The sequence below is a fragment of the Pantoea sp. CFSAN033090 genome, assembly GCF_001264395.1.
Taxonomy (GTDB): domain Bacteria; phylum Pseudomonadota; class Gammaproteobacteria; order Enterobacterales; family Enterobacteriaceae; genus Pantoea; species Pantoea agglomerans.
In genome coordinates this window covers 1-49,421 of sequence record NZ_LGYX01000032.1, presented here as the reverse complement: position 1 = coordinate 49,421, position 49,421 = coordinate 1, and the positions used below count along the sequence as shown (strand labels likewise).

The following is a 49,421-nucleotide window of genomic DNA, read 5'->3' as shown; positions in this document are numbered from 1 at the left end:
CAGAAGTTTTTCTCCGGCGGCGCAGTCTCCTGTGCCTCTCAACCCGCTTCCCGTTGCCGGTGTTCCGTGTCGATGGAGGCGCATTATAGGGATCCCGTTTCAGAGCACAACCCTTTTTTTGGATCTTTTATCTGAACGGTTATAAATGATCCAGATTGATGAGATCGCCAGCGATCCAGGCCAGAATTGGCTTGTCAGCTGCCTGAAATCGCATCAGGCTGCATTGAAAACAGAACAAAGGAGAACATGATGGCTTCCGCCCTACGTCCATATAAAGACCTTTTCCCGCAAACTGGCCAGCGCGTTATGGTCGATCCAAGCAGTGTTGTGGTCGGTGATGTCATAATGGGGGACGACGTGAGCATCTGGCCGCTGGTTGCGATCAGGGGTGATGTGAATCAGGTCCGCATTGGTGCCCGTACTAATGTACAGGACGGCAGCGTTCTGCACGTTACGCATAAATCAGCGTCTAACCCGCAAGGCTTCCCTCTTATTATTGGCGAGGATGTCACGGTCGGGCATAAAGCGATGTTGCACGGCTGTACCATTGGCGATCGCGTGCTGGTCGGAATGGGATCGATTCTGCTTGATGGCGTAATAGTAGAAGAAGAGGTGATGATTGGTGCCGGAAGTCTGGTGCCGCCAGGTAAAAGACTGGAGAGCGGCTATCTCTATCTGGGTAGTCCGGTCAGGCAGATCAGGCCGCTGAATGACAATGAGAAGGAAGGTTTACGCTATTCCGCTAATAATTATGTCGCCTGGAAAGATGATTACCTGGCGGGAGATAACCAGATCCAGCCCTGAGCATCAATATTATCCTGACGGATAGCCGCTTCAGCCTCATCTTCCAGATCCCAGCGATGGTGCTGAAACAGCGCCATCGCCTCCCCTTCACCAAAACGTGAAGCCAGCGACTTCCCGCTGATTGCACAGGTCAGCCGCATGCCGTTGACCAGCACCGGGAAACAGACCGCGTTCAGTTCAGCATTATAGGTTTCATCATCAGGAAACTGTATCGCCTGATTCATGGCTGCATGGACTGTTTAAGCTGAGTAATCACCGGCGCGATTTCCGGCATCACACCGTGCCACAGATAGAAGGCATGAGCAGCCTGCCCCACCAGCATGCCCAAACCATCTGCCAGATGAGCCGTGCCCTGCGCCTGACACCAGCGCAGGAAAGGCGTCAGCCCGCTTTGATAAAACATGTCATAACAGCGCACATCAGCATGAATGACTGCTGCAGGTAAAGGAGGGGTTTCGCCATTCACACCGCTTGAGGTCGCATTAATGATCAGATCAAAGTGCTGATCTGCCAGCTGTTCAAAACCACATGCGCGGATAGTGCCGCTCGCTGCAAACAGGCCAGCCAGCTCTTCCGCCCGCGCGGCGGTACGGTTAACAACAGTGAGTGTCACGCCTGCTGAGAGAAGCGGCAGAATGACCCCACGTGCAGCACCGCCCGCCCCCACCAGCAAAACCTTGTCACCAGCGTTGATCATCTTCAGCCGTTCAAGATCGCTTAACAGCCCGATACCATCCGTGTTGTCACCCAGAATCTGCCCATCGCTGAGTTTTTTCACCGTGTTTACCGCGCCGGACAGGGCTGCACGTTCGCTGAGCTGATCGGCAAATTCCCATGCCTGCTGTTTAAAAGGTAACGTCACGTTGGCACCACGACCTCCCTGTTCGAAAAAGGCAGAGAGCGCCTGAGGAAAACCATCAATCGGGGCACAAATCCGACCATAGCGATGTTCAACGCCCGTCTGTTCAGCAAAAGCCTGATGGATCAGCGGAGATTTACTGTGGTTGATCGGATTACCGAAAACGGCGAATTGATCCATGAATTAGCCCTGACGTATAAGTTCGCCGCTGATGACATCGCGGATTTCAGAGGGATTGAGCCGCCCACCTGTTTTTCCCGACAGAACCGGGAACTGCTCACCAAACTGCTGCTTCACTTCTTCAGCCGTTCGGCAGGGAGGCAGGCCTGACAGATTTGCACTGGTTGAGACCAGCGGTTTACCAAATGCGCGGCAAAGGGCCTGCACATCAGGATGGTCACTGACGCGAATGGCCAGTGAATCAAACTGTCCGGTAAGCCAGCGAGGCGTTTGTGGCGGAACGGGTACGACAAAGGTCACCGGGCCGGGCCAGCATGCAAACATCCGCTCACGCTGGATCACAGACAGTTCCCGAGCGGAGATGTAAGGTTCCAGCTGGGTGTAATCAGCCGCAATCAGGATAAGCCCCTTTTCTACCGGACGCTGTTTCAGCGCCAGTAAAGCCATGACGGCAGATTCACTGTCAGGGTCACAGCCCAGACCAAATACGGCTTCAGTAGGATAGGCGATGACCGCCTGTCGATTCAGCTGCTCTAGGCAGGTTTCAAGTGAATCGGCGAGGTGTTGATTTTCCATGGTCTATGAATTCTCTTCAGCAATGGCTTTGCCACAACTTTTACTGGCGCAAAAGCGTTTGATCCCTTGGGCCGTCTTTTTTTCAACTAATAGCGGATACTGGCAATAAGGACAGATTCCGGCAACGGGTGTCAGATTCACAACAAACTGGCAGGCTGGATAGCGATCGCAGGAGTGAAACGTTTTGCCGTAACGGGAGCGCCGCTGAACTAACCGGCCTTCATGGCACTGTGGACAGGCCAGCGAGGTTTCATCCGGTTTGTCGATGGTTTCGGTGTATCCGCATTCCGGATAGAGGCTACAGCCAATGAACATGCCAAATCGCCCCTGCCGCAACACTTTATCCGCACCGCATTCGGGACAGGCGTGGCCTTCCAGCACTTTGACCACATGACCATCGGCCTGACCCTTTAAGGGTCGAATGTAGTCGCATGCCGGGTAGTTCGCGCAGCCCAGAAAAGGACCGTGTTTACCGGAGCGGATAACCAGTTCTGCCCCGCAAGCGGGGCAGGGATCCTGTTTACGCACGGTGAAGAGTGCAGCTTTACTCATAGCGATCAATGCATGAAAGGAAATTTAATGCAGCATACCTTCATTGGCGTCGAATAGCAGTTCTTCCATCTGCTGATAGGCATTTTCACATCCGGGAATGTTGAACAACACCATCAGTACCACCCATTTGAGATCCTCCAGGTCAAACTCAGAGGTATCCAGCGCCATAATGCGTTCGATGACCATTTCACGCGTTTCCAGGTTCAGCACCTGAATCTGCTCCAGGAACAGCAGGAAACCACGGCTGTCAGCATCTAAACGTTTGCTCTCTTCATCGGTATAAATACGCATGGAGAGCGGATCATTTGTCAGTAAAATTGGCGCAACCAGTCCTTCCTGATAGTCAGCCAATCTTTCTAACCAGTTCAGCGCACTGTAAATATCTTCACGATGGAACCCGGCATCCGTCAGGTCGTCTGTCAATCTGTCCTGATCAACACCCATTTCTGCTTCGTTGTGGATATATGTCTCAAACAAATACATCAGTACGTCGAACATGGCATGCCCTCCTCAATCGGACATAGCCGCCGGGTACAGCTGCGATCCATCCTGCTAACTCCAGTTCCAGCAACTGAGCTGAGATAACTGGCACAGATTGGCCGGCACGTTCAGCGACAACGTCAACAGGTGTAACATCATCACCTACGTTAGCCAACACATCAGCAAATGGCAATGGAGCATCGTCACTCACCTCAGAATAAATTTCACCGGCCGGTGTCATCGGCAGCCAGTTAAGTGCACTTGCCAGATCTTCCACGATGTTATGGGGATGGGCCACCAGCAGCGCCCCCTGCTGAATCAGCCAGTTTACGCCTTCGCTTAACGGGTTACCGAGCGCGCCAGGTAAGGCATAGACATTACGATTTTGCTCCAGCCCATACCGCGCCGTTACCAGGGAACCACTCTTCAGCGAGGCTTCTACCACCAGCACCCCATGGCTCAGGCCGCTGATAATACGATTACGGCGCGGAAAATTAAGCGGATGCGGCAGGGTCGTCAGCGGAAACTCAGAAACCACCGCTCCACCCTGTTCAACGATCTCTGCGGCAAGATGGGCATGATTGCTGGGATAGAGCCGCTGCAAACCACTACCTAACACGGCCACCGTTTTACCGCCTACGTTGAGTGCTGCCTGATGCGCAACACCATCAATACCCCTTGCCAGTCCGCTGGTAATGGTCAGACCGCTGAGGCTTAAGTGCTGGGTAAACCAGTCGCACCAGTAGCGGCCATAGTGTGAACAGTTTCGGCTGCCCACCACCGCTAACTGTGGTGTGCTGATAAGCGCAGGATCGCCATCAATATAGAGCAGCGGCGGAAAGCGGTTGGTTTCTTTAAGACGGGCAGGATAGGCCGCGTCCAGAGCAGTTACCAGATGATGAGCCGGACTCTGAGCCAGCCAGGAATAGACTTCTGTGAGATTATTTTCATTAAAATCATCATATTGCTGGCACTGGCTCTCATCTAAGCCAAGCCGGATAAGCTGCTCCCTGTCTGCCTGTCCGGCACCTATTTGCTGCGCCACATCAACCCAGCGTTTTCCTGTCATTCCAGTGACGGCGGCCAGCCGTACAGACTGCGCTATTTTGTCCATCTTCAGCTCCCTGATCGCCCTTGCTTCCTGCCGCAGAATGCTGTCAATCAGGCCTCGAAAAGTCTACAATATAAGGTAGTAATCTTTTCTTAACCGAATACAGATCTGGATATTTATGTCAGTTTTGCAGGTATTACATTTCCCTGACGAGCGTCTTCGCAAAGTTGCTGCGCCCGTTAAAGAAGTTAACGCAGACATTCAGCGTATCGTTGATGATATGTTCGAGACGATGTATGCCGAAGAAGGTATCGGTCTTGCGGCTACGCAGGTCGATATTCATCAGCGCATTATCGTGATTGACGTCTCTGAAAGTCGTGAAGAGCGTTTAGTGCTGATTAACCCTGAGCTGCTGGAAAAAAGTGGTGAAACCGGCATTGAAGAGGGTTGCCTCTCTATTCCGGAACAGCGCGCATTTGTTCCGCGTGCCGAGCGGGTAAAGGTCCGTGCACTGGATCGCGAGGGTAAAAGTTTCGAACTGGAAGCCAGCGAGTTACTGGCCATCTGTATCCAGCATGAGATCGATCATCTGGAAGGCAAACTGTTTATCGATTATCTGTCGCCTTTAAAGCGGCAACGGATCAAAAATAAATTAGAGAAACTGGCGCGTCAGAACGCGCAGGCTTCCTGAGATCTTAATAAGGGATAAACGTGTCTGCCCCGCTAAAAATCATCTTTGCTGGCACACCTGACTTTGCAGCGCGTCATCTTGACGCGCTGCTTGCTTCTGAACATCAGGTTATCGCCGTATTCACCCAACCCGACCGTCCTGCTGGTCGCGGTAACAAATTAACGCCAGGCCCGGTCAAAACGCTGGCGATGGCACATGACATTCCGGTTTATCAGCCTAAGTCACTGCGACCTGAAGAAAATCAGCAACTGGTTGCTGACCTCAAGGCCGATGTGATGGTGGTTGTAGCCTACGGATTAATTCTGCCCAAGGCCGTGCTTGATATGCCACGTCTGGGATGCATCAATGTCCATGGCTCACTGCTGCCACGCTGGCGCGGAGCTGCGCCTATTCAACGTGCGCTCTGGGCTGGCGACAGCGAAACCGGCGTGACCATCATGCAGATGGACGTGGGACTGGATACCGGCGATATGCTGCATAAGCTGGCCTGTCCGATTACTGCCCAGGATACCAGTGCCACGCTGTATGACAAGCTGGCACAGCTTGGCCCACAGGGGCTGCTGGATACGCTGACATTACTGACCACTCAGCAGGCTTCACCTGAAAAACAGGATGAAACGCTGGCCAACTATGCTGAGAAACTCAGTAAAGAGGAGGCACGTCTTGACTGGACACTCTCTGCAGAACAGCTTGAGCGTTGTATTCGCGCTTTTAACCCGTGGCCGATGAGCTTTTTCACCATTGAAGATCAGCCGGTTAAAGTCTGGCAGGCAAGCGTTCTGCCCCACTGCGATCGTGCGCCTGGTGAAATTATCCATGCTGACAAGCATGGCATCCAGGTGGCAACGGCTCAGGGCGTACTGAACCTGCTCCAGTTGCAGCCCGCCGGTAAAAAACCGATGTCGGCTCAGGATCTTCTCAACTCGCGCCGGGAATGGTTTGAACCTGGAACCCTTCTGGACTGACTCTCAGGCCCGGTCCCTCACCGGGCCTTTTGTTTGATGACAAAACCCTATGACTAAATCTATCAACCTGCGTAGCCTCTCAGCTCAACTTATTGAGCGTGTGGTCGACAAGGGCGAATCCCTGAATACGGCACTGCCAGCCGCCCAGAAAAAGCTCTCTGACAAAGATAGCGCATTAGTGCAGGAGATCTGTTTTGGCGTATTGCGCACATTACCGCAGCTGGAAGCGCTGATTGGCAAACTGATGGAGCGTCCACTTACCGGCAAACAGCGGGTTCTGCACTATCTGATCATGGTCGGGCTTTATCAGCTGGAGTATACCCGTGTGCCTGCCCATGCCGCACTGGCAGAAACCGTCGCGGGCGCCGAAGTACTGAAGCGCACCAGTATGAAAGGCTTATTAAATGGCGTATTACGCCAGTTTCAGCGTCAGCGGGAAGAGCTGCTCGCCACTGTTCAGGATGGCCCGCAACGCTATCTGCATCCCGGATGGCTTCTAAAGCGTTTACAGCATGCCTGGCCGGAACAATGGCAACAGATTGTCGAAGCAAATAATCTGCGTCCGCCGATGTGGCTGCGGGTTAATCGCCAGCACCACGATCGTGACACGTGGCTGGCTATGCTGGCCGAAAGCGGCAGGAATGCTCAGCCTGATGTCGATGTGCCGGATGCGCTGCGGCTTGACGCCCCTGCCCCGGTCAGCCAGCTACCAGGCTTTGATCAGGGTTGGGTTACCGTGCAGGATTTATCTGCTCAGCGCTGTGCCTTGCTGCTTGAGCCCCAAAACGGCGAACAGATTCTGGATTTATGCGCTGCGCCCGGCGGTAAAACGACCCATATCCTTGAAATCGCGCCTCAGGCCGAAGTTATGGCCGTCGACGTGGATGCGCAGCGTCTTAAACGCGTAAATGAGAATCTGCAACGACTGGGTATGAAAGCAGACGTGAAACAGGGTGATGGACGAACGCCGCAACAGTGGTGCGGCGTTCGTCAGTTTGACCGTATTCTGCTGGATGCGCCCTGCTCTGCTACCGGTGTGATCCGACGCCATCCTGATATTAAGTGGCTGCGTCGCGATCGGGATATCGCCGAGCTGGCAAAGCTTCAGGGTGAAATTCTTGATGCTATCTGGCCGCACCTGAAACCTGGCGGTACACTGATTTATGCCACCTGCTCCATCCTGCCTGAAGAGAATCATCAGCAGATAGATGCTTTCCTGCAGCGCCAGCATGATGCGCAGGCAGAGCCCCTCAGAGATGCGCCCGCGAACGGCTTACAGGTATTCCCGGAAGCCGAGGGCGGAGATGGTTTCTTCTACGCTAAGCTGATAAAAAAATCGGGTACAAACTGAAATGAGTATTGATAAGCGATGAAAATAATCATTCTGGGCGCAGGACAGGTTGGCGGAACCCTGGCAGAAAATCTGGTGGGTGAAAACAACGATATCACGGTGGTTGATACCGACTCTTCACGCCTGCGTCACCTGCAGGATAAGTTCGATCTTCGCGTCGTGCAGGGTCATGGTTCTCATCCACGCATTTTACGTGAGGCGGGTGCAGAAGATGCCGACATGCTGGTTGCCGTAACCAACTCCGATGAAACCAACATGATTGCCTGTCAGATTGCTTATTCGCTTTTCAATACGCCGAATCGCATCGCCCGTATTCGCGCAGCCGACTATCTGCGTGATGCGGACAAGTTATTTATTCCTGAAGCGGTGCCTATCGATCACCTGATCTCGCCTGAACAGCTGGTGATCGACAATATCTATCGTTTAATCCAGTATCCTGGCGCATTGCAGGTCGTTAACTTTGCTGAAGGCAAAGTCAGCCTCGCCGTGGTGAAAGCTTATTATGGCGGGCCACTGGTGGGAAATCCGCTATCGATCATGCGTGAGCATATGCCACACATTGATACCCGCGTAGCCGCTATATTTCGTCAGGATCGCCCCATTCGCCCGCAGGGTTCAACCATCGTAGAAGCGGGTGATGAAGTCTTTTTCATTGCAGCCAGTCAGAACATTCGTGCGGTAATGAGTGAAATGCAGCGGCTGGAGAAACCTTATAAACGGATTATGCTGGTAGGTGGCGGTAATATCGGTTTCGGCCTGGCACAAAAACTTGAGAAAAATTACAGCGTGAAGCTGATTGAACGTAACCCCCAGCGCGCAGCAGAACTGGCAGAGCATCTTCACGACACAGTCGTCTTTTATGGCGATGCGTCAGATCAGGAACTTCTCGCTGAAGAACATGTTGATCAGGTTGATCTCTTTATCGCCGTCACCAACGATGATGAAGCCAATATTATGTCAGCCATGCTGGCAAAAAAGATGGGGGCGAAGAAGGTTATGGTGCTGATTCAGCGCCGCGCCTACGTCGATCTGGTACAAGGCAGCGTTATCGATATCGCTATTTCACCTCAGCAGGCCACGATTTCTGCCCTGCTTGGTCATGTGCGCAAAGCGGATATCGTGGGCGTTTCATCGCTACGACGCGGTATTGCAGAAGCGATCGAAGCGATAGCCCACGGAGACGAATCAACTTCACGCGTGGTCGGCCGCTCCATTGATGATATCAAACTACCGCCAGGCACCATTATTGGCGCAGTGGTTCGTGGAGACGATGTGATGATTGCCAATGATAACCTGCGAATTGAACAAGGTGATCATGTCATCATGTTCCTGACCGACAAGAAGTTTGTATCAGATGTGGAACGTCTCTTCCAGCCGAGTCCATTTTTCCTGTAAATGCCGCGTTTACAGGCGAACAGAGCACAGGGAATGCAAAACTGCCGCTTAATTCGCTGTGTTGATGGCAAAACCAGTAGGGTTTGTTAGACTTTATGGCATTGGCTTGGGCAAGGAGATAAGTATGAGTTTAATCAAAGAGTTTCGCGATTTCGCAATGCGCGGCAATGTGATGGATTTAGCCGTTGGTGTCATCATCGGTGCTGCATTCGGTAAAATTGTTTCATCGTTAGTCGCCAACATCATTATGCCGCCTTTAGGCTTACTGATTGGTGGTGTCGATTTTAAATCATTCGCCTGGGTACTTAAGCCTGCAGTTGGTGATGCTCCAGCCGTTGTAATGCAGTACGGTATCTTCCTTCAGACCATCTTCGATTTTGTCATCATCGCTTTCGCAATCTTTATGGCGATCAAGTTAATGAATCGTCTGTACAAGAAAAAGGAAGTAGAGAAGTCAGTGGCTAAACCGTCAAACGAAGAAGTTCTGCTGACTGAAATCCGCGATCTGCTGAAACAGCAGAATACCCGGGTCTAGTTAATAAGCCGCCGCACAGGCGGTTTTTTTAACCGTAAAAGCAGAAGGGCAGTGATAAGACGCTTTCTTATCACTGCCCTCCCATCCAGTCCCCTTGCCATGTTTCTCTTTCCGCTTAAAACTACCTTTACCCTTTTGCTTCTGCTCGATGCGTTGCCGAAATAGCGGGTCATGTAACAGAGCCTGAATCGCGTTATCGCGGATTTGCCCTTTGGTGTGCTGATATTTACTCATGACGCCTCCTGTTGAGATGGTCTGATACTCTATTCCTTTGCAGCAAAATAACAATATGCTTATTTGCTCGAAGCCTCTCCCCGCTCCAGCGCCTCAAGAATTGAGCACGAAATGCTACTGTGACTGTCACCACAACAGGCATCGGAAAGGTGTCGCAGAGAACGCTGCATCGTTTCTAATTCTGCGATCATCTGAGCAACTTCGCTCAGCCGTTTTTCAACGATCGCTTTTGATTCCTGACAGGTGTGGTGCGCAGGATCAACCCGGATCGAAAGTAGCTCTCTGATCGCTTCCAGACTGAAACCCAGTTTACGACCATAACGAATAAATTTCAGACGCTGAAGATCGCCCTCGCTGTAAAGGCGAAAACCACCTTCCGTCCGACCATCATGATCCATCATCTGCTGCTTTTCATAAAAACGGATAGTGTCTGGCGTCACCTCCGCAAGCTTAGCTAACTGACCGATGCGAAACATTTACTCCTCCTCGCGGAAACGATGCTGAATAGCAGTGGAATAACTGCCATGGAGAAAATCGGTACTGATACCCGCCTGGCGTAATCTTAGCTCCAGCACCTGAAGCCGATGGCAATGATCCTGATAATTTTGATCCGCAGGATCGAGGTTGCGAATAAGATCGTTAACTTCCATGGCTTCACGTCTGAGCTCAAGCTCCGGCGGCAGAAAGCCCGAATTTTTCAGTAAACGGTAGCCCGCTCTTAACTCAGGCGGAACATGACTGTCATCATCCAGCTGCAGCGGCTTACCAGAGCCGGGAAGATTACTCAGCTCGCCTTTTTCCAGCGCCGCTTTAATGTGCTGTTCAGCAAGTTCATCAACCAGCCACATAGTTGGCTCCTTTGAACATGAAAAGAGTAAGTTCTAAGGTAGTAAATTTCAGGCAATAAAAAACCCGCCGAAGCGGGTTTTTTACGTTGCTACAGATTACTCTGCGGCTGCTTCTGCTTGAGCTTCTGGACGATCAACCAGCTCGATGTAAGCCATCGGAGCGTTGTCACCAGCACGGAAGCCACACTTCAGAATACGAGTGTAACCACCGGCACGGCTCGCGAAACGCGGGCCCAGCTCATTAAACAGTTTTGCCACGATCTCGTTATCACGAGTACGGGCGAATGCCAGACGACGATTAGCTACGCTGTCGGTCTTGGCAAGAGTAATCAGCGGCTCAACTACGCGACGCAGTTCTTTGGCTTTCGGCAGAGTCGTTTTGATGATCTCATGACGAACCAGAGAACCGGCCATGTTGCGGAACATAGCCTGACGATGGCTGCTGTTGCGGTTCAGTTGACGACCACTCTTACGATGGCGCATGACCTTATCCTTCTCAGTGAAACCTTAACCTGTGATCTGATTATTCATCAGCAATGCTTGCTGGCGGCCAGTTCTCGAGGCGCATGCCCAGAGAAAGACCACGCGAAGCCAGCACATCTTTAATCTCGGTAAGAGATTTTTTACCAAGGTTAGGCGTTTTAAGCAGCTCAACCTCGGTACGCTGTACCAGATCACCGATGTAGTGGATAGCTTCTGCCTTAAGGCAGTTAGCAGAGCGGACAGTCAATTCCAGATCGTCAACAGGGCGCAGCAGGATCGGATCGAATTCTGGTTTCTCTTCTTTAACTTCCGGCTGACGTACATCACGTAAGTCAACGAAAGCTTCAAGTTGTTCTGCCAGAATGGTTGCCGCACGACGAATCGCCTCTTCAGGATCGATTGTGCCGTTGGTTTCCATTTCGATGACCAGCTTGTCCAGGTCGGTGCGCTGCTCTACACGCGCTGCTTCAACATTGTAGGCGATACGGTCTACAGGGCTGTAGCAAGCGTCAACTAACAGGCGGCCGATTGGGCGCTCATCTTCTTCCGAATGAATTCGGGCAGAAGCCGGCACATAGCCACGACCACGCTGAACTTTGATACGCATGCTGATAGCAGCGTTCTCATCGGTCAGATGGCAAATGACATGCTGAGGCTTGACGATTTCGACATCACCATCATGGGTAATGTCGGCTGCAGTCACAGGGCCAATGCCAGATTTATTCAAGGTCAGAATAACTTCATCTTTCCCCTGAACTCTTACCGCCAGCCCTTTCAGGTTGAGCAGGATTTCCAGGATATCTTCCTGTACTCCCTCTTTGGTGCTGTACTCATGAAGTACACCATCAATTTCAACCTCGGTCACCGCGCAACCCGGCATGGATGAAAGCAGAATACGGCGCAGTGCGTTACCAAGAGTATGGCCAAAGCCACGCTCTAAAGGCTCAAGGGTCACCTTGGCGTGCGTCGAACTCACTTGCTCGATATCTACCAGGCGCGGTTTTAGAAACTCTGTCACAGAACCCTGCATTGTGTCCTCTCTTTGGTACTAAGCCTTACTTGGAGTAAAGCTCGACGATCAGGTGTTCGTTAATGTCCGCAGACAGATCAGTACGTTCAGGAATACGCTTGAACACACCTTCCATCTTAGTCGCATCAACTTCCAGCCAGGTTGGCTTTTCACGCTGCTCAGCCAGCTCCAGAGCGGCCTTCACGCGAGATTGCTTTTTGGCTTTCTCACGGATGCTAACGACATCATTCGGAGATACCTGATAAGAAGCGATGTTAACAACGCGGCCATTTACCAGAACAGACTTATGGCTAACCAGCTGACGTGCTTCTGCACGAGTGGCACCAAAGCCCATACGATAAACTACGTTGTCCAGACGACCTTCCAGCAGAGCCAACAGGTTTTCACCGGTGTTGCCTTTCAGACGAGCTGCTTCTTTATAATAGTTACGGAACTGACGCTCCAGCACGCCGTAGATACGACGAACTTTTTGCTTTTCACGTAACTGACCGCCGTAATCAGACAGACGCGGTTTACGCGCACCATGCTGACCAGGGGCTTGTTCAATCTTACACTTGGAATCAATCGCGCGAACGCCAGACTTAAGGAATAAGTCAGTGCCCTCACGACGGCTCAGCTTGAGCTTAGGACCCAAATATCTTGCCATTTTCTTTCTCCAACTATCCTAAAAAAACGGGCGTTATACGCGACGTTTTTTCGGCGGACGACAACCGTTATGAGGGATCGGAGTCACATCAGTAATATTAGTGATGCGGAAACCAGCGGCGTTCAAAGCACGAATCGTAGATTCGCGACCTGGACCCGGACCCTTTACCATAACTTCCAGGTTCTTAATTCCGTAATCTTTTACCGCTTCTGCACAGCGCTCTGCAGCGACCTGAGCAGCAAACGGAGTGGATTTACGTGAACCGCGGAAACCGGAACCACCGGCGGTTGCCCAACCCAGTGCGTTACCCTGACGATCAGTAATGGTAACGATGGTGTTGTTAAAAGAAGCATGGACATGAGCCACGCCATCTGAGACTTGTTTTCTTACACGCTTACGTGCACGAACTGGTGCCTTTGCCATTATTTACTCACCCCGATTATTTCTTGATCGGTTTACGCGGACCCTTACGGGTACGTGCGTTGGTCTTAGTACGCTGACCGCGAACCGGAAGACCACGACGATGGCGCAAACCACGGTAGCAACCAAGGTCCATAAGACGCTTGATGCTCAGGGTGATTTCACGGCGCAGATCACCTTCTACAACGAATTTCGCAACTGCATCACGCAGCTGATCAATTTGTTCTTCAGACAGCTCACTGATCTTAACATTTTCAGCAATACCCGTTGAAGCGCAGATGGCTTTAGAACGAGTTTTACCGATACCGAAGATCGAAGTTAATGCGATAACGGTATGTTTTTGATCAGGAATGTTAATGCCTGCTATACGGGCCACTATGCACTCCTATAATTAAACAAGCACGTCCCATGCTGAAAAGCCCGTTTTCAGGATACTCAAATGGAAACGCACTGACATACAAAAGATTGGCTGGCTAATCTAGCCAGCTCAACCCGACTTTGCAAGAAAAATATGTGACAAAATCAGCCTTGGCGCTGTTTATGCTTTGGCTCGGCGCTGCAGATCACACGGACGACACCGTCGCGACGAATGATTTTGCAGTTACGACATAATCTCTTGACGGAAGCACGAACTTTCATTTTTACTCTCCGTAACTTCTCAACCAACTGAATTAACGGCCGTAGCCTTTCAGGTTAGCTTTCTTCAGTGCCGACTCGTACTGACTTGACATCATCAGAGTTTGCACTTGAGCCATAAAGTCCATGATGACGACAACTACGATAAGCAGTGAAGTACCGCCAAAGTAGAAGGGAACCTTCATCGCATCACGCATGAACTCCGGGATAAGGCAGATAAACGTAATGTAGAGAGCGCCGATTAAGGTCAATCGCGTCATTACTTTATCAATATACTTCGCCGTTTGCTCTCCCGGACGAATTCCCGGTACGAATGCACCAGACTTCTTCAGGTTATCTGCTGTTTCACGTGGGTTGAAAACCAACGCCGTATAGAAGAAACAGAAGAAGATGATTGCAGTCGCATAGAGTAGCACATAAAGCGGCTGTCCTGGCTGCAAATACAGCGAAATTGTTGTCAGCCAGTTCCAACCGGTACCGCCCCCAAACCACGATGCAATCGTTGCCGGGAACAGAATAATGCTGGAAGCAAAAATGGCTGGAATGACGCCTGCCATGTTCACTTTCAACGGTAAATGTGTGCTCTGTGCAGCGTAAACGCGACGACCCTGCTGACGTTTTGCGTAGTTCACCACAATGCGGCGTTGACCACGTTCAACAAAGATAACAAAGAAGGTCACTGCGAATACGAGTACTGCAACCAACAGCAACAGAAGGAAGTGCAGGTCGCCTTGCCGCGCTTGCTCGATGGTATGGCCAATGGCCGGCGGGAGACCCGCAACGATACCTGCGAAGATAATGATCGAAATACCGTTACCGATACCACGTTCAGTAATCTGTTCGCCCAGCCACATCAGGAACATCGTTCCTGAGACCAGACTCACAACAGCGGTAAAGTAGAAAGCAAAGCCTGGATTCATTACCAGGCCTTGCATCCCTGGCATATTCGGCAGACCGGTAGCAATACCGATCGACTGAAATATGGCCAATACCAACGTACCGTATCGGGTGTACTGGCTAATCTTACGACGGCCAGCCTCCCCTTCTTTCTTAATTTCCGCTAACGCTGGATGAACCACCGTTAATAACTGGATGATAATCGATGCCGAAATATACGGCATGATGCCCAGTGCGAAAATAGAAGCACGGCTCAGAGCACCACCAGAGAACATGTTAAACATTTCAATGATGGTGCCACGCTGTTGCTCAAGCAGTTTGGCAAGTACAGTGGCATCAATACCAGGGATTGGAATAAAAGAGCCAATACGGAAGACAATGAGTGCGCCGATTACAAACAGCAGTCTGCGTTTCAGCTCACCAAAGCCACCCTTGGCACTTTGAAAATCTAATCCCGGTTGTTTAGCCATCTGCTACTTATTCCTCGATTTTACCGCCAGCAGCTTCGATTGCAGCACGTGCACCTTTGGTGACACGCAGACCGCGAACCGTTACCGGTGTAGAAACTTCACCAGACAGAATTACTTTAACGAATTCAATCTGAACACCGACAATGTTGGCTGCTTTCAGCGCGTTCAGGTCGACGATACCGCCTTCAACTTTCGCCAGATCAGACAGACGAATCTCTGTGGTGATCATTGCTTTGCGAGAGGTGAAACCGAACTTCGGCAGACGACGGTACAGAGGCATCTGACCACCTTCGAAACCGCGACGTACGCCACCGCCAGAACGTGAGTTCTGACCTTTGTGACCACGACCACCGGTTTTTCCGAGGCCAGAACCGATACCACGACCCAGACGCTTGGTAGCGTGCTTAGACCCTTCGGCCGGAGACAGAGTATTTAAACGCATCTCTTACTCCTCCACTTTAACCATATAGGAAACCGCGTTAACCATACCGCGTACTGCAGGCGTGTCTTCACGCTCAACGGTGTGGCCAATACGACGCAGACCCAGGCCAACCAGAGTGGCTTTATGCTTAGGCAAGCGGCCGATTGAACTACGGGTTTGAGTGATTTTAATAGTCTTAGCCATCGTGATTACCCCAGAATTTCTTCAACGGATTTACCACGCTTAGCAGCGACCATTTCCGGAGATTTCATATTGCCCAGGCCGTCGATAGTTGCACGAACCACGTTAATCGGGTTAGTAGAACCATAGGCTTTTGCCAGTACGTTATGAACTCCAGCGACTTCCAGAACGGCGCGCATTGCACCACCGGCAATAATACCGGTACCTTCTGAAGCCGGCTGCATGAACACGCGGGAACCCGTGTGTGCACCTTTAACTGGGTGCTGCAGGGTGCCGTTGGTCAGCGCGACGTTAACCATGTTGCGACGGGCTTTCTCCATCGCTTTCTGGATCGCTGCTGGAACTTCACGCGCTTTACCGTAACCAAAACCTACGCGACCATTACCATCGCCTACCACAGTCAGTGCTGTGAAGGAGAAGATACGACCACCTTTAACAGTTTTAGAAACACGGTTTACCGCGATCAGTTTTTCCTGCAGTTCGCCAGCTTGTTTCTCGATGTGTGCCATCTTAGACCTCTACCTTAGAACTGAAGGCCAGCTTCACGGGCAGCATCTGCCAGTGCCTGGACGCGACCATGATATTGGAAACCGGAACGGTCGAAAGAAACACCAGTGATGCCTTTTTCGATTGCGCGTTCTGCGATAGCTTTACCTACTGCAGCTGCGGCTTCTTTATTACCGGTATACTTCAGTTGTTCAGTGATAGCTTTTTCTACAGTAGAAGCAGCGACCAGAACTTCGGAACCGTTCGGGGCGATTACCTGTGCGTAAATATGACGCGGGGTACGATGTACCACCAGGCGAGTAGCACCCAGCTCTTTGAGCTTGCGACGTGCACGGGTCGCACGACGGATACGAGCAGATTTCTTATCCATAGTGTTACCTTACTTCTTCTTAGCCTCTTTGGTACGCACGACTTCGTCGGCGTAACGGACACCCTTGCCTTTATAAGGCTCAGGACGACGGTAGGCGCGCAAGTCCGCTGCAACCTGACCAATCAGCTGTTTATCAGCGCCTTTCAGCACGATCTCAGTCTGAGTTGGACATTCTGCAGTGATACCCGCGGGCAGCTGGTGATCGACTGGATGAGAAAAGCCCAGAGACAGGTTAACCACGTCGCCTTTAACGGCTGCACGATAACCTACACCAACCAGCTGCAGCTTCTTAGTGAAGCCTTCGGTAACACCGATTACCATTGCGTTCAGCAGCGCGCGAGAAGTACCCGCCTGCGCCCAGCCGTCAACGAAACCTTCGCGCGGAGCGAAAGTCAGAGCGTTGTCAGCATGCTTAACTTCAACAGCATCATTGATAGTACGAGTCAGCTCGCCGTTTTTACCTTTAATCGAAATTACCTGACCGTTGAGTTTTACCTCTACGCCGGCAGGAACAACGACAGGTGCTTTAGCAACACGAGACATATGTATCCTCCGATTACGCTACGTAGCAGATAATTTCGCCACCAAGACCTGCCTGGCGCGCTGCACGATCAGTCATGACACCTTTAGATGTAGAAACTACAGCGATGCCCATACCAGCCATTACCTTTGGCAGCTCATCTTTTTTCTTATAGATGCGCAGACCAGGACGGCTTACTCGCTGAATGCTTTCTACAACAGCTTTACCCTGGAAATACTTGAGAGTAAGTTCCAGTTCCAGCTTGATGTCGCCTTCGATTTTGAAATCTTCAATATATCCTTCTTCCTTCAGAACGTTGGCAATTGCCAATTTCAGCTTGGAGGAAGGCATGGTGACCGCAACTTTGTTTGCGGCCTGACCGTTACGGATACGGGTCAGCATATCCGCGATCGGATCTTGCATGCTCATCTGTGTTACTCCCGTGATTCAATTGGTGACAATTACCAGCTAGCCTTTTTCAGGCCCGGGATTTCACCGCGCATGGCGGCTTCGCGGACCTTGATACGGCTCAACCCAAACTTCCGCAGGAAACCGTGCGGACGACCTGTTTGACGGCAGCGGTTACGCTGACGCGAAGGGCTGGAATCACGCGGCAGACTCTGCAGCTTCAGAACAGCATCCCAACGATCTTCGTCGGAAGCGTTCACATCAGAGATGATCGCTTTCAGTTCAGCGCGTTTAGCGAAGAATTTGTCTGCTAATTTTGCACGCTTAACTTCGCGTGCTTTCATAGATTGCTTAGCCATTAAGTAACCCTACCTTACTTACGGAACGGGAAGTCAAAGGCAGCCAGCAGAGCACGGCCTTCATCATCAGATTTCGCAGTAGTGGTAATGGTGATATCCAAACCACGAACGCGATCGACTTTGTCGTAGTCGATTTCTGGGAAGATGATCTGCTCACGTACACCCATGCTGTAGTTGCCACGACCATCGAATGACTTAGCGGACAAGCCACGGAAGTCACGGATACGTGGAACAGCAATGGTGACCAGACGCTCAAAGAACTCCCACATGCGCTCGCCACGCAGAGTTACTTTACAGCCGATCGGATAGCCCTGACGGATTTTGAAGCCTGCAACTGATTTGCGTGCTTTGGTGACCAGCGGTTTTTGACCGGAGATTGCTGCCAGGTCAGCTGCTGCGTTATCCAGCAGTTTCTTGTCAGCGATCGCTTCACCAACACCCATGTTCAGGGTGATCTTCTCGACCCGAGGGACTTGCATGACAGAATTGTAGCCAAACTCTGTCATGAGTTTCTGGACTACTTCGTCTTTGTAGTAATCATGCAGTTTCGCCATCGTACTACTCCAAATTACTTGATAGTTTCGCTGTTAGACTTGAAGAAACGGACTTTTTTGCCGTCTTCGAATCTAAAGCCTACACGGTCAGCCTTACCAGTTGCCGCGTTGAACAGTGCAACGTTAGAAACCTGAATAGCAGCTTCTTTTTCAACGATGCCACCTGGTTGGTTCAGAGCCGGAACCGGCTTCTGATGTTTCTTCACCAGGTTGATACCTTCAACGATGACCTTACCAGAAGACAGGACATTCTTAACTTTACCGCGCTTACCTTTATCTTTACCGGTTAACACGATAACTTCGTCGTTACGACGGATTTTAGCTGCCATTGTTCGCTCCTTAGAGTACTTCTGGTGCCAGAGAGATAATTTTCATGAACTTTTCAGTACGAAGTTCACGAGTTACCGGCCCAAAAATACGCGTACCGATAGGCTGCTCACTGTTATTGTTCAGAATAACGCATGCATTACCATCGAAGCGAATGACAGAACCGTCCGGGCGACGAACACCCTTCCTGGTGCGCACCACTACCGCCTTCAGGACATCACCTTTTTTGACTTTACCACGCGGAATTGCTTCCTTGATGGTAACTTTGATGATGTCACCGACGCCTGCGTAGCGACGGTGCGAGCCACCCAGAACCTTGATACACATTACGCGACGTGCACCGGAGTTGTCGGCGACGTTCAGCATAGTCTGTTCTTGGATCATTTTAGTGCTCCGCTAATGTCAACTACTACTTCGGGACCTAAACCTCAGGTCGTTAGAAAGCCCCATAATTGAGGGCGCGGCATTGTAACACCGGTTCTCACAGATGGGTAGAAAAAATAAACGGCTCTCAATCGAGCCGCTGATTTCCCCTGATGACAGGGAGGGCGTATTCTAGGGAATAGTGCGAACAGTAGCAAATGTAATCTGCCTTATTTTTCGTCGCCTCCCAAATAAAGTGCCCTTCTGACTCAACCAGCCAGTTTCCTGGCCAGTTGGTTATGCTGACGCAACACGGCTGGCAGTTCAATTCCGGCCACTTGTCCGTCCCGTATCCGGACTTTTCCGTTAATGATGCTATAGGCAACCTGTCCCGGATTACAGAACACCAGGGCGGCGACAGGATCGTGCCCTGCCCCGGCAAGTCCAATTCGATTCAGGTCAAAAATGGCCAGATCGGCCATCATGCCCGGCGCAATGGTGCCCACATCATCGCGGTTTAGCACCTTTGCTCCACCCAGCGTCGCCAGTTCCAGTGCCTGACGTGCCGTCATCGCATTCGGGCCGAAGCCAACGCGTTGCAGCAGCATCGCCTGACGAACCTCGGCCATCATGTCTGAGCTGTCATTGGAGGCTGAGCCATCCACACCCATACCCACGTGTACGCCGGCATCACACATATGGCGTATCGGCGCAATACCGGAACCGAGACGCATGTTCGAGCAGGGACAATGCGCGACGCCGGTACCGGTACGTGCAAAGAGTTCTATGCCATGCTGATCCAGTTTGACGCAGTGTGCATGCCAGACATCCGGTCCTACCCAGCCGAGGTCTTCAACATACTGTGCTGGCGTCATATTGAATTTTTCACGGCTATAACGGATATCGCTGTCGTTCTCCGCCAGATGGGTATGCATAGAGACATTGAAGCTGCGTGCCATCGCTGCGGATTGCTTCATCAGCTCACGGCTGACTGAAAACGGCGAACATGGCGCAACCACGATGCGTAACATCGAACCGTGGCTGTCATCATGGTAGCGCTCAATCACACGCTGCGTATCTTTAAGAATGGCGGCTTCATCCTCTACCAGTGCATCGGGTGGTAAGCCACCCAGGGACTTACCGACGCTCATGCTGCCCCGGCTCGCATGGAAACGCATGCCCATTAAGGCTGCAGCCTCAATACTGTCGTCAAGCTTACAGCCATTCGGGTAGACGTAGAGATGGTCACTGGTGGTGGTGCAGCCGGAGAGCATTAACTCGGCCATGGAGATCTGTGTTGAGATATGAATCATCTCAGGCGTCAGATTCTGCCACAGTGGATAGAGGTGGGTCAGCCAGTTAAAGAGCTCGCCGTTTTGCACTGCAGGAATAGCGCGGGTCAGGCTCTGATACATGTGGTGATGCGTATTGATCAGGCCAGGGATGACAATGTGTCCTCGCAGATCGATGATCTCATCCGCGCTATCAGGTAACGAGCGTGCTTCCCCGACTGCAACGATCTTATTTCCTTTTATCAGAATAGAGGCGTTACCTATTTCCCGACGGTCAGCATCCATGCAGACCACACATTCAGCATTCTTCAGTAACAGAGTTCGTTCCATGCTATTGCCTGTGGGTAGTGGTTGTGTGTTACCCGATAATAGCGGCAAGCTTTTGGCAGAGCTAATCGCAGGTAACGCAGCTAACAGTGGCAATTTTAACAGTGACCGGCGTAAGCGGTCATGACTCTCCATTTTCACGGCACATTTCCTTGTACAGTTATGATAACCCCGGCGTTTATAGCCTGGCGTTTTCAGGCCACCTCGCCTGAAGAGAGGCAGCTTAATCCCTGCAAATCCCTGAATTTGTGAGCACCATCAAATCCGTATTGCCACGGGCACAAATGGATCAAGCCCGAATCGCAGGCAAAAAAAAACCCCCTGCCGAAGCAGAGGGTTTCCTCAGAAAAAACGATTCTTATTACAGAACAGCTTTCTCGATTACGCGAACCAGGGTCCAGGATTTAGTCTTGGACAGTGGACGGCATTCGCGGATTTCTACCACGTCACCAATTCCACATTCATTGTTCTCGTCATGGATGTGCAGCTTGGTCGTACGTTTAATGAATTTGCCGTAGATCGGGTGTTTCACGAAACGTTCGATAGCAACAACTGCAGATTTCTGCATTTTGTCACTTACTACACGACCCTGCAGAGTACGGATTTTATCGGTCATTACGAACCCGCCTTCTCAGTCAGTAAAGTCTTAACGCGTGCAACATCACGGCGAACCTGTTTCAGCAGATGAGTCTGCTGCAGTTGGCCAGATGCTGCCTGCATGCGCAGGTTAAATTGCTCACGCAGCAGATTAAGCAGCTCAGTGTTCAGCTCTTCAACGCTTTTTTCACGCAGCTCAGTTGCTTTCATTACATCACCGTCTTAGTTACAAAGGTGGTTTTGATAGGCAGTTTTGCTGCTGCCAGCTTGAATGCTTCACGGGCCAGCTCTTCTGGTACGCCGTCCATTTCATACAGGACTTTACCAGGCTGGATCAGGGCAACCCAATACTCTACGTTACCCTTACCTTTACCCATACGCACTTCCAGCGGCTTCTCGGTGATCGGTTTGTCCGGGAATACTCGGATCCAGATCTTACCTTGACGCTTAACTGCACGGGTCATAGCACGACGTGCTGCTTCGATCTGACGAGCAGTCAGACGACCACGGCCAACAGCTTTCAGACCGAAAGTACCGAAGCTGACATCCGTACCCGCAGCCAGACCGCGGTTACGGCCTTTGTGCACTTTACGGAATTTCGTACGCTTTGGTTGTAACATCAGCGACTCTCCTTACTTACGGCCTTTACGCTGCTGCTTTTTAGGTTGAGCAGCCGGTTCCGGTTGTTCAACAGCAGCCATACCACCCAGGATCTCACCTTTGAAGATCCATACCTTAACGCCGATTACACCATAAGTGGTGTGCGCTTCAGAGGTGTTGTAGTCAATGTCAGCACGCAGTGTGTGCAATGGCACGCGACCTTCACGATACCATTCGGTACGTGCGATCTCGGCGCCACCCAGACGGCCGCTAACTTCGACTTTAATACCCTTCGCGCCAAGACGCATGGCGTTCTGAACTGCACGCTTCATAGCACGACGGAACATCACACGACGCTCCAGCTGTGAAGTGATGCTGTCAGCTACCAGTTTCGCGTCCAGTTCCGGCTTGCGGACTTCGGCGATATTAATCTGTGCAGGAACGCCAGCGATATTCGCGACGACCGTGCGCAGTTTTTCTACATCTTCGCCTTTCTTACCGATAACGATGCCCGGACGAGCGGTGTGAATAGTCACACGGATGCTCTTCGCTGGACGCTCGATAACGATACGAGAGACAGATGCTTTAGCCAGTTCTTTAGTCAAAAACTGACGTACTTTAAAATCGCTGTCCAGGTTGTCAGCGAATTCTTTGGTGTTCGCAAACCAGGTAGAGTTCCATGGTTTTACAATACCCAGGCGAATACCATTAGGATGTACTTTCTGACCCATTGCTAGTCTCCAGAGTCTCAGCGATCGGACACAACCACAGTAATGTGGCTGGTGCGCTTCAGGATGCGATCTGCACGACCTTTGGCACGCGGCATAATGCGTTTCATGGTCGGACCTTCATCAACGAAAATTTTCGTGATTTTCAGATCGTCGATATCAGCGCCATCGTTGTGTTCGGCGTTAGCAATGGCAGATTCCAGAACTTTTTTGACCAGTACAGCCGCTTTCTTATTGGTGTAGGTCAAAATGTCCAGTGCCTGCGACACTTTCTTACCGCGAATCAGGTCAGCAACAAGGCGAACCTTCTGAGCAGAAGAACGAGCGTGGCGATGTTGAGCTAAAGTTTCCATCTCTTCCTCCTACTTATTTCTTCTTGGCTTTTTTATCAGCCGCGTGACCGCGATAAGTACGTGTCGGCGCGAATTCACCCAGTTTGTGACCAACCATTTCGTCGGAAACAAAGACAGGAACGTGCTGACGACCATTATGGACAGCGATGGTCAAACCGATCATGTTAGGAAAGATCGTTGAACGACGGGACCAAGTGCGCAAAGGCTTCTTGTCACCGCTTTCCACCGCTTTCTCTACCTTCTTCAGCAAGTGCAGGTCAATAAAAGGACCTTTCTTGAGAGAACGTGGCATGGCTTATCCTCTAATATTATTTGCTACGGCGACGTACGATAAACTTATCGGTACGCTTGTTGCTACGGGTCTTCTTACCTTTGGTCTGAACGCCCCACGGAGTTACCGGGTGCTTACCAAAGTTACGACCTTCACCACCACCGTGCGGGTGATCAACTGGGTTCATCGCGGTACCACGAACGGTAGGACGAACACCACGCCAACGGGCTGCACCAGCTTTACCCAGAACGCGCAGCATATGCTCAGCGTTGCCGACTTCGCCCAGTGTTGCGCGGCAGTCAGACTCGACTTTACGCATTTCACCTGAACGCAGACGCAGGGTAACGTAAGAACCTTCACGCGCAACGATCTGCACGTAAGCACCGGCTGAGCGAGCAATCTGACCGCCTTTGCCTGGTTTCATTTCTACGTTATGCACGGTTGAACCCACCGGGATGTTACGCATCGGCAGAGTGTTACCTGCTTTAATCGCAGCATCAACGCCAGATTGGATCTGGTCGCCGGCTTTCAGGCCTTTAGGGGCCAGGATGTAACGGCGCTCGCCGTCTTTGTACAGAACCAGTGCGATGTTCGCAGAGCGGTTCGGATCGTACTCAAGACGTTCAACAACTGCCGGGATACCGTCTTTGTTGCGTTTGAAGTCAACAATACGATAAGCCTGCTTGTGACCACCACCGATATGACGGGTAGTGATACGACCATTGTTGTTACGGCCACCGGATTTGCTGTTTTTTTCTACCAGCGGGGCAAATGGTTTGCCCTTGTGCAGCTCCGCGTTTACCACTTTAACTACATGGCGACGACCCGGAGATGTCGGTTTACATTTAACAACTGCCATTGTCTTTCTCCTCCGACTTACTCAGCGCCGCCAGCGAAGTCCAGATTCTGGCCTTCTTTCAGGGTGACGTAAGCTTTTTTCCAGTCGCTACGACGACCGATACGCTGTCCTTGACGCTTAACTTTGCCCTTAACTACCAGGGTGTTTACGTCTTTAACTTCTACTTCGAACAGTTTCTCAACAGCAGCAACGATCTCTGCTTTGGTCGCGTCATTAGCAACTTTGAGAACGATGGTATTGGTTTTTTCCATCGCGCTAGATGCTTTTTCAGATACGTGCGGCGCGCGCAGTACTTTCAGCAGACGTTCTTCACGGATCATGCCAGCATCTCCTCAACTTGCTTAACTGCATCAGCAGTCATAACGACTTTGTCGAAGGCGATCAGGCTAACTGGGTCGATACCGGATGCATCACGTACGTCAACCTTGTACAGGTTGCGCGCAGCCAGGAACAGATTCTCATCCAGTTCACCGGTGATGATCAGCACGTCTTCCAGAGCCATGTCTTTCAGTTTCTGTACCAGCAGCTTGGTTTTCGGTGCTTCTACAGCAAATGATTCGACAACGATCAGGCGATCTTGACGTACCAGTTCGGACAGGATGCTTTTCAGCGCGCCGCGGTACATCTTTTTGTTAACTTTTTGACTGTGGTCCTGCGGCTTCGCAGCAAAGGTCACACCACCTGAACGCCAGATTGGGCTCTTTACAGAACCTGCACGCGCACGGCCGGTGCCTTTTTGACGCCATGGCTTTTTGCCTGAACCGGTTACTTCGGCGCGAGTTTTCTGCGCACGAGTACCCTGGCGGGCGCCAGATGCGTAAGCAACAACAACCTGGTGAACCAGCGCTTCGTTGAAATCACGACCGAAGGTAGTTTCGGAAACAGTCAGCGCGCTCTGCGCGTCTTTCAATACTAATTCCATTGCTATCCCCTTACGCCTTCACAGCTGGTTTAACGATCAGGTCGCTACCGGTAGCACCGGGAACTGCACCTTTAACCAGCAGCAGGTTGCGCTCAGCGTCAACACGTACTACGTCCAGACTCTGAACGGTTACGCGCTCATTACCCAGCTGACCTGCCATTTTCTTGCCTTTAAACACTTTGCCCGGAGTCTGGTTCTGACCGATAGAACCCGGAACGCGGTGAGACAAGGAGTTACCGTGAGTAGCGTCCTGGGTACGGAAGTTCCAGCGCTTAACGGTACCGGCGAAACCTTTACCTTTAGAGGTACCGGTTACGTCAACTTTCTTAACTTCAGCGAAAATCTCAACGCTGATGCTCTGACCTACAGAGTATTCTTCACCTTCAGCGGTGCGGAATTCCCACAGGCCACGGCCAGCTTCAACGCCAGCTTTAGCAAAATGACCAGCTTCAGGTTTGGTCACACGGTTTGCTTTTTTAGCACCGGTGGTAACCTGAATTGCCTGGTAACCATCGTTTTCCAGGCCTTTGACCTGAGTAACGCGGTTCGCTTCAACTTCGATTACGGTGACGGGGATAGAAACGCCATCTTCAGTGAAGATGCGGGTCATGCCCACTTTTTTACCGACTAAACCAATCATTGTTTCAACCTCTCAATCGCTCGATGACCTGATTAACCCAGGCTGATCTGCACGTCAACACCGGCAGCCAGATCCAGACGCATCAGAGCATCAACGGTTTTTTCAGTTGGCTCAACGATGTCTACCAGACGCTTGTGAGTGCGGATTTCGTACTGATCACGCGCATCTTTGTTAACGTGCGGAGAGATCAGAACAGTAAAACGCTCTTTGCGGGTTGGCAGCGGGATTGGACCACGAACCTGCGCACCAGTGCGCTTGGCGGTCTCAACGATTTCCGCGGTTGATTGATCGATCAGACGATGATCAAACGCTTTAAGACGGATACGGATTCTTTGGTTCTGCATGAGACCAGAGCTCCAAACTTTTTATAGACGAAAAAAATTACTACTCGAGCCCATTACGATTGATGGGAGAGTGTAATCGTTCAGCATATAACTCCACAATTGGGAGTATTGTCAGGCGGCCTAAATTTCAGCCGTCTGCGATTCTGCTCGAATCGCGCCTGCAATATCTGCAGGCCCGCGCATTATACGTAAATCTGTTCAGGAAGCAACCCGTGTTGAGGTTTTACCCATTAAATTGTGGCCGGTTCGTGAAGCGTGCGTCGCATTGCACTGCCGTATCGCTGATAAATCAGTTATTCAGTTGTGACTCTGTTTCCGCCCTTCTTCATTCATAGGTGACACAGAACCCGTTGCCCTCGAGAGTGCATCTAACCTTTCGTCCGGAGCATAATCATGTCGCCCACTCTGATAACTCACATTGCTGCACTCGCAGGCGGAGGTGCACTGGGAAGCTTTCTTTCGCTGACCAGCCAGCGCTTCACCCCCGCCCTATCACCCGCTCAATGGTTTGCCCTACTCTGCTTTCCGGGTTCGCACTGTAATCATTGCCAGCAGCGCCTGCTGTGGCGAGATGCGCTGCCGTTAATAAGCTGGCCTGGCTTAAAAGGACGGTGTCGCTTCTGTCATCGCGCGTTCGGCGCAGAAAGCGTTGTCATTGAATGGCTGTTCGCCCTTCTGTGCCTGCTGGTGCTGCAGAGTTTTGACCACTCTGCGGAGGCTGTTTTTATTATTACTGCCTCCGGCCTCTTGCTGCTCGTGGCTGCCATCGATCGTCGCCACTTCTGTATACCTGACCCGCTCAATTATCTGCTGCTCTGGTCCGGATTACTTCATGCCACGCTGTCCGGAACCGAAACAACGGCGATATGGGGTGCTGTGGCGGGCTACTGTGCGTTGTGGCTGCTCGCCTGGAGCTATCGGCAGATGCGGGGGTACGAGGGATTAGGTTATGGCGATATCAAGCTTTTCGCAGCGTTAGGTGCCTGCTGTGGCTGGCAGGCATTACCCTGGATTGCGCTGGGTGCCACCGTTATGGCGCTGACGTCGATCGTGATGCTGCAACTGCGGGGTTTTATTCAGGGGGACAGCCCGCTGCCGTTTGGCCCTTTCCTGGCCATTGCGGGCTGGGTAACGATAGTGCTGCAGACCCGATTCACTCTTGTTTGATTTGAGCCTGCAGATAGTTCTGGATGCCCATCTTCTGGATTAACTCAAGTTCCGTCTCAATCCAGTCGATGTGATGTTCCTCATCAGCCAGGATTTCAATCATCATGTCACGGCTGACATAGTCATGCACTTTGTCAGCATAGGAGATAGCTTCACGAAGGTCTTTCGCGCCCTCCAGCTCCAGATTCAGGTCTGAACTCAGCATCTCCTCAACATCTTCACCGATACGGAGCCGTCCCAGATCCTGAAGGTTTGGGATCCCTTCCAGGAAAAGAATACGCTCAATATATTTATCGGCATGTTTCATCTCATCGATTGATTCATGGTATTCCACATCATTGAGGCGCGTCAGACCCCAGTTTTTGAACATGCGCGCATGAAGAAAGTACTGATTGATAGCAACCAGTTCATTTCCAAGCAGTTTGTTGAGATGACTGATAACTTTGATATCGCCCTTCATTGTTAACCCTCCGCGTCTGGTTTATTAGAGCGTAGATGCGGTTAAAAAGAAGTCAAAAAAACGCGACAGATATTGTGGGTATTCACGCACCGATCGTCGGTCAGGCTATCTCTTTGTAGAGTGGTGCATGCTGCATCTCTTCATCCATAATTTCACGCGCAGCACGAATGCATTTGCCGCATTGCTTGCCGACCGGCACAAGCTGGCGCAGTTGCTGAATAGATTTGGGCTGATAGCGACGCACGACTTCACGAAGGGTTTTATCACTGATGGCATTACACAGGCAGACGTACATTGATTCATCACTCGGGTACATTTTCTGTACATAGTGTAAATGCGAATCGTTTTTATTTCAAACCCACCCTTTGCAGGGTTATGGCATTTTCAGAGCAAAAAAAAGAGCACCGAAGTGCTCTTTTTACTGTGTTGCAGTGGCCATTTACACAGCCACAGCAGATATCACAATTAAGCGATAACTTTAGCAACAACACCCGCGCCAACGGTACGGCCGCCTTCGCGGATTGCGAAGCGCAGACCTTCGTCCATTGCGATTGGGTGGATCAGGGTAACAACCATTTTGATGTTGTCGCCTGGCATTACCATTTCAACGCCTTCTGGCAGCTCTACTGAGCCGGTTACGTCAGTTGTACGGAAGTAGAACTGTGGACGATAGCCTTTGAAGAACGGAGTATGGCGACCACCTTCGTCTTTAGACAGAACGTAAACTTCTGACTCGAACTGGGTGTGCGGCTTGATTGAGCCTGGCTTAGCCAGAACCTGGCCACGCTGGATGTCTTCACGCTTGATACCGCGCAGCAGAACACCACAGTTTTCGCCTGCCTGACCCTGGTCCAGCAGCTTACGGAACATCTCAACACCGGTACAGGTTGATTTCACAGTATCTTTGATACCAACGATTTCAACTTCGTCGCCGACTTTAACGATGCCGCGCTCAACACGACCGGTAACAACGGTACCACGGCCAGAGATTGAGAATACGTCTTCGATTGGCAGCAGGAACGGCATGTCGATCGCACGCTGTGGCTCTGGGATGTAGTTGTCCAGATGCTCAGCCAGTTCGATGATTTTCGCTTCCCACTCTGGGTTGCCTTCCAGCGCTTTCAGAGCAGAACCACGAACGATTGGAGTGTCGTCGCCTGGGAAGTCATATGCTGACAGCAGGTCACGAACTTCCATCTCTACCAGTTCCAGCAGCTCTTCATCATCAACCATGTCACACTTGTTCAGGAACACGATGATGTAAGGAACGCCAACCTGACGACCCAGCAGGATGTGCTCACGGGTCTGTGGCATTGGGCCATCAGTCGCAGCAACAACCAGGATCGCGCCGTCCATCTGCGCAGCACCGGTGATCATGTTTTTCACATAGTCGGCGTGGCCTGGGCAGTCAACGTGCGCATAGTGGCGAGTCGGGGTTTCATACTCAACGTGTGAAGTGTTGATGGTGATACCACGTGCTTTCTCTTCTGGTGCGTTATCGATCTGATCGAATGCACGAGCCTGGCCGCCGTAAGTTTTAGACAGTACGGTGGTGATAGCTGCAGTCAGGGTGGTTTTACCGTGGTCGACGTGACCGATGGTGCCCACGTTTACGTGCAGTTTGTTACGCTGAAATTGCTCTTTCGCCATGGCGATAATTCCTTACGTTGTGCCTTCACCATCTGGGTGAAGGCATCAGTTCAAATTTAAACCGTAGCTTATTTGCTACGAGCTTCAATAACGGCCTGCGCTACGTTGTTTGGCGCATCGTCATACTTCAGGAACTCCATGGAGTAAGAAGCACGACCTTTGGTCAGAGAACGCAGCTGAGTTGCGTATCCGAACATCTCAGACAACGGAACTTCAGCGTGAATCTGAACGCCAGTAGCGTTAGATTCCTGCCCTTTGAGCATACCACGACGACGGCTAAGGTCACCGATGACATCACCCGTGTTCTCTTCTGGCGTTTCAACTTCAACCTTCATGATAGGCTCAAGCAGAACAGGTGTCGCTTGTTTAAAGCCTTGTTTGAAGGCAAGAGACGCGGCCAGTTTAAACGCCAGTTCTGAGGAGTCGACATCGTGGTAAGAACCGAAGTGCAGACGCACGCCCAGATCCACAACCGGGTAACCAGCCAGAGGGCCTGATTTCAGCTGCTCCTGGATACCTTTGTCAACCGCAGGGATGTATTCACCAGGAATCACACCACCTTTGATGTCGTTGACAAATTCGTAGCCTTTCGGGTTCGAACCTGGCTCCAGTGGGTACATGTCGATAACAACATGGCCATACTGACCACGACCACCAGACTGCTTGGCGTGTTTACCTTCAACATCGGTAACTTTGTTGCGAATCGCTTCACGGTAAGCAACCTGTGGTTTACCCACGTTTGCTTCAACGTTGAACTCACGCTTCATACGGTCAACGATGATGTCGAGGTGCAATTCACCCATACCGGCGATGATGGTCTGGTTAGATTCTTCATCAGTCCATACGCGGAATGATGGGTCTTCTTTTGCCAGACGGCCCAGAGCCAGACCCATTTTTTCCTGGTCAGCTTTGGTTTTTGGCTCAACGGCGATAGAGATTACCGGCTCCGGGAACTCCATGCGCTCAAGGATGATGACGTTATCTGGGTCACACAGGGTGTCACCAGTGGTCACATCTTTCAGGCCGATCGCAGCTGCGATATCACCCGCACGAACTTCTTTAATCTCTTCACGCTTGTTAGCGTGCATCTGAACGATACGGCCCAGACGCTCACGGTTTGACTTAACCGGGTTGAACACGGTGTCACCCGTGTTAACAACACCAGAGTAAACGCGGAAGAAGGTTAAGTTACCCACGAACGGGTCGGTAGCGATTTTGAACGCCAGTGCAGCAAACGGCTCGTTGTCATCAGAGTGACGAACAGCCGGCGTGTCTTTACCGTCGTCCAGCATACCGTTGATCGCGGTAACGTCAGTCGGTGCTGGCAGATATTCAACAACTGCATCCAGCATCGCCTGAACACCTTTGTTCTTAAATGCAGAACCACAGGTTACCAGGATAATTTCGTTGTTCAGAACACGCTTACGCAGAGATGTTTTGATCTCTTCTTCAGTCAGTTCTTCACCACCGAAGAATTTCTCCATCAGCTCATCAGAGCCTTCAGCAGCGGCTTCAACCAGCTTCGCATGCCATTCTTCAGCCAGTTCCTGCATATCAGCTGGGATATCTTCGTAGACGAAGGTTACACCCTGGTCTGCGTCGTTCCAGTTGATTGCTTTCATTTTCACCAGGTCAACAACACCGGTGAATTTCTCTTCTGCGCCGATAGCCAGCTGCAGAGGAACTGGAGTTGCGCCCAGACGAACTTCCATCTGTTTAACAACTTTCAGGAAGTTAGCACCCATGCGGTCCATTTTGTTAACGAACGCAATGCGTGGAACTTTATATTTGTTAGCCTGACGCCATACGGTCTCAGACTGTGGCTGAACGCCACCAACTGCACAGTAAACCATTACCGCGCCATCAAGCACACGCATAGAACGTTCAACTTCGATGGTGAAGTCAACGTGTCCTGGGGTGTCGATAATGTTTACGTGGTGTGGTTCAAACTGCTTGGCCATACCAGACCAGTAACAGGTGGTCGCAGCGGATGTGATGGTAATACCACGTTCCTGTTCCTGCTCCATCCAGTCCATGGTTGCTGCGCCGTCATGTACTTCACCGATTTTGTGGTTTACACCGGTGTAGAACAGAACGCGTTCGGTAGTGGTAGTCTTACCGGCGTCGATGTGCGCACTGATACCGATATTACGGTAGCGGGCAATGGGTGTTTTACGAGCCATTTGATTCCTCTGATTCTCGGACGTTCAAGGTAAGTCGACCCCAGCGGGTTGGCTGATTGAGCGCCCGCTGGTTTAACAACTACGTGGTGATTACCAACGGTAGTGTGCGAACGCCTTGTTGGCTTCTGCCATGCGGTGAACGTCTTCACGTTTCTTAACTGCTGTACCTTTGTTCTCTGCAGCATCAGAAAGTTCGTTCGCCAGGCGAAGAGCCATTGATTTATCACCGCGTTTACGAGCAGCATCTACGATCCAGCGCATTGCCAGAGCATTACGACGAACCGGACGGACTTCTACTGGTACCTGATAAGTAGAACCACCAACGCGACGTGACTTAACTTCGACAGTCGGACGCACGTTTTCCAGGGCTACTTCAAAAGATTCCAGCGCGTTTTTACCTGAACGCTGAGCCAGGGTCTCAAGCGCGGTATAAACGATTGATTCTGCAGTAGATTTTTTACCATCTACCATCAGGATATTTACAAATTTGGCCAGCAGCTCTGATCCGAACTTAGGATCTGGCAGAATTTTACGCTGACCAATGACGCGACGACGTGGCATGGAAATACTCCGTTGTTAATTCAGGATTGTCCAAAACTCTATGAGTTTATTTTGACATTTAATTTAAAACGTTTGGCCTTACTTAACGGAGAACCATTAAGCCTTTGGCTTCTTCACGCCGTACTTGGAGCGAGCCTGCTTACGGTCTTTAACACCTGAGCAGTCAAGCGCGCCACGAACGGTGTGGTAACGCACACCTGGCAGGTCTTTTACACGACCGCCACGGATCAGGATCACGGAGTGTTCCTGCAGGTTATGACCTTCACCACCAATGTAGGAGGTAACTTCAAAACCGTTGGTCAAACGCACACGGCAGACTTTACGCAGTGCGGAGTTTGGTTTCTTAGGAGTGGTGGTGTACACACGAGTACAAACGCCACGTTTTTGCGGGCAAGCTTCCAGCGCCGGCACGTTGCTCTTTGCAACTTTGCGGACGCGTGGTTTGCGAACCAGCTGGTTAACTGTTGCCATTAAATAGCTCCTGGATTTGCTTTTGCTTCGTAAACACGTAATAAATCACCTCGTAGAATTACGAGGAGGCAGAATTTTAGGGCTGAGTCAAAGGGGTGTCAAGAAATAACCAGGTTTTAGCCGATTACCAGACCATTTGTTGCTGATGCCTGATCGTTAGCGTGACAAACCCAGTATAGTCTACTGACTGCACACGAGTCGAAATTTGTCCAGCGAGACCGCGAGCCTGGACATCTTCGTCCAGCACCCAGAGCGTCGCTTCGCTCTCTGACAGTCGCATCAATGCGTGGCTGCCAGCTATAGCGGCCAGCACACCATCCTGCAACAGCAGCAGGTCATCACCCGCACCCGCCATTAAAAGCAGGCTCTCAAGGTCACAGTGTGCCGGTGAGTGCAGTAACGTATGCAGCATTAACGTCTCTTAAAAAGTAAGAATGCGATCGTAGCTGGCCAGCGTCTGTCGCAGTGCCGGCGCGTCCAGTAGCGTAACATCCAGCAACCGGTCAGCGTCAACCTCTAATCCACGCGCTATCAGCGATGTCCGGCAGAGATAGCAGTGTTCAATCTCATACAGTGCCAGCACGCCAAAGGTCGCGGCATAGTGACGGCTCTTAATCGTCTCAGGTTGCTGGTGCAGATTAAGCTGCAGCACGCCATCACCGATAAAAAACAGGCCGATATCCTCACTGAGCGCGCCCGTGGCCAGCGCGGCATCCAGCCCTTCACGTCCTGCGCTGCTGCCGTGCGGCGCCCGGGTAAAGACAAACGCGACCCGATTCATCAGAACTGCACCATGCGTTCACAGCTCAGCGCCGCTTCCGCCAGCGCGCCCAGCCCACTCAGGGTAAAGCCCGGCTGCAGGTTACTGCCCGCCAGCTGGAGTCGTGCCGCTTCCTGCTGGTCGCTGACGCCACGACGCAGCGCGGCCGCCACACAAATATTCAGTGCCACACCCTGCTCCTGATGCAATGTCTGCCATGCGCGCACCAGATCAAACTCATCACTGGCGGGCGACGTCAGTTGGTTAGCGTTCAGCACCCCTTCGCGATAGAAGAAAACGCTGTCAAGCTGATGGCCTGCCGTCAGCAGTGCGCGGGCAAACAGCCAGGCACTGGTCGCCTGTTGCGTACCGTAAGCCGGGCCGGTGACCAGCAGGGTGTAACGCATTACCGCTCCTGCCCCTGGAAGTCGCCATTTTTAAACTGACGGATATAGAGATAGACGGTGTGTTTGGAAATATTCAGCCGATCGGCCACCTGGTTGATGGCATCCTTGATGTCGAAGATCCCCTTCTCATACAGGTTCAGCACAATCTGACGATTCTTGGCGTTGTTCGATACATTACGGTCAGCACTCACCTCTTCAATGGTGAACTCCAGCGTCTGCATCACCAGATCGTCTACCGAACTGGCGAAGTTGACGTTGGAGTCAACCTGCTGCATCTCGGGCGGCATAAAGGTCGACATGATCTGTGAGAATGGCACATCAAGGTTCATGTTGATGCAGAGCAAGCCAATGACCCGCTGCTGACGGTTACGAATCGCAATCGTGACCGATTTCATCAGCACGCCGCTTTTGGCACGTGTGAAGTAGGCACGGGAGACATTACTGTCCGCGCCATGCATATCATGCAGCATACGCAGGGCTAAATCGGTAATAGGCGAACCGACTTTACGTCCAGTGTGTTCACCATTAGCGATACGCACGGCCGAACACTTAAGATCTTCAAGCGAATGCAGGACAATTTCACAATGCGAACCGATCAACATCGCCAGGCCATCTACGACAGCCTCGTACGATTTCAGAATATCGTAATCACTTTGTTCGAACGGGCGCTGCTCCAGAAGATCGAAGTCGCTCAGTTCACCCGGATTGAATGGATTAGACATTGAAGAGTATCACCCTGAATGGCTGGAGCCTGTCACAGCGGCTTATGGGCAGACTCAATATTGGGATAATTAGGCAGGCATTAGTCTGGCAAATGTCGTCGGCTTATGCCAGAGGTTTGTCGTGAAGCCGAAATGAAACCGCCGCCCGGAGGCGGCGGTCAGCAGATTACTGCGCTTTTTCTGCAGCAGCAGGCGCTGGAGCCTGTGCTTTTTCATCTGCCTTTGGCGCTGGTTTGATATCAAGCAGCTCGACATCAAACACCAGGGTGGAGTTAGCCGGGATGCCCGGAACGCCATTTTTGCCGTAAGCCAGATTTGGTGGGATCACCAGCTTGATCTTGCCGCCTTTCTTCACGTGCTTCAGACCTTCAGTCCAGCCCGGAATGACACCATCCAGACGGAATGAAAGTGGCTCGCCACGGGTATAAGAGTTGTCGAATTCAGTACCGTCAATCAGCGTCCCTTTGTAGTTTACCACTACAGTATCGCTGTCTTTAGGTGCGTCGCCGGTACCCTCTTTCTCAACTTTATACAGCAGGCCGCTTTCGGTTTTCTTCACGCCGCTCTCTTTAGCAAATTTGGTTGCGTAAGCTTCGCCCTTTTCAGAGTTCTCTTTCGCATCTTTTTCCATTTTCGCTGAGGCTGCGCCTTTCACGCGGCCTTCAAAGGATTGCAGCGTCTGCTCAATCTCTTCATCAGAGAGTTTGCTCTTGCCACCAAATGCATCCTGAACACCAGCGATCAGCTGCTGCTTATCCAGTTTGATGCCCAGTTTTTCCTGCTCCTTCAGGGAGTTGTCCATGTAGCGACCCAGCGAAGCACCCAGCGCGTAGGCGGACTGCTGGTCTTCATCTTTGAAGGCAGCATTTTTCGGTGCCTGAGGCGCAGACTGTGGCGCGGCGGCTGGTGCAGCCTGTGGCGCCGCAGCGGTATCTGCCGCCATTGCCAGCGGAGCATTCAGCGCAACAGCCATGGTGGTAGCTAACAATGTGACTTTAAACAGTGATTTCATCCATTCTCCAAAACCGAAGCGTCTAACCTCGGGAAACATTGCGGACTTCAGGGTCCACACTATAACTTTACGTGGCAGTGTCGAACACTCCCACAATGTAATTACCCGGTTAACCTCCGACCTTTATAACATCGGGAAGTTTCATCAGAGATGATGCCGCGCTGCCTTTTTTCAAGCGCAACGCCTCCGGGCGTGAAAAAAACAGGTGATTCCTGGCATTCAGATCGTAGAATCACGCTCCGAGTCGCACCTTAACAGAGGAACAGGTCATGCAACAATCTGAGTGGGAACAGCGTCTGGAGACGCTGGAGAGCAAACTGGCCTTTCAGGAGATGACTATCGATCAGCTGAACAGCGCGGTCGTTCAGCACGAGCTGGAGATGAATAAGATGCGTGAGCAGATGCGCATTTTAACCGACAAGCTCAAAGCGAATGCGCCATCGATCGTCGCCTCACAATCTGAAGAGACGCCACCACCGCACTACTGATCGCGGGCTATCTGGCCCCGGCTTATCCGGGCAGAACCAGAATGCGCGCCAAAAGAAAGGCCACCCGAGGGTGGCCTTGAAAGGTCTGTTGAGACTTAGTGGCTGCAGCCGCAGCCGCCAGTGCCACAACCGCCTTTACCCTGATCATGGTCGTGGTCGTGATCATGGCCGTGATCGTGGTCATGATGATGGCCATCTGCACCGTGAACATGGCCATGAGCCAGTTCTTCCGGCGTGGCTTCGCGGATAGCAACCACTTCAACGTTGAAGTTCAGGTTCTGACCCGCCAGCATGTGGTTACCATCAACCACGACGTGATCATCTTCCACTTCGGTGATTTCTACCGGTACCGGGCCCTGATCGGTTTCTGCCAGGAAGCGCATGCCAACCTGCAGTTCGTCAACGCCCATGAAGACGTCTTTAGGAACGCGCTGCACCAGGTTATCGTCATACTGACCGTAGGCATCGTTTGCCGGGATATGCACGTCAAACTTGTCGCCGGCAATGTGGTTTTCCAGCGCATTTTCCAGACCAGAAATCAGGGAACCATGACCGTGCAGGTAGTCTAACGGTGCACTCACCGGTGACTCGTCAACTAACACGCCGTCTTCTGTACGTACCTGATAGGCCAGGCTTACCACCAGGTCTTTTGCTACTTTCATGATATCTCCTAACCGTTGAGAGCTGAGATCCCGTCTCATTGGTCTATTCTTTCGTGCAATAACACCAACCAGAAAGGTTCGGGGCTGAGTACAAGAGGGTTTTCACTTTCTCTTGCGACTACAGCGTTAATTGCGACAATTGTAACGGAATTCAATCCCGCTGTAAGTCCAGGCGTAAAAAAAGCTGCGCCATTCCGCTACTCAGGATGAAAAATACCGATAACCTGCTCATTAGTGCGAACCTGATCGCGCGCCTGCTTATCGGCCTCACGCATCTGGTGACCACACTTCACGCACTCCACCACATCGACATTATTTTCACGCCACATTGCCAGCGTGTCCTTCTCCTGGCAGTGCGGGCATGTCGCACCAGCAATAAAACGTTTACGCATTAGCTTCTGCCTGTTTAAAGAGGTTATTCATCATCGTCCCAGCCGTCGATCTGCCGCTTTTCGCGCTGCATTTCGCGCTGGAAGATATCTTCCAGTTCACGCCGCGCTTCACGGACGCGCGAAGCCTGCGCGCTTTCAGAGAGATTGGGCATCAGCTCGCGCAGCATCCGCATATCAAGATGGCGGAAATACTGCTGGGCGCGGTGCGCCTGATGCGGATGCATCCCCAGCGTCATCAGCGTTTTACGTCCCAGCTCCAGCGCACTGGAGAAGGTCTCACGCGAGAACTGCGTGACGCCCGCCTGAAGCAGTTCATGCGCTTCTACACGGCCCCGGGCGCGCGCCTGAATCTGCAACTGCGGAAAATGCTGCTGGCACAGATGTACAATCGTCATCACATCTTCGGGCTCGTTACAGGTGATCACAATCGCCTGAGCGCTGGCCGCACCGGCTGCCCGCAGCAACTCCAGTTCAGTGGCATCGCCGTAATAGACCTTATAGCCATATTTCCGCATCAGACTGACTGCACTGATGTCGCGCTCAAGCACGGTGATGCGTTTGTTATTCGCCATCAGCAAACGACCCACCACCTGCCCGAAGCGACCAAAGCCCACCACAATCACCTGCGGCTGATCGTCTTCGACAAAGTGTTTCTCTGCCTCGTCATCCGGCTCATTGAAGCGGCGTGCCAGCAGACGATCGATTCCCTTCATCAGCAGCGGTGTGGTCATCATCGACAGGGTCACCGTCACCAGCAGCATCGGCAGTTGATCGCCAGAGAACAGCTTTGCCGAGGAGGCCGCTGAAAAGAGCACAAAGGCGAACTCGCCCCCCTGACTCAGCACGCCAGCAAACTGCTGCCGCTCAGAGCTGCGCAAGCCATAAATGCGCGCCAGCAGATAGAGCAGCAGCGTTTTCACCGCCACCAGCGTCACGACACCCAGCAGGATGGTCACAATATGGGTATAGAGCACACCGAGGTTGAGCGCCATGCCAACCGAAATAAAGAACAGGCCCAGCAGTAAACCTTTAAACGGGTCGATGGCGACTTCCAGCTCATGCCGGTACTCGCTCTCTGCCAGCAGGATCCCGGCAATAAAGGTCCCCAGCGCCATCGACAGACCCAGCGCATCCATAAACAGCGCCGAGCCCAGCACCAGCAGCAGCGAAGCGGCGGTAAAGACTTCGCGCACGCCCGACGCAGCGATGTAACGGAAGATAGGCCGCAGCAGATAGCGTCCGCCTACCAGCATGCCGGCAAACGCCAGTACTTTCATGCCGACCTTCATCCAGTCGATATGACCGCTGTCGGTTCCGGCCAGCAGCGGGATCAGCGCCAGGGCTGGGATCACCGCGATATCCTGAAACAGCAACACCGAAAAGCCCAGTTGCCCCGCTTCGCTGCGATTCATGCCTTTATCCATCATCAGCTGCAGGGCCATGGCGGTCGAGGACATCGCCAGACCAATGCCGCCAATGATCGCCGCCTGCCAGCTAAAGTTGGTCAGCCACAATAAGCCGCCCAGAATCGCCGCTGAGAAGATCACCTGCGCCGCGCCGACGCCAAAAATGGAGCGGCGCAGCGCCCACAGCTTTGCCGGGTTCAGCTCCAGCCCGATAATAAACATCAGGAACACCACGCCGAGCTCAGAGAAGTGCAGAATCTCGTCGACGTCGCTGATAAAGCCTAATCCCCACGGGCCGATAGCGATACCCGCCACCAGATAACCCAGAACTGCACCAATACCGAGGCGCGCCGCCACCGGTACAATCAATACCGCCGCGACCAGATAAATCACCCCGGCGGTCAGCAGCGTTTGCCCTTCCATCTATACCCCTCCATTCGGCAGCGGTGCCGCCAGCCAGTCGCCATAGGCGCGGGCGTAATTTTTCATTAATTCAGGACTCTGACGACGCGCCCAGTAGACGATCATCGGCGGCATCCAGTGCATACGGCACATCTGCGCGGTCAGCTCAAAAGGACGCATAATGTCATTGAGCGAATAGCGGTTCAGACCCTGATGTCTGAAGGCACTTTCCGGTTCTCCGGTGGTGACGACACTGCGCCAGTACTTTCCTTCCAGCGCATTGCCATCCACGCCATTGGCGAAACCGCGCGACAGAACCCTGTCCAGCCACTCTTTCAGCAGCGCCGGACAGCTATAGGTATAGAGCGGATGCTGAAAAATGATGACATCATGTTCACGCAGCAGCTGTTGTTCATGGTGAATATCGATAAAAAAATCCGGATAGGTTGCGTACAGATCGTGCACGGTAACGTGTTCCAGTGCCTGAGCCGGCTGCAGCAGAATCCGATTGGCGATCGAATCCTGTGATTCCGGATGAGCATAAAGCAGCAAAACCCTGGGTGGCTGCGACATCCTTTCCCTCCAAAGCGTCGTCATTGGTGCGGTTTTCCGCTACCATGCACGACGCAGCAAAATCTCATTATGTTGCCAGTAAATTAACATATTCTGACGATACGGCGCTTACATGATTGTCTTCTCAGCCTTACAAATTCGCCGCGGCATCCGCGTCCTGCTCGACAATGCCACCGCCACCATTAATCCCGGCCAGAAGGTCGGGCTGGTGGGTAAAAACGGCTGTGGAAAATCCACGCTGCTGTCGCTGTTAAAAGGTGAAATCACCAGCGATGCCGGTACCGTCACTTTCCCCACTCACTGGGCGCTGGCCTGGGTGAATCAGGAAACCCCTGCGCTGGATAAAGCCGCGCTGGAGTACGTGATTGATGGCGATCGCCAGTTTCGCCAGCTTGAAGCAGAACTGGCGGACGCCAATCTGCGTGACGATGGCAATGCCATCGCGCTGCTGCATGGCAAGCTGGACGCGGTGCAGGCGTGGAGCATCCATGCGCGCGCCTCAAGCCTGCTGCATGGTCTGGGCTTCAGTCAGGAACAGTTGCAACGCCCGGTCAGCGACTTCTCGGGTGGCTGGCGCATGCGCCTCAACCTGGCACAGGCGCTGATTTGCCGTTCCGATCTGCTGCTGCTGGATGAACCGACCAACCACCTCGATCTCGATGCGGTGATCTGGCTGGAGCGCTGGCTGAAGAGTTATGAAGGCACGCTGATTCTGATTTCGCACGATCGTGACTTCCTCGATCCCGTCATCGACAAAATTATTCATATCGAACAGGAGTCGATGTTCGAATATACCGGCAACTACAGCTCCTTTGAGCGGCAGCGCGTCGCCAAACTGGCTCAGCAGCAGTCGCTGTATGAGAGCCAGCAGGAGAAAGTGGCGCACCTGCACAGCTACATTGATCGCTTCCGCGCTCAGGCCACCAAGGCGAAGCAGGCGCAGAGCCGCATCAAGATGCTGGAGCGCATGGAGATGATTGCACCCGCCCATGTCGATAACCCGTTCAGCTTCACTTTCCGCAAGCCGGAGAACCTGCCTAATCCGCTGATGAAGATGGAGAAGGTCACTGCGGGTTATGGCGATCGTATTATTCTCGACGCCATCAAGCTCAACCTCGTCCCCGGCTCGCGCATCGGCCTGCTGGGACGTAACGGTGCCGGTAAATCGACCCTGATTAAGCTGCTGGCGGGTGAGCTGGAGGCGATGGACGGCAAGATGGGTCTGGCGAAAGGGATCAAGCTCGGTTACTTCGCCCAGCATCAGCTGGAGTATCTGCGAGCCGATGAGTCACCGCTGCAGCATCTGTCGCGTATTGCGCCTGAGGTGCTGGAACAGCAGCTGCGCGACTATCTGGGCGGCTTCGATTTCCGCGGCGATAAAGTCACTGAAATCACTGAGCGCTTCTCCGGCGGAGAGAAAGCGCGACTGGTGCTGGCGCTGATTGTCTGGCAGCGCCCTAACCTGCTGCTGCTGGATGAACCCACCAACCACCTCGATCTCGATATGCGCCAGGCGCTGACCGAAGCGTTGATCGACTTCGAAGGTGCGCTGGTCGTGGTATCGCACGACCGACATCTGCTGCGCGCGACCACCGACGATCTCTATCTGGTGCATGATGGCAAAGTGGATGTGTTTGAAGGCGATCTCGAAGATTATCAGAAGTGGCTGAGCGATCTGCAGAAGCAGCAGGCGCAACAGGATGCCGCGCCGAAGCAGGATAACGGCAACAGTGCCCAGGCGCGTAAAGACCAGAAGCGTCGTGATGCTGAACTGCGCACCCAGACGCAGCCGCTGCGCAAAGAGATAGAGAAGCTGGAAAAGCAGATGAGCAAATGGCAGAGCCAGCTGGCCGAAGCCGAAGCTCAGCTCTCAGACAGCGCTATCTATGAACAGAGCCGTAAAGCGGACCTGACCACCGCGCTGCAGCGTCAGGCGGAGAGCAAATCTGCGCTGGAAGAGGTGGAGATGGCGTGGCTGGAAGCGCAGGAACAGCTCGAACAGATTATGGCCTCATAAAAAAATCTCCCCGCTCGCGGGGAGATTCTCTTTTAACGGGGTTTATCGCCCAGCACCGTTGCCCGCTGCATAATGCGCCGGGCAGGATAGTAATCAGCATTGGCATAATGCTGCGTGACCCGATTATCCCAGATAGCCAGATCGTCTGGCTGCCAGCGCCAGCGCACCTGAAACTCCGGTTTGGTGGCGTGCGCAAACAGAAAGCCCAGCACCGCATCACTCTCTTTCTCGCTTAAATCGACGATCCGCGTGGTAAAGCCCTCATTCACAAACAGCGCTTTTTTGCCGCTGACCGGATGGGTGCGGATGACCGGATGCTGCACCGGCGGATGTTTTGCTACCGCCTGCTGCCAGCGCTGATGCTCGTCCTCGGTTTTGCGGTACTTATACTCCTGGAATGACTTTTTGAAATCATGCTCGGCATGGAGACCTGCCAGCAGCTGCTTAAAGGGTTCAGAGAGCGCTTCGTAAGCCGCAATGCCGCTGGTCCAGAGCGTGTCACCCCCCGACTCCGGTAACACCTTCGAGGCCAGCAAGGCGATCGCTGGCGGCGTATCAATAAAGGTGACATCGGTATGCCAGTTGTCATTATCTGGCGGATTATCCTGATGGGTATCCAGCACGATAATCTCCTCGACGCCTTCCGCATGCGGATAGACCGGATGGATGTGCAGATCGCCAAAGCGGATTGCCAGCGCGCGGTGCTGTTCCGGCGTTATTTTCTGGTCACGCAGAAACAGCACCTGATGACGCAGCAGGCCATGATAAAGCTGCTCAAACTGAGCATCACTCAATGGGCGAGACACATCCAGGTTTGAGACCTGCGCGCCAATGTACGGGCCAAGCGGGGTAAAACTGAGACGTTCGTTCATGATTGTTCTCCACTCCAGGGCGTCAGACGGCGCTGCAACGCGCGGAGCCCGAGTTCTAAGCTAAAAGCAATAAAGGCAATTACCGCGATACCCGCCAGCACCACATCGGTGGCGAGGAATTCTCCTGCTGATTGCACCATAAAACCCAGACCCCGCGTGGCGGCAATCAGCTCAGCGGCCACCAGCGTTGACCAGCCAACCCCCAGACCGATGCGCAGACCGGTGAGGATCTCCGGCAACGCGCCTGGCAGAATCACCCAGCGCAGCAGTTGCCAGCGATTAGCCCCCAGCGAGCGAGCCGCACGAAGTCGGACCTGCTGCGTGTTACGCACACCGGCCAGGGTGGAGAGCGTCACCGGCGCGAAAATCGCCAGATAGATCAGCAGGATTTTCGAGGTCTCTCCAATGCCGAACCAGATCACCATCAATGGCAGATAGGCGAGTGGCGGAATCGGGCGATAGAGTTCAATCAGAGGATCGAGCAACCCGCGAGCGACCGGGCTGAGGCCCATCAGGATCCCTACCGGAATGCCGATGGCGGCAGCGGCAGTCAGCGCAATCAGCATTCGTGTCAGGCTGGCGGCCAGATGCTGCCACAGCGTGGCATCCATAAAGCCCTGCGCGCTGGCAATCAGCAGCAGCTTGCTTAACACCTGCTGCGGCGACGGCAGGAACAGCGGGGCAATCAGGCCCAGCGCGGTCACGCCCCACCAGAGCAGCAACAGCAGAGAGAGACTCAGCATGCTCAGCGTAAAGGCGGTTGAAAACGGCCAGCGCAAACGACGGCGCACCGGCAGAGACTTGTCATTGATGAGTGCACTCATGCAAACGCCTCCCGCTGATCAAATACCCGGCTCAGCACATACTCGCGCTGGGCGATAAACTGCGGATCGGATTTGATGCTGCGGCACGACTCTCCCGCGGCAAAGCGCTGACCAAAGCCAGGACGCAGCCGCTCTACGATGCGGCCCGGTCCTGGCGACAGCAGAATCAATTCGCTGGCCAGGAAAATCGCCTCTTCTATGTCGTGCGTAATCAGCAGAATCTGTTTACCGCTGTCGCGCCACAGCGTCAGCAGCAGGGTTTGCATCTGCTCGCGGGTAAAGGCATCCAGTGCCCCGAAAGGCTCATCCAGCAACAGCAGTTGTGGATCCGTGGCCAGCGCGCGCGCAATGCCCACCCGCTGACGCTGACCGCCGGACAACTGCCAGATGGCGCGCTTTTCCGCGCCCTCCAGCCCCACCTGCCTGATTAACCGGCGGGCAATCGTATCGCGATCCGGGCGTGACATCCCCGCCAGCTGCAGGCCAAAGGCGACGTTATCCAGCACGTTGCGCCACGGCAGTAATCCTTCATGCTGAAACACCACGCCGCGCTCCGCACCAGGCCCGGTCACCGGCTGGTTATCCAGCGTGATGCTGCCCGACTCCACCGGCAGGAAACCGGCAACCAGATTGAGCAGTGTGGTTTTGCCGCAGCCGGAGGGGCCGAGCACCACCAGTAGTTCATGGCTATCCAGTTGCAGATTGATATCCTGCAACACCGGCTGTCCGGCATAACGGGCATTAAGGTGAGCGATGCGCAGCATAGTGCCTCCTTAAGGTTTAACTAATGGCTCGACGAAACGGGAGGTCACATAGCTGCTGTAGTCGTTATCCGCCTGCGGCACCCGGCCCTGTGCTTTCAGAAACTGCGCGGTATCGACGATCGCTTTATTGACCGGTTTGCCCAGTTGCTCAACCTGCTGCTGCGCCGTGAGGTAGGTATTGCCCTTCACCAGACCGGGCACCTGTGCTTCCGGCACACCGCTGAGGCGAGAGAGTTTGCTGAGGTTATCGGACTGCTTCAGCCAGCTGTCGGGGCTGTTCAGGTAGGCCTGCTGCGCGTCAAGCGCGCTGCGGGCAAAAGCAGTCACGATCTCCGGATGCTGCTGAGCAAAATCTTTGCGTACCACCCAGACATCCAGCGTCGGCGATCCCCAGCTTCCCACTTCCGCAGAGTCGGTTAACACCTTGCCCTCTTTTTCCAGCTCATTAACCGCCGGTGCCCAGACGTAAGCGCCATCAATGTCGCCACGCTGCCAGGCAGCAATAATCGCTGGCGGCTGCAGATTGACCAGCTGTACCTGTGACGGTTTGATGCCCCAGTGTTTCAGCGCAGCCAGCAGGCTGTAGTGGGTGGTAGAGATGAACGGCACCGCGATGCGCTTGCCAATTAAATCTTTGGGCGTGGTGATGTTCTTCTTCACCACCAGCGCTTCAGAGTTGCCCAGCTGAGAGGCGAGTAAAAAGGCTTCAATCGGCAGCTTCTGCGCCGCCGCGACCGCTAACGGGCTGGAACCGATATTGCCAATCTGGACGTCACCGGACGCCATCGCACGTAATACCCCGGCGCCGCTGTCAAACTTGCGCCAGTCAACGCTGGCCCCGCTCTCTTTCGCAAAGCTGTTGTCAGCCTGCGCCACTTTCGCCGGCTCAGCCGAGGTCTGGTAAGCCACGGTGACATTGACCGCATCAGCCCGAAACGCCAGCAGCGCCAGCGCTGCGGCTAAAAAAGTTAAACGTGTTGCTGCCATGATAACTACCCCACCGTTTTTATAGTGGAGGCAGTGTCTCTGCGCGCTATAGTTTCATAAAGGAATTAAAAATTATCCCTAATAGAAATAAGTTCTTAGATCACTATCTGCAAAACTAAGTCAAAAATCGCAAATGCTGAAAATAGCTAAAGTAAGCAAAAATGTCAGGCGCTCACATTGTCCCTGTGCTATTCATATGCGTTCCCAATTATTGCCTGTTAAGGTTTCTGAATCCGATGTCGATCGAGAAAGTCGCTCAGCTGGCTGGCGTCTCCAAAGCCACGGTATCGCGGGTTCTCAACGCGCATCCCGGCGTGAAGCCCGATACGCGTGAGAAAGTTCTGGCGGCAATCTCTGCCTGCGACTATCAGCCCAACTTACTGGCGCGTCAGCTGCGTACGTCGCAAAGCAACATGCTGCTGGTGCTGATTTCGGATATCACCAATCCCTTCTGTTCACGCGTGGTTCAGGGCATCGAGGCCGAAGCGGAACTGCACGGCTATCACATCCTGCTCTGTAACTCCGCCTCGCAGCTCCAGCGTGAAGCCGCCTATCTCTCCCTGCTGACCGGAAAAGTGGTGGATGGCGTAATTACTATGGATGCGGCCTCCGGTTTACAGGATTTGCAGGCGCTCATTGCCGGGGCGCCCTGGGTACAGTGCTGCGAATTTGATCCGGATATCCCCGCCTCCTCGGTCAGCATTGATCACCTTGAAGCCGCGCGCGACACCGTCCACTACCTTGCCGGTAAAGGGCGTAAACGCATCGGGCTGATCAATGGCGACATGCGTTACCTTTACTCACATCATCGTGAAAAGGGCTACCGGCAGGCGATTGAGGAGCTGGGGTATGCGTGGTCCGGCGTCTCCTACACTTACGAAATCTCCTGTGAGGCGGGCAGTAAGGGACTAAGGGAGTTGATGGCGCTGCCGGAACCGCCGGATGCGGTGTTCGCGGTTTCAGATGTGCTGGCGGTAGGCGTGGTGCATGCGGCGCTGGAAGCGGGCTTGCGCGTGCCGGAAGATCTGGCGGTGGTCGGGTTTGATGGCGTGTCGTTTACCCGCAGCCTGAATCCGCCGCTGACGACCATCGAGCAGCCGATGAACCAGCTGGGCGCGCGTAGCGTGCAATTGCTGCTGCAAAAGATCCGCAATCCTAATGCGCCAGTCATCCGCGAGGTGCTGCCGTGGACGCGCGTTGAACGCGCATCCAGCTAACTTAGTGCCAGATTAACAGCACGCAGGCAGCGGTCAGCAGCCCCATGGCGAGGTTAAAGATTTTCCAGGCGCGACGGCTGCGCAGAATGCGGCCGATCATCGCACCAAATCCCATCCAGATAACACCCGACATCAGATTAACCAGAAACATGCCGATGCTTATCGCCATCACTGAATGGCGATACGCGTCACCGGCCAGGCTGAAGCTGGCGACCGCGCCCAGCGCCATCAGCCAGGCCTTGGGATTGATCAACTGTAACAAGCCGCCCTGCCAGAAGGGCATCGGCGCATCCGGCGCCTGATCGGTTTCCAGCTTCTCATAACTGGCGGTAGCGATTTTCCATGCCAGCCAGAGCAGATAGAGGCTACCGGCGATTTTCAGCACCAGGTGAAGCGAAGGATAGAGCAGGATCAGCCCGCCGACGCCAAAGGCCACCATCAGCAGCATCACCTGCATTCCGATCATGATGCCAATCATCAGCGGAATGGTGCGCATAAAGCCAAAATTAGCGCCCGAGGCGGTGAGTAACATATTATTAGGCCCGGGCGTAATGGCCGCGACCCAAAGAAATCCCAACATTGATAAGAAAAGACTCAGTTCCATGGCAATCGGGTACTCCTTACCCTGCAAGAAAAAACTTATCGAAGCTAACAGTGTGATATGGAACAGACAAGCTTTTACCACATGAAATTTACCGGACCGGAAAACGAGCACTTCACGCCTCCTGAGAGTCTGCGTAATGCGCACCTGCAGACCCTGCTGCCGCGCCTGCTACGTCGTCGTATCACGGGCGATCCCCACTGGCAGCGTCTCGACCTGCCGGATGGCGACTTCGTCGATCTCGCCTGGAGTGAAGATCCGCAGTTTGCGCAGCATAAACCGCGCGTGGTGCTGTTTCATGGGCTGGAGGGCAGTTTTCATAGCCCCTATATTCATGGACTGATGGCGATATGCCGTGCGCGCGGTTGGCTGGCGGTGGTGATGCATTTTCGCGGCTGCAGCGGCGAACCGAATCGGCTCAACCGCATCTATCACTCCGGCGAAACCGAAGATGCCCGTTTTTTTCTGCACTGGCTGCGCACCCGCTGGGGCCGCGTGCCCACCGCCGCGGTCGGTTTCTCGCTGGGCGGTAACATGCTGGGCTGCCTGCTGGGCCAGCAGGGCGCAGCCGCTGAGGTAGACGCGGGTGTCATTGTCTCCGCTCCGCTTCTGCTGGAGCCCTGTAGCCTAAAACTGGAACGCGGCTTCTCACGCGTCTATCAATACTATTTGCTGGCGCAGCTCAAGAAAAATGCCCGCCGCAAACTGCACGCCTGGCCGGATACACTGCCGGTCAATCTGGCGCAGCTGAAAGCGCTACGTCGACTGCGCGATTTTGATGATGCCATTACCGCCCGCGCCCACGGTTTTCTGGATGCGGCCGATTACTATCATCGTGCCAGCGCCATGCCCTGGCTGAAGCACGCAGAGAAACCGCTGCTGATCATTCACGCCAAAGATGATCCTTTTATGAGTGATGAGGTGATCCCGCACAGCAGCCAATTATCTGCCACTATTACTTATCAACTGATACCACACGGCGGCCATGTAGGTTTTGTTGGTGGGACATTACGCCAGCCTGAAATGTGGCTGGAACAGCGTATCCCCCAGTGGATCGCCCCTTTTCTGGATAACTGATCTCGTGATTATTCCCTGGCAACAGGTCTCACCTGAGACCCTTGAAAATCTGATTGAAACCTTTGTGCTGCGAGAAGGCACGGACTATGGCGAGCAGGAACGCAGCCTGATCGACAAGGTGGCCGATGTGCGACGTCAGCTGGAAACGGGTGAAGTGGTACTGGTGTGGTCGGAACTGCACGAATCGGTCAATATCATGCCGCGCAAAGAATTTCGTGGCTGATGCACCCAACGGCATTTCGTGTTAACAATGCCTATTGCCCGACCTCACAGGGAGCTTTTCTATGTCTGCACGTCATCCCATTATCGCGGTGACTGGTTCCAGCGGCGCAGGGACCACCACCACCAGCGTGGCGTTTCGCAAAATCTTTCAGCAGCTCGATCTTCATGCGGCGGAGCTGGAAGGTGACAGTTTTCACCGCTTTACCCGCCCTGAAATGGATATGGCGATTCGTAAGGCGCGCGATTTAGGACGTCATGTCAGCTACTTCGGCCCGGAAGCCAATGACTTTGGCCTGCTGGAGCAGAGCTTTAAAGAGTATGGTCAGAGCGGACAGGGCCAGTCGCGTAAATATCTGCATACCTACGATGAAGCGGTGCCGTGGAATCAGGTGCCCGGCACCTTTACGCCGTGGCAACCGCTGCCGCAGAACACCGATATTCTCTTCTACGAAGGGCTGCACGGCGGCGTGGTGACGGCGCAGCACAACGTAGCAGAACAGGTTGATCTGCTGGTTGGCGTGGTGCCGATTGTGAATCTGGAGTGGATACAGAAGCTGGTGCGCGACACCGGCGAGCGCGGCCATTCACGTGAAGCGGTCATGGATTCGGTAGTGCGCTCGATGGAAGATTACATCAACTTCATCACACCACAGTTCTCACGCACTCACCTCAACTTTCAGCGCGTCCCGACGGTCGATACCTCAAACCCGTTCGCTGCCCGCGCTATTCCGTCACTGGATGAGAGCTTTGTGGTGATCCACTTCCAGGCGCTGGAAGATATCGACCTCCCCTACCTGCTGGCGATGCTGCAGGGCTCGTTTATCTCGCACATCAATACGCTGGTAGTGCCTGGCGGCAAAATGGGTCTGGCGATGGAGTTGATCATGGGTCCGCTGGTGAAGCGGCTGATGGAAGGTAAGCGGATAGAGTAAGAGGCCAGCAAAAACCGCTCTGAGAGCAGATGTCTTTCATAAAGATGGTAAAACTGGCTTTCCTGCGGCTAAAGACTTACCGCTGAGCAGGCTTCAGGGAGCATACACCTTTCGCAAAGACGCAAAACCGCCATCCCTGGCAGGCTCAGCGCGGGCCATCCCTGGCCCGCGATGCTTTGCTACAGGTATATGCTCCCTTCGCTTCACGTCCGGCAACCGCATCCGGTTTCAGGAAGGTCGCTACAGACAACGCCTGGGCAGAAAGAATCTGGCAGCAATAGATAAGTTCAACACGCTGGGAACCGGGTCAGAAGAGGAAAGCGTCCCGCGCCTGGGACAAAAACGCCGGGAGCGTTTTTGAACAACGCAACGCGTTGGCCCGGCTACGGGCGCACCTCAGGGATGAGGTGCGTAATCGCGCGGGCCGAGCATGCCATGGATGGCGGTTTTTGCGTCTTTCCGATCTGACCCGGTTCCCTGCGCAGGCACAGTCTGACAGCGGACCAAACCAGATCTTGCAGATGAA

The 49,421-nt window shown here is 53.0% G+C and carries 71 protein-coding genes; 13 read left to right on the top strand and 58 right to left on the bottom strand.

Going from position 1 to position 49,421, the window contains the following annotated elements:
• The first annotated feature begins 249 nt into the window (after window positions 1-249).
• Window positions 250-804: a gamma carbonic anhydrase family protein gene (locus AFL22_RS22050; RefSeq protein ID WP_022625145.1), complete on the top strand. Its 555-nt coding sequence runs from the start codon at window positions 250-252 to the stop codon at window positions 802-804.
• Here AFL22_RS22050 and AFL22_RS22045 read toward each other — a convergent pair.
• Genes AFL22_RS22045 through dprA form a run of 6 tightly spaced genes read right to left on the bottom strand, consistent with a single transcriptional unit; the run spans window position 771 to window position 4,565 of the window.
• Window positions 771-1,028 carry a DUF1488 domain-containing protein gene (locus AFL22_RS22045; protein ID WP_033772956.1) on the bottom strand — a complete coding sequence of 86 codons (258 nt, stop codon included), beginning with the start codon at window positions 1,026-1,028 and terminating at the stop codon, window positions 771-773. The genes AFL22_RS22050 and AFL22_RS22045 overlap by 34 nt on opposite strands.
• Window positions 1,025-1,843, bottom strand: coding sequence for a shikimate dehydrogenase (aroE, locus tag AFL22_RS22040; protein WP_052272169.1), 819 nt, complete (start codon window positions 1,841-1,843; stop codon window positions 1,025-1,027). The genes AFL22_RS22045 and aroE overlap by 4 nt, the downstream gene beginning before the upstream one ends.
• 3 nt (window positions 1,844-1,846) lie before the next feature.
• Complete coding sequence (gene tsaC / locus AFL22_RS22035) at window positions 1,847-2,419, bottom strand: L-threonylcarbamoyladenylate synthase type 1 TsaC (RefSeq protein ID WP_010252735.1); 573 nt, start codon at window positions 2,417-2,419, stop codon at window positions 1,847-1,849.
• Window positions 2,420-2,422: 3 nt separating this feature from the next.
• Complete coding sequence (locus AFL22_RS22030; protein ID WP_010252738.1) at window positions 2,423-2,971, bottom strand: type I DNA topoisomerase; 549 nt, start codon at window positions 2,969-2,971, stop codon at window positions 2,423-2,425.
• 24 nt (window positions 2,972-2,995) lie between these two features.
• The gene (gene smg / locus AFL22_RS22025) at window positions 2,996-3,469 is read right to left on the bottom strand and encodes a DUF494 family protein Smg (RefSeq protein ID WP_010252741.1); all 474 of its coding nucleotides are present in this window, start codon (window positions 3,467-3,469) and stop codon (window positions 2,996-2,998) included.
• Window positions 3,441-4,565, bottom strand: a complete 1,125-nt coding sequence (gene dprA, locus AFL22_RS22020) for a DNA-protecting protein DprA (protein ID WP_033772964.1) — start codon at window positions 4,563-4,565, stop codon at window positions 3,441-3,443. Before dprA ends, smg begins: the two co-directional genes overlap by 29 nt.
• A 115-nt stretch (window positions 4,566-4,680) precedes the next feature.
• Here dprA and def point away from each other — a divergent pair, with 115 nt between their 5' ends.
• The 5 genes from def to mscL all read left to right on the top strand — a co-directional run bounded on the left by def (window position 4,681) and on the right by mscL (window position 9,439).
• Window positions 4,681-5,193, top strand: a complete 513-nt coding sequence (gene def, locus AFL22_RS22015; RefSeq protein WP_010252747.1) for a peptide deformylase — start codon at window positions 4,681-4,683, stop codon at window positions 5,191-5,193.
• A 20-nt stretch (window positions 5,194-5,213) separates the two neighbouring features.
• Window positions 5,214-6,158 (top strand): methionyl-tRNA formyltransferase, encoded by a 945-nt coding sequence (fmt, locus tag AFL22_RS22010; protein ID WP_010252750.1) that lies wholly within the window; start codon window positions 5,214-5,216, stop codon window positions 6,156-6,158.
• A gap of 49 nt (window positions 6,159-6,207) precedes the next feature.
• Window positions 6,208-7,509: a 16S rRNA (cytosine(967)-C(5))-methyltransferase RsmB gene (rsmB, locus tag AFL22_RS22005; protein WP_052272168.1), complete on the top strand. Its 1,302-nt coding sequence runs from the start codon at window positions 6,208-6,210 to the stop codon at window positions 7,507-7,509.
• A gap of 18 nt (window positions 7,510-7,527) precedes the next feature.
• Complete coding sequence (gene trkA / locus AFL22_RS22000; protein WP_010252756.1) at window positions 7,528-8,904, top strand: Trk system potassium transporter TrkA; 1,377 nt, start codon at window positions 7,528-7,530, stop codon at window positions 8,902-8,904.
• Between the two features lie 124 nt (window positions 8,905-9,028).
• Complete coding sequence (gene mscL, locus AFL22_RS21995; protein WP_052272167.1) at window positions 9,029-9,439, top strand: large-conductance mechanosensitive channel protein MscL; 411 nt, start codon at window positions 9,029-9,031, stop codon at window positions 9,437-9,439.
• Here the strand turns inward: mscL and AFL22_RS21990 are convergent, their stop codons facing one another.
• The 32 genes from AFL22_RS21990 to rpsJ form a co-directional block, all read right to left on the bottom strand.
• Entirely contained in the window at window positions 9,440-9,673 is a 234-nt protein-coding gene (locus tag AFL22_RS21990) for an alternative ribosome-rescue factor A (protein ID WP_010252762.1), read from the bottom strand.
• Between the two features lie 59 nt (window positions 9,674-9,732).
• Window positions 9,733-10,149 carry a Zn(2+)-responsive transcriptional regulator gene (zntR, locus tag AFL22_RS21985; RefSeq protein WP_010252765.1) on the bottom strand — a complete coding sequence of 139 codons (417 nt, stop codon included), beginning with the start codon at window positions 10,147-10,149 and terminating at the stop codon, window positions 9,733-9,735.
• Window positions 10,150-10,521, bottom strand: a complete 372-nt coding sequence (locus AFL22_RS21980) for a DUF1992 domain-containing protein (protein ID WP_052272166.1) — start codon at window positions 10,519-10,521, stop codon at window positions 10,150-10,152. It lies immediately after the preceding gene.
• Window positions 10,522-10,617: 96 nt separating this feature from the next.
• Window positions 10,618-11,004, bottom strand: coding sequence for a 50S ribosomal protein L17 (gene rplQ, locus AFL22_RS21975; RefSeq protein ID WP_003850180.1), 387 nt, complete (start codon window positions 11,002-11,004; stop codon window positions 10,618-10,620).
• A 40-nt stretch (window positions 11,005-11,044) separates the two neighbouring features.
• Entirely contained in the window at window positions 11,045-12,034 is a 990-nt protein-coding gene (rpoA, locus tag AFL22_RS21970; protein ID WP_003850179.1) for a DNA-directed RNA polymerase subunit alpha, read from the bottom strand.
• Between the two features lie 25 nt (window positions 12,035-12,059).
• Window positions 12,060-12,680 (bottom strand): 30S ribosomal protein S4, encoded by a 621-nt coding sequence (gene rpsD / locus AFL22_RS21965; RefSeq protein WP_008927131.1) that lies wholly within the window; start codon window positions 12,678-12,680, stop codon window positions 12,060-12,062.
• 33 nt (window positions 12,681-12,713) lie between these two features.
• Window positions 12,714-13,103: a 30S ribosomal protein S11 gene (gene rpsK / locus AFL22_RS21960; RefSeq protein ID WP_004160563.1), complete on the bottom strand. Its 390-nt coding sequence runs from the start codon at window positions 13,101-13,103 to the stop codon at window positions 12,714-12,716.
• A gap of 16 nt (window positions 13,104-13,119) precedes the next feature.
• Window positions 13,120-13,476, bottom strand: coding sequence for a 30S ribosomal protein S13 (gene rpsM, locus AFL22_RS21955; RefSeq protein WP_003850176.1), 357 nt, complete (start codon window positions 13,474-13,476; stop codon window positions 13,120-13,122).
• Between the two features lie 146 nt (window positions 13,477-13,622).
• Window positions 13,623-13,739, bottom strand: a complete 117-nt coding sequence (gene rpmJ / locus AFL22_RS23680) for a 50S ribosomal protein L36 (protein ID WP_010252805.1) — start codon at window positions 13,737-13,739, stop codon at window positions 13,623-13,625.
• 32 nt (window positions 13,740-13,771) lie between these two features.
• A complete protein-coding gene (gene secY / locus AFL22_RS21950; RefSeq protein ID WP_003850175.1) occupies window positions 13,772-15,103 on the bottom strand; it encodes a preprotein translocase subunit SecY in 1,332 nt (443 codons plus the stop codon).
• A gap of 7 nt (window positions 15,104-15,110) precedes the next feature.
• A complete protein-coding gene (rplO, locus tag AFL22_RS21945) occupies window positions 15,111-15,545 on the bottom strand; it encodes a 50S ribosomal protein L15 (protein WP_003850168.1) in 435 nt (144 codons plus the stop codon).
• Window positions 15,546-15,548: 3 nt separating this feature from the next.
• Window positions 15,549-15,728, bottom strand: a complete 180-nt coding sequence (gene rpmD / locus AFL22_RS21940; RefSeq protein ID WP_003850166.1) for a 50S ribosomal protein L30 — start codon at window positions 15,726-15,728, stop codon at window positions 15,549-15,551.
• A gap of 5 nt (window positions 15,729-15,733) precedes the next feature.
• Window positions 15,734-16,234 (bottom strand): 30S ribosomal protein S5, encoded by a 501-nt coding sequence (rpsE, locus tag AFL22_RS21935; RefSeq protein ID WP_003850164.1) that lies wholly within the window; start codon window positions 16,232-16,234, stop codon window positions 15,734-15,736.
• Between the two features lie 14 nt (window positions 16,235-16,248).
• Complete coding sequence (rplR, locus tag AFL22_RS21930; RefSeq protein WP_003850163.1) at window positions 16,249-16,602, bottom strand: 50S ribosomal protein L18; 354 nt, start codon at window positions 16,600-16,602, stop codon at window positions 16,249-16,251.
• Between the two features lie 9 nt (window positions 16,603-16,611).
• Window positions 16,612-17,145: a 50S ribosomal protein L6 gene (gene rplF / locus AFL22_RS21925; protein WP_003850161.1), complete on the bottom strand. Its 534-nt coding sequence runs from the start codon at window positions 17,143-17,145 to the stop codon at window positions 16,612-16,614.
• A 13-nt stretch (window positions 17,146-17,158) separates the two neighbouring features.
• A complete protein-coding gene (gene rpsH, locus AFL22_RS21920; protein ID WP_003850158.1) occupies window positions 17,159-17,551 on the bottom strand; it encodes a 30S ribosomal protein S8 in 393 nt (130 codons plus the stop codon).
• A 32-nt stretch (window positions 17,552-17,583) separates the two neighbouring features.
• Window positions 17,584-17,889: a 30S ribosomal protein S14 gene (gene rpsN, locus AFL22_RS21915; RefSeq protein ID WP_008927132.1), complete on the bottom strand. Its 306-nt coding sequence runs from the start codon at window positions 17,887-17,889 to the stop codon at window positions 17,584-17,586.
• A 14-nt stretch (window positions 17,890-17,903) separates the two neighbouring features.
• Window positions 17,904-18,443 carry a 50S ribosomal protein L5 gene (rplE, locus tag AFL22_RS21910; protein ID WP_003850155.1) on the bottom strand — a complete coding sequence of 180 codons (540 nt, stop codon included), beginning with the start codon at window positions 18,441-18,443 and terminating at the stop codon, window positions 17,904-17,906.
• 14 nt (window positions 18,444-18,457) lie between these two features.
• Complete coding sequence (gene rplX, locus AFL22_RS21905; protein ID WP_003850150.1) at window positions 18,458-18,772, bottom strand: 50S ribosomal protein L24; 315 nt, start codon at window positions 18,770-18,772, stop codon at window positions 18,458-18,460.
• 10 nt (window positions 18,773-18,782) lie between these two features.
• Window positions 18,783-19,154 carry a 50S ribosomal protein L14 gene (gene rplN / locus AFL22_RS21900; RefSeq protein ID WP_006120590.1) on the bottom strand — a complete coding sequence of 124 codons (372 nt, stop codon included), beginning with the start codon at window positions 19,152-19,154 and terminating at the stop codon, window positions 18,783-18,785.
• Between the two features lie 248 nt (window positions 19,155-19,402).
• Entirely contained in the window at window positions 19,403-20,755 is a 1,353-nt protein-coding gene (locus AFL22_RS21895) for an 8-oxoguanine deaminase (protein ID WP_052272165.1), read from the bottom strand.
• Between the two features lie 358 nt (window positions 20,756-21,113).
• Complete coding sequence (gene rpsQ / locus AFL22_RS21890; protein ID WP_003850147.1) at window positions 21,114-21,368, bottom strand: 30S ribosomal protein S17; 255 nt, start codon at window positions 21,366-21,368, stop codon at window positions 21,114-21,116.
• Complete coding sequence (rpmC, locus tag AFL22_RS21885; protein ID WP_003850146.1) at window positions 21,368-21,559, bottom strand: 50S ribosomal protein L29; 192 nt, start codon at window positions 21,557-21,559, stop codon at window positions 21,368-21,370. Before rpmC ends, rpsQ begins: the two co-directional genes overlap by 1 nt.
• Window positions 21,559-21,969 carry a 50S ribosomal protein L16 gene (gene rplP / locus AFL22_RS21880; RefSeq protein ID WP_008927134.1) on the bottom strand — a complete coding sequence of 137 codons (411 nt, stop codon included), beginning with the start codon at window positions 21,967-21,969 and terminating at the stop codon, window positions 21,559-21,561. The genes rpmC and rplP overlap by 1 nt, the downstream gene beginning before the upstream one ends.
• A gap of 12 nt (window positions 21,970-21,981) precedes the next feature.
• Complete coding sequence (gene rpsC / locus AFL22_RS21875) at window positions 21,982-22,680, bottom strand: 30S ribosomal protein S3 (protein WP_009087585.1); 699 nt, start codon at window positions 22,678-22,680, stop codon at window positions 21,982-21,984.
• A gap of 17 nt (window positions 22,681-22,697) precedes the next feature.
• The gene (rplV, locus tag AFL22_RS21870; protein ID WP_008927136.1) at window positions 22,698-23,030 is read right to left on the bottom strand and encodes a 50S ribosomal protein L22; all 333 of its coding nucleotides are present in this window, start codon (window positions 23,028-23,030) and stop codon (window positions 22,698-22,700) included.
• A 13-nt stretch (window positions 23,031-23,043) separates the two neighbouring features.
• Window positions 23,044-23,322 carry a 30S ribosomal protein S19 gene (gene rpsS, locus AFL22_RS21865; RefSeq protein ID WP_001138115.1) on the bottom strand — a complete coding sequence of 93 codons (279 nt, stop codon included), beginning with the start codon at window positions 23,320-23,322 and terminating at the stop codon, window positions 23,044-23,046.
• Between the two features lie 16 nt (window positions 23,323-23,338).
• Window positions 23,339-24,160 carry a 50S ribosomal protein L2 gene (gene rplB, locus AFL22_RS21860; protein ID WP_008927137.1) on the bottom strand — a complete coding sequence of 274 codons (822 nt, stop codon included), beginning with the start codon at window positions 24,158-24,160 and terminating at the stop codon, window positions 23,339-23,341.
• A gap of 17 nt (window positions 24,161-24,177) precedes the next feature.
• Entirely contained in the window at window positions 24,178-24,480 is a 303-nt protein-coding gene (rplW, locus tag AFL22_RS21855) for a 50S ribosomal protein L23 (protein ID WP_003850708.1), read from the bottom strand.
• Window positions 24,477-25,082 carry a 50S ribosomal protein L4 gene (gene rplD / locus AFL22_RS21850; RefSeq protein WP_003850711.1) on the bottom strand — a complete coding sequence of 202 codons (606 nt, stop codon included), beginning with the start codon at window positions 25,080-25,082 and terminating at the stop codon, window positions 24,477-24,479. The genes rplW and rplD overlap by 4 nt, the downstream gene beginning before the upstream one ends.
• A 10-nt stretch (window positions 25,083-25,092) precedes the next feature.
• Window positions 25,093-25,722 (bottom strand): 50S ribosomal protein L3, encoded by a 630-nt coding sequence (gene rplC, locus AFL22_RS21845; protein WP_003850712.1) that lies wholly within the window; start codon window positions 25,720-25,722, stop codon window positions 25,093-25,095.
• Window positions 25,723-25,754: 32 nt separating this feature from the next.
• Window positions 25,755-26,066 carry a 30S ribosomal protein S10 gene (rpsJ, locus tag AFL22_RS21840; protein ID WP_001181005.1) on the bottom strand — a complete coding sequence of 104 codons (312 nt, stop codon included), beginning with the start codon at window positions 26,064-26,066 and terminating at the stop codon, window positions 25,755-25,757.
• A 393-nt stretch (window positions 26,067-26,459) separates the two neighbouring features.
• On the opposite strand from rpsJ, the gene AFL22_RS21835 reads away from it, so the two are divergent.
• Window positions 26,460-27,233, top strand: a complete 774-nt coding sequence (locus AFL22_RS21835; protein ID WP_052272164.1) for an A24 family peptidase — start codon at window positions 26,460-26,462, stop codon at window positions 27,231-27,233.
• On the opposite strand, the gene bfr is transcribed toward AFL22_RS21835, so the two are convergent.
• The 11 genes from bfr to fkpA all read right to left on the bottom strand — a co-directional run bounded on the left by bfr (window position 27,220) and on the right by fkpA (window position 35,459).
• On the bottom strand, window positions 27,220-27,693 hold the full coding sequence (gene bfr, locus AFL22_RS21830) for a bacterioferritin (RefSeq protein WP_010253012.1): 474 nt from the start codon (window positions 27,691-27,693) through the stop codon (window positions 27,220-27,222). The genes AFL22_RS21835 and bfr overlap by 14 nt on opposite strands.
• Before the next feature lie 100 nt (window positions 27,694-27,793).
• Window positions 27,794-27,988 carry a bacterioferritin-associated ferredoxin gene (gene bfd / locus AFL22_RS21825; protein WP_010671585.1) on the bottom strand — a complete coding sequence of 65 codons (195 nt, stop codon included), beginning with the start codon at window positions 27,986-27,988 and terminating at the stop codon, window positions 27,794-27,796.
• Window positions 27,989-28,158: 170 nt separating this feature from the next.
• Window positions 28,159-29,343, bottom strand: coding sequence for an elongation factor Tu (tuf, locus tag AFL22_RS21820; protein WP_010253018.1), 1,185 nt, complete (start codon window positions 29,341-29,343; stop codon window positions 28,159-28,161).
• 68 nt (window positions 29,344-29,411) lie between these two features.
• Window positions 29,412-31,526 carry an elongation factor G gene (gene fusA, locus AFL22_RS21815; protein ID WP_010253020.1) on the bottom strand — a complete coding sequence of 705 codons (2,115 nt, stop codon included), beginning with the start codon at window positions 31,524-31,526 and terminating at the stop codon, window positions 29,412-29,414.
• A 90-nt stretch (window positions 31,527-31,616) separates the two neighbouring features.
• The gene (rpsG, locus tag AFL22_RS21810) at window positions 31,617-32,087 is read right to left on the bottom strand and encodes a 30S ribosomal protein S7 (RefSeq protein WP_003852909.1); all 471 of its coding nucleotides are present in this window, start codon (window positions 32,085-32,087) and stop codon (window positions 31,617-31,619) included.
• A 96-nt stretch (window positions 32,088-32,183) separates the two neighbouring features.
• Window positions 32,184-32,558 carry a 30S ribosomal protein S12 gene (gene rpsL, locus AFL22_RS21805; protein WP_003852912.1) on the bottom strand — a complete coding sequence of 125 codons (375 nt, stop codon included), beginning with the start codon at window positions 32,556-32,558 and terminating at the stop codon, window positions 32,184-32,186.
• A 124-nt stretch (window positions 32,559-32,682) separates the two neighbouring features.
• Window positions 32,683-32,970, bottom strand: a complete 288-nt coding sequence (tusB, locus tag AFL22_RS21800) for a sulfurtransferase complex subunit TusB (protein WP_033768100.1) — start codon at window positions 32,968-32,970, stop codon at window positions 32,683-32,685.
• A gap of 9 nt (window positions 32,971-32,979) precedes the next feature.
• Window positions 32,980-33,339 carry a sulfurtransferase complex subunit TusC gene (gene tusC / locus AFL22_RS21795; RefSeq protein ID WP_010253027.1) on the bottom strand — a complete coding sequence of 120 codons (360 nt, stop codon included), beginning with the start codon at window positions 33,337-33,339 and terminating at the stop codon, window positions 32,980-32,982.
• Window positions 33,339-33,725, bottom strand: a complete 387-nt coding sequence (tusD, locus tag AFL22_RS21790; RefSeq protein WP_010253028.1) for a sulfurtransferase complex subunit TusD — start codon at window positions 33,723-33,725, stop codon at window positions 33,339-33,341. The genes tusC and tusD overlap by 1 nt, the downstream gene beginning before the upstream one ends.
• Complete coding sequence (locus AFL22_RS21785; RefSeq protein ID WP_010253029.1) at window positions 33,725-34,447, bottom strand: transcriptional regulator; 723 nt, start codon at window positions 34,445-34,447, stop codon at window positions 33,725-33,727. The genes tusD and AFL22_RS21785 overlap by 1 nt, the downstream gene beginning before the upstream one ends.
• 166 nt (window positions 34,448-34,613) lie before the next feature.
• The gene (gene fkpA / locus AFL22_RS21780; RefSeq protein ID WP_010253030.1) at window positions 34,614-35,459 is read right to left on the bottom strand and encodes an FKBP-type peptidyl-prolyl cis-trans isomerase; all 846 of its coding nucleotides are present in this window, start codon (window positions 35,457-35,459) and stop codon (window positions 34,614-34,616) included.
• 269 nt (window positions 35,460-35,728) lie between these two features.
• On the opposite strand from fkpA, the gene AFL22_RS21775 reads away from it, so the two are divergent.
• Window positions 35,729-35,947, top strand: coding sequence for a SlyX family protein (locus AFL22_RS21775; protein WP_010253031.1), 219 nt, complete (start codon window positions 35,729-35,731; stop codon window positions 35,945-35,947).
• A gap of 95 nt (window positions 35,948-36,042) precedes the next feature.
• On the opposite strand, the gene slyD is transcribed toward AFL22_RS21775, so the two are convergent.
• The 4 genes from slyD to kefG form a co-directional block, all read right to left on the bottom strand.
• Entirely contained in the window at window positions 36,043-36,609 is a 567-nt protein-coding gene (gene slyD / locus AFL22_RS21770) for a peptidylprolyl isomerase (RefSeq protein WP_010671583.1), read from the bottom strand.
• Between the two features lie 197 nt (window positions 36,610-36,806).
• Window positions 36,807-37,001, bottom strand: coding sequence for a YheV family putative zinc ribbon protein (locus AFL22_RS21765; RefSeq protein ID WP_010253033.1), 195 nt, complete (start codon window positions 36,999-37,001; stop codon window positions 36,807-36,809).
• 23 nt (window positions 37,002-37,024) lie between these two features.
• Entirely contained in the window at window positions 37,025-38,830 is a 1,806-nt protein-coding gene (kefB, locus tag AFL22_RS21760) for a glutathione-regulated potassium-efflux system protein KefB (RefSeq protein ID WP_052272163.1), read from the bottom strand.
• Window positions 38,831-39,382: a glutathione-regulated potassium-efflux system ancillary protein KefG gene (kefG, locus tag AFL22_RS21755; protein ID WP_010253037.1), complete on the bottom strand. Its 552-nt coding sequence runs from the start codon at window positions 39,380-39,382 to the stop codon at window positions 38,831-38,833.
• Window positions 39,383-39,494: 112 nt separating this feature from the next.
• On the opposite strand from kefG, the gene AFL22_RS21750 reads away from it, so the two are divergent.
• Window positions 39,495-41,399, top strand: a complete 1,905-nt coding sequence (locus tag AFL22_RS21750; protein WP_010671582.1) for an ABC transporter ATP-binding protein — start codon at window positions 39,495-39,497, stop codon at window positions 41,397-41,399.
• A gap of 32 nt (window positions 41,400-41,431) precedes the next feature.
• Here AFL22_RS21750 and tauD read toward each other — a convergent pair whose 3' ends face one another.
• Genes tauD through tauA form a run of 4 tightly spaced genes read right to left on the bottom strand, consistent with a single transcriptional unit; the run spans window position 41,432 to window position 44,846 of the window.
• Entirely contained in the window at window positions 41,432-42,271 is an 840-nt protein-coding gene (gene tauD, locus AFL22_RS21745) for a taurine dioxygenase (RefSeq protein ID WP_033785674.1), read from the bottom strand.
• Window positions 42,268-43,095 (bottom strand): taurine ABC transporter permease TauC, encoded by an 828-nt coding sequence (tauC, locus tag AFL22_RS21740; RefSeq protein ID WP_010253046.1) that lies wholly within the window; start codon window positions 43,093-43,095, stop codon window positions 42,268-42,270. Before tauC ends, tauD begins: the two co-directional genes overlap by 4 nt.
• On the bottom strand, window positions 43,092-43,859 hold the full coding sequence (gene tauB / locus AFL22_RS21735) for a taurine ABC transporter ATP-binding subunit (protein ID WP_010253049.1): 768 nt from the start codon (window positions 43,857-43,859) through the stop codon (window positions 43,092-43,094). The genes tauC and tauB overlap by 4 nt, the downstream gene beginning before the upstream one ends.
• Window positions 43,860-43,868: 9 nt before the next feature.
• On the bottom strand, window positions 43,869-44,846 hold the full coding sequence (gene tauA, locus AFL22_RS21730) for a taurine ABC transporter substrate-binding protein (RefSeq protein WP_010253052.1): 978 nt from the start codon (window positions 44,844-44,846) through the stop codon (window positions 43,869-43,871).
• Window positions 44,847-45,082: 236 nt separating this feature from the next.
• Here tauA and AFL22_RS21725 point away from each other — a divergent pair, with 236 nt between their 5' ends.
• Window positions 45,083-46,063 (top strand): LacI family DNA-binding transcriptional regulator, encoded by a 981-nt coding sequence (locus tag AFL22_RS21725; RefSeq protein ID WP_052272162.1) that lies wholly within the window; start codon window positions 45,083-45,085, stop codon window positions 46,061-46,063.
• A gap of 1 nt (window position 46,064) precedes the next feature.
• Here AFL22_RS21725 and AFL22_RS21720 read toward each other — a convergent pair whose 3' ends face one another.
• The gene (locus tag AFL22_RS21720) at window positions 46,065-46,667 is read right to left on the bottom strand and encodes a LysE family translocator (RefSeq protein ID WP_052272161.1); all 603 of its coding nucleotides are present in this window, start codon (window positions 46,665-46,667) and stop codon (window positions 46,065-46,067) included.
• A gap of 57 nt (window positions 46,668-46,724) precedes the next feature.
• Here AFL22_RS21720 and AFL22_RS21715 point away from each other — a divergent pair, with 57 nt between their 5' ends.
• From AFL22_RS21715 to AFL22_RS21705, 3 genes are all read left to right on the top strand, one after another.
• The gene (locus tag AFL22_RS21715) at window positions 46,725-47,741 is read left to right on the top strand and encodes a hydrolase (RefSeq protein WP_052272160.1); all 1,017 of its coding nucleotides are present in this window, start codon (window positions 46,725-46,727) and stop codon (window positions 47,739-47,741) included.
• 4 nt (window positions 47,742-47,745) lie between these two features.
• On the top strand, window positions 47,746-47,964 hold the full coding sequence (locus AFL22_RS21710) for a YheU family protein (RefSeq protein ID WP_010253066.1): 219 nt from the start codon (window positions 47,746-47,748) through the stop codon (window positions 47,962-47,964).
• A gap of 61 nt (window positions 47,965-48,025) precedes the next feature.
• A complete protein-coding gene (locus AFL22_RS21705) occupies window positions 48,026-48,895 on the top strand; it encodes a phosphoribulokinase (protein WP_010253068.1) in 870 nt (289 codons plus the stop codon).
• Window positions 48,896-49,421: the final 526 nt, after the last annotated feature.

Excerpts from the sequence above, each read along its gene's own strand:
- AFL22_RS22050 (WP_022625145.1), top strand. The coding sequence starts at position 250 with ATGGCTTCCGCCCTACGTCCATATAAAGACCTTTTCCCGCAAACTGGC.
- AFL22_RS22045 (WP_033772956.1), bottom strand. The coding sequence starts at position 1,028 with ATGAATCAGGCGATACAGTTTCCTGATGATGAAACCTATAATGCTGAA.
- aroE (WP_052272169.1), bottom strand. The coding sequence starts at position 1,843 with ATGGATCAATTCGCCGTTTTCGGTAATCCGATCAACCACAGTAAATCT.
- tsaC (WP_010252735.1), bottom strand. The coding sequence starts at position 2,419 with ATGGAAAATCAACACCTCGCCGATTCACTTGAAACCTGCCTAGAGCAG.
- AFL22_RS22030 (WP_010252738.1), bottom strand. The coding sequence starts at position 2,971 with ATGAGTAAAGCTGCACTCTTCACCGTGCGTAAACAGGATCCCTGCCCC.
- smg (WP_010252741.1), bottom strand. The coding sequence starts at position 3,469 with ATGTTCGACGTACTGATGTATTTGTTTGAGACATATATCCACAACGAA.
- dprA (WP_033772964.1), bottom strand. The coding sequence starts at position 4,565 with ATGGACAAAATAGCGCAGTCTGTACGGCTGGCCGCCGTCACTGGAATG.
- def (WP_010252747.1), top strand. The coding sequence starts at position 4,681 with ATGTCAGTTTTGCAGGTATTACATTTCCCTGACGAGCGTCTTCGCAAA.
- rsmB (WP_052272168.1), top strand. The coding sequence starts at position 6,208 with ATGACTAAATCTATCAACCTGCGTAGCCTCTCAGCTCAACTTATTGAG.
- trkA (WP_010252756.1), top strand. The coding sequence starts at position 7,528 with ATGAAAATAATCATTCTGGGCGCAGGACAGGTTGGCGGAACCCTGGCA.
- mscL (WP_052272167.1), top strand. The coding sequence starts at position 9,029 with ATGAGTTTAATCAAAGAGTTTCGCGATTTCGCAATGCGCGGCAATGTG.
- AFL22_RS21990 (WP_010252762.1), bottom strand. The coding sequence starts at position 9,673 with ATGAGTAAATATCAGCACACCAAAGGGCAAATCCGCGATAACGCGATT.
- zntR (WP_010252765.1), bottom strand. The coding sequence starts at position 10,149 with ATGTTTCGCATCGGTCAGTTAGCTAAGCTTGCGGAGGTGACGCCAGAC.
- AFL22_RS21980 (WP_052272166.1), bottom strand. The coding sequence starts at position 10,521 with ATGTGGCTGGTTGATGAACTTGCTGAACAGCACATTAAAGCGGCGCTG.
- rplQ (WP_003850180.1), bottom strand. The coding sequence starts at position 11,004 with ATGCGCCATCGTAAGAGTGGTCGTCAACTGAACCGCAACAGCAGCCAT.
- rpoA (WP_003850179.1), bottom strand. The coding sequence starts at position 12,034 with ATGCAGGGTTCTGTGACAGAGTTTCTAAAACCGCGCCTGGTAGATATC.
- rpsD (WP_008927131.1), bottom strand. The coding sequence starts at position 12,680 with ATGGCAAGATATTTGGGTCCTAAGCTCAAGCTGAGCCGTCGTGAGGGC.
- rpsK (WP_004160563.1), bottom strand. The coding sequence starts at position 13,103 with ATGGCAAAGGCACCAGTTCGTGCACGTAAGCGTGTAAGAAAACAAGTC.
- rpmJ (WP_010252805.1), bottom strand. The coding sequence starts at position 13,739 with ATGAAAGTTCGTGCTTCCGTCAAGAGATTATGTCGTAACTGCAAAATC.
- secY (WP_003850175.1), bottom strand. The coding sequence starts at position 15,103 with ATGGCTAAACAACCGGGATTAGATTTTCAAAGTGCCAAGGGTGGCTTT.
- rplO (WP_003850168.1), bottom strand. The coding sequence starts at position 15,545 with ATGCGTTTAAATACTCTGTCTCCGGCCGAAGGGTCTAAGCACGCTACC.
- rpmD (WP_003850166.1), bottom strand. The coding sequence starts at position 15,728 with ATGGCTAAGACTATTAAAATCACTCAAACCCGTAGTTCAATCGGCCGC.
- rpsE (WP_003850164.1), bottom strand. The coding sequence starts at position 16,234 with ATGGCACACATCGAGAAACAAGCTGGCGAACTGCAGGAAAAACTGATC.
- rplR (WP_003850163.1), bottom strand. The coding sequence starts at position 16,602 with ATGGATAAGAAATCTGCTCGTATCCGTCGTGCGACCCGTGCACGTCGC.
- rplF (WP_003850161.1), bottom strand. The coding sequence starts at position 17,145 with ATGTCTCGTGTTGCTAAAGCACCTGTCGTTGTTCCTGCCGGCGTAGAG.
- rpsH (WP_003850158.1), bottom strand. The coding sequence starts at position 17,551 with ATGAGCATGCAAGATCCGATCGCGGATATGCTGACCCGTATCCGTAAC.
- rpsN (WP_008927132.1), bottom strand. The coding sequence starts at position 17,889 with ATGGCTAAGCAATCTATGAAAGCACGCGAAGTTAAGCGTGCAAAATTA.
- rplE (WP_003850155.1), bottom strand. The coding sequence starts at position 18,443 with ATGGCGAAACTGCATGATTACTACAAAGACGAAGTAGTCCAGAAACTC.
- rplX (WP_003850150.1), bottom strand. The coding sequence starts at position 18,772 with ATGGCAGCTAAAATCCGTCGTAACGACGAAGTTATCGTGTTAACCGGT.
- rplN (WP_006120590.1), bottom strand. The coding sequence starts at position 19,154 with ATGATCCAAGAACAGACTATGCTGAACGTCGCCGACAACTCCGGTGCA.
- AFL22_RS21895 (WP_052272165.1), bottom strand. The coding sequence starts at position 20,755 with ATGGAACGAACTCTGTTACTGAAGAATGCTGAATGTGTGGTCTGCATG.
- rpsQ (WP_003850147.1), bottom strand. The coding sequence starts at position 21,368 with ATGACCGATAAAATCCGTACTCTGCAGGGTCGTGTAGTAAGTGACAAA.
- rpmC (WP_003850146.1), bottom strand. The coding sequence starts at position 21,559 with ATGAAAGCAACTGAGCTGCGTGAAAAAAGCGTTGAAGAGCTGAACACT.
- rplP (WP_008927134.1), bottom strand. The coding sequence starts at position 21,969 with ATGTTACAACCAAAGCGTACGAAATTCCGTAAAGTGCACAAAGGCCGT.
- rpsC (WP_009087585.1), bottom strand. The coding sequence starts at position 22,680 with ATGGGTCAGAAAGTACATCCTAATGGTATTCGCCTGGGTATTGTAAAA.
- rplV (WP_008927136.1), bottom strand. The coding sequence starts at position 23,030 with ATGGAAACTTTAGCTCAACATCGCCACGCTCGTTCTTCTGCTCAGAAG.
- rpsS (WP_001138115.1), bottom strand. The coding sequence starts at position 23,322 with ATGCCACGTTCTCTCAAGAAAGGTCCTTTTATTGACCTGCACTTGCTG.
- rplB (WP_008927137.1), bottom strand. The coding sequence starts at position 24,160 with ATGGCAGTTGTTAAATGTAAACCGACATCTCCGGGTCGTCGCCATGTA.
- rplW (WP_003850708.1), bottom strand. The coding sequence starts at position 24,480 with ATGATCCGTGAAGAACGTCTGCTGAAAGTACTGCGCGCGCCGCACGTA.
- rplD (WP_003850711.1), bottom strand. The coding sequence starts at position 25,082 with ATGGAATTAGTATTGAAAGACGCGCAGAGCGCGCTGACTGTTTCCGAA.
- rplC (WP_003850712.1), bottom strand. The coding sequence starts at position 25,722 with ATGATTGGTTTAGTCGGTAAAAAAGTGGGCATGACCCGCATCTTCACT.
- rpsJ (WP_001181005.1), bottom strand. The coding sequence starts at position 26,066 with ATGCAGAACCAAAGAATCCGTATCCGTCTTAAAGCGTTTGATCATCGT.
- AFL22_RS21835 (WP_052272164.1), top strand. The coding sequence starts at position 26,460 with ATGTCGCCCACTCTGATAACTCACATTGCTGCACTCGCAGGCGGAGGT.
- bfr (WP_010253012.1), bottom strand. The coding sequence starts at position 27,693 with ATGAAGGGCGATATCAAAGTTATCAGTCATCTCAACAAACTGCTTGGA.
- bfd (WP_010671585.1), bottom strand. The coding sequence starts at position 27,988 with ATGTACGTCTGCCTGTGTAATGCCATCAGTGATAAAACCCTTCGTGAA.
- tuf (WP_010253018.1), bottom strand. The coding sequence starts at position 29,343 with ATGGCGAAAGAGCAATTTCAGCGTAACAAACTGCACGTAAACGTGGGC.
- fusA (WP_010253020.1), bottom strand. The coding sequence starts at position 31,526 with ATGGCTCGTAAAACACCCATTGCCCGCTACCGTAATATCGGTATCAGT.
- rpsG (WP_003852909.1), bottom strand. The coding sequence starts at position 32,087 with ATGCCACGTCGTCGCGTCATTGGTCAGCGTAAAATTCTGCCAGATCCT.
- rpsL (WP_003852912.1), bottom strand. The coding sequence starts at position 32,558 with ATGGCAACAGTTAACCAGCTGGTTCGCAAACCACGCGTCCGCAAAGTT.
- tusB (WP_033768100.1), bottom strand. The coding sequence starts at position 32,970 with ATGCTGCATACGTTACTGCACTCACCGGCACACTGTGACCTTGAGAGC.
- tusC (WP_010253027.1), bottom strand. The coding sequence starts at position 33,339 with ATGAATCGGGTCGCGTTTGTCTTTACCCGGGCGCCGCACGGCAGCAGC.
- tusD (WP_010253028.1), bottom strand. The coding sequence starts at position 33,725 with ATGCGTTACACCCTGCTGGTCACCGGCCCGGCTTACGGTACGCAACAG.
- AFL22_RS21785 (WP_010253029.1), bottom strand. The coding sequence starts at position 34,447 with ATGTCTAATCCATTCAATCCGGGTGAACTGAGCGACTTCGATCTTCTG.
- fkpA (WP_010253030.1), bottom strand. The coding sequence starts at position 35,459 with ATGAAATCACTGTTTAAAGTCACATTGTTAGCTACCACCATGGCTGTT.
- AFL22_RS21775 (WP_010253031.1), top strand. The coding sequence starts at position 35,729 with ATGCAACAATCTGAGTGGGAACAGCGTCTGGAGACGCTGGAGAGCAAA.
- slyD (WP_010671583.1), bottom strand. The coding sequence starts at position 36,609 with ATGAAAGTAGCAAAAGACCTGGTGGTAAGCCTGGCCTATCAGGTACGT.
- AFL22_RS21765 (WP_010253033.1), bottom strand. The coding sequence starts at position 37,001 with ATGCGTAAACGTTTTATTGCTGGTGCGACATGCCCGCACTGCCAGGAG.
- kefB (WP_052272163.1), bottom strand. The coding sequence starts at position 38,830 with ATGGAAGGGCAAACGCTGCTGACCGCCGGGGTGATTTATCTGGTCGCG.
- kefG (WP_010253037.1), bottom strand. The coding sequence starts at position 39,382 with ATGTCGCAGCCACCCAGGGTTTTGCTGCTTTATGCTCATCCGGAATCA.
- AFL22_RS21750 (WP_010671582.1), top strand. The coding sequence starts at position 39,495 with ATGATTGTCTTCTCAGCCTTACAAATTCGCCGCGGCATCCGCGTCCTG.
- tauD (WP_033785674.1), bottom strand. The coding sequence starts at position 42,271 with ATGAACGAACGTCTCAGTTTTACCCCGCTTGGCCCGTACATTGGCGCG.
- tauC (WP_010253046.1), bottom strand. The coding sequence starts at position 43,095 with ATGAGTGCACTCATCAATGACAAGTCTCTGCCGGTGCGCCGTCGTTTG.
- tauB (WP_010253049.1), bottom strand. The coding sequence starts at position 43,859 with ATGCTGCGCATCGCTCACCTTAATGCCCGTTATGCCGGACAGCCGGTG.
- tauA (WP_010253052.1), bottom strand. The coding sequence starts at position 44,846 with ATGGCAGCAACACGTTTAACTTTTTTAGCCGCAGCGCTGGCGCTGCTG.
- AFL22_RS21725 (WP_052272162.1), top strand. The coding sequence starts at position 45,083 with ATGTCGATCGAGAAAGTCGCTCAGCTGGCTGGCGTCTCCAAAGCCACG.
- AFL22_RS21720 (WP_052272161.1), bottom strand. The coding sequence starts at position 46,667 with ATGGAACTGAGTCTTTTCTTATCAATGTTGGGATTTCTTTGGGTCGCG.
- AFL22_RS21715 (WP_052272160.1), top strand. The coding sequence starts at position 46,725 with ATGGAACAGACAAGCTTTTACCACATGAAATTTACCGGACCGGAAAAC.
- AFL22_RS21705 (WP_010253068.1), top strand. The coding sequence starts at position 48,026 with ATGTCTGCACGTCATCCCATTATCGCGGTGACTGGTTCCAGCGGCGCA.